The sequence below is a fragment of the Rhodococcus opacus genome, from assembly GCF_012396235.1.
GTDB lineage: Bacteria > Actinomycetota > Actinomycetes > Mycobacteriales > Mycobacteriaceae > Rhodococcus_F > Rhodococcus_F opacus.
Window position 1 is genome coordinate 1 of sequence record NZ_JAAXPA010000026.1, and the last position, 57,671, is coordinate 57,671.

The following is a 57,671-nucleotide window of genomic DNA, read 5'->3' on the forward strand; positions in this document are numbered from 1 at the left end:
GATCAACAACAACTTCCGAACCTAACCAGCTGAGGTTTGTGCACAAAACACGTAAAGACCTACTCGCCAACTAATTACCGAAACATGTTGCAAATCAACGTCTTTCAAAAACGACTCAAAACCGGACGCAACAGACACCCGCGCGCCCGCCGGAACCCCGGCGCCGCCACTCCCCGAACAGGTCGCCGGCGACCCCCACATCACAAACCGGGGGCATGCCATCACACCAGGTCACAGCACTATTACGCCCACCGGTGCCGAGGTCGCATCGATCCCACCCCTAACCACCTACGCACCGCCCAGAATGGGCAGCAGGGAATTCAGCAGTAGTTCGCGTAGCTCGCGGCGACGCCTGGGAGGGAGCGCGTCATGGTGTTCGAGAGATTCTCCGATCAAGCCCGTCAAGTGGTCGTCCTCGCCGCCGGCGCCGCCCGCACCCACCACCAGAACTCCGTCGGCACCGAACACCTGCGGGTCGGGATCTTCGACGCTGGCGGCCCCGGAGCGGCGGCGCTGACCTCGTGGGGTGTCACCGCGCCGGCCCTCGAGTGCAAGCTCGGCGGTGTCAGCGCACCGGCGGGCTCCGCTCCGGCGGTTGAGCACATCCCGAACACCGGCGAAGACGAAGAAGGTCCTCGAAGCCAGCCTGCGCCAGACTGCCCTGCTCGGGCACGAAGAGGATCGGCACCCGACCACCTCCTCCTGGCCCTGCTCGACGACCCCGCCTCCACCGGCGCTCAAATCCTCACCGACCTTGCCTCCCTGCCCATCAGCGAGATGCGTGAGCACCTCAGACGCGAACTGGCCCAGCAGCCCACTCCAGGCCCCGCCCACCGCATCCCCATCCGGCTCAGCGACGACGAATACACCCGCGCCCACGCTGCCCCCCGCGCCGCTGGCCAGCACCTCGAAACCTCCGGTCCACACCGCATCACCGACGCCCTCGAACAACCCGAATAGCAGGTTCAGTCGGGGGTGAAGAACAGCGCCACCGACATGAAGAACCACACCACCAACGTCACCAACGTCACCAACGGGCAGGGCGAAGTCCACGCTCGGATCGGCCGCGGCGATGCGGCCCGTGACGGCGACGACCTACGGGGTCATCTGTTCCCCGGATACGAGGGAAATCACCCGGCGCCCGACGGTGACGGTGTGGTCACCGAAGCGCTCATAGAAACGCCCCAACAACGTGACATCGACCGCGGCCGGGATGCTGCCGGTCCAGGCCGGATCCTCGATCAGGGCAAGCAACCGTCGATGCAGGTCGTCGAGCTCGTCGTCGCGTCTACCGATCTCGGCGGCCAGTTCGAGATCATGCGTGCGCAGAACCCGTTCGGCGAGGCCGGCCAACTCGGCCGCCACCCGCCCCATCTGCGAGAGCACTTCCTCCGCCTCACCGGACGCGACGTGCTCGGGATGACGCCGGCGGACACTTTCGGCCACATGCTGCACCAGCCCGCCCATCCGGCTCACCAGGTGCACACCGGTGACCACCTGACGGAGATCACGCGCCACCGGGCCCTGCAACGCCAACAGCGCCATCGCCAGGTCCTCGCACGGACCGCGCAACTCCTCGATCTGTTCGTTGAGGTCGAACACCCGCTCGGCCAGGGGCAGGTCAGCCCGCACCAAGGCATCGGTCGCCGCCCGGACCGCATCCCCGGCCAGCCGGCACATCGACGCCAGACGGTCGGTCAGCTCGTCGAGCTGCTCGTGAAACTTCATCCGCATAACCATCATCCTCGTGCACCTGCCGAAGACAACACACCGGGACGTGTCATCTTTCCCGGTCCGACGGCTCGCCCAGGCCGCGATTCTTCCCCGTCCATCCACGCGATCACGTCGAACACCCGCAGTACCGAGATCTCCTCGGGCGAGGCCCGCGTCCCCGAGGATCGACACCAGCCGGTGACGCAACGCGCCGTCGTCGGCGCAAAGTGCCTCCCGGACCGGGTTCAGATGTGCCCGCTCGGTGCCCAGCACCTGACTGACCACCGAAACCGAAGATCGGAAACAGCCGGGGACGTTTACGGGCAATCAACTTCGTCGCCTTCATCCCGCCCACGTCCCGCAGGCCGCGGAGGGCGGTTTCCAGGTCCCATGCGGGCCACCCAGGGGGCAGCGGCTCCGGTTCGTCGAAACCAGGTCCCGATCCGGGCCTATCGCCGTCAGAAGGGCGTTCAGCGCCTCCGCCTCGGCGTCCAGGATCACCCCGCACCGCCGTCGGGGGGGACCTGCGATCTGCGCCACGTCCGCGCCCGGTAGAGCGGCAGTCGACAAAGTGTCTCATTATCGTGTATTTCGTTGCTGCAGAGGAGCTCTCGTTTTCGGCTCCTGAACCAGCAGTAGCAACGCATCACGTCCTCGTCTCCGGCGTTGCTCGGGCATCGACAGCCACGAGCGATGATCCGCATCGGCCAACACCTCGGCCAGGGCTCGGACTCTGCCCCGATCACTTCCCCTCATCCGTGCCCGATCGGCCACGGGGTTCTCGATGGCGCACGCCAACACCACGGCATCGTCGAGATGACACCCCCGATCGCGGGGATCTTCCAGGTAGGCCGCGCCCTTGAGCACCAACGCCCCCAGGATATCGGGCACACTCAACTTGGTTGACACTCCATCGATCTCGATCAGGCAGTCCACCGTCTTACGCAACGCGGACGTGCCCGCAGGAACGGCGAACACCTCACGCCCCGACACCCTGCCGAAACCGGGGTGCCAGGTGATCGGCGACCATCACATCGACCTGCTCGACACCACCCGAACGTACGAAACGGTGCACCCGCCCCCTCACCGGCATCTGCAACTCGTATCCGATCTGCTCGAGCCGGGCACGGACACCGCCGAACGTCGCGGCACCGGTCTCCACATGCAGAATCATGTCGACATCGACGGTCACCCGGGTCGGCGGCACACCCGCGCGCACCGCATGAAGCTGAACCATCAACCCGCCGATCAACGTCCACTGCTCGGACGGAATCATCTGGGCGATCTCGGCGGCCTGCGGCCACGGCGGCCCCCACCCACCGACCGGTGCCTGCACCGTCCACACCGGCCGCTCACCGGAAATCATCGAGCAACTCCCCCAGCACCCGCGCCCCGGCGCTGCGCTCCCGGGTGTCGAGCGACTCCATCAAATCCACCGCAACAGTCGCCACCGGCAACGTCGTCGTCGTGAAAAACCGGTCCAGCGCAGTGACCACCCTCAACGTCACGTCCCCCTCACCGTCCGCCACCAAACCGAAGGTATCGATCACGCCGGCGAGGTCGTCGCCGACCACATACCCGTCCACAGCACCACCAGCCCTTCCCGACAAACCGAACCGGCCCGCCACCCCCGGAACATGGGTCAGCGCACTGACACCGGTGGCCGCCACGTACCCGCCGGTGACAAGAGTGTTCAGATCATCGCCCCATCCCCGCATCCGGTGCACCCGCGCGCGCCGGCGGGCAAGAAATGCCACCTCGGTCGCGCTCGCCCGGCGCAGCCGATGCCTCAGACGACTCGCCTGCGAAGGAGAAATCCAATCCACCCCCACACCAGACAACATCGCCAACGCCGCCCACGCCACATCCCCGTTCCACGGCCGGCCTCGATGGCGGTCCGTCTGCGCCACACGGTGCACCGACCCCGCATCCAACAACAACGCCTTCCCCACCTCCCGCGTGACCACCAACTCCCCCGCCCGCGCGAGACGAGTGACCTGCCGGCCGGACACGCCCAGCTCGGCAGCCGCCGCCGACACCGACATCTCACCCATACATATATGGTCGCACCTGCGACTATATAACGCAATAAGTGCAGTTCAATACACCTATTTAGCCGTTGCCCGACTGCGACCGGGCATTCCCGTCCGACACGTCTAGGACTGCGACGTCGTCGTCCATAGCCCAGCTCCGCCGCACGAGAGGCGACATCGATCCGCACCACGTCAGCCACGCCAGGCTCCGTCCAGGATCGCCCGACGCAGGTGCTCGCCGGCTTCCGCCGCATCCGGGCCCGGGCTGGCGAGCACATCGTGCAACGCGATGATCGGGTCGACCCGCACTGGCAGCACCTCGTCGATCGCGGTCGGATCGACCCGCGCCGTCGGTTGTGCCGCCGCGGCCGCGGTGCGCCACAGGGTCCGGTCCGCCCACCGCGTCCACGGCCGACGACCACGCCGCAGACCCCGGTCCCCCGACCCGGCCTCGGTCGACGCCGCCGCGGTGTGTTCGACACCCCCGATGACGACACGCCCCTCCTCGACCGCGATCAGATCCACCACCCCCTCCGCCGCCAGCCCTCGCAAATACGACGTCGCACGCGGGGTGACAAGCAGAAGGCGGTCCCCGCACGTGCGGCCGGGAATCAGGTCGCCCACCCGTAACGCGAATAGTCCGCGACGGCTCGCGGTCGAGGCATAGTGCCGACCACACCCCATGACGGGGCCACCGCCGACCTACAGGCGGATCGCCATAAACACCGCCGCGACTCGCGCCCAGCACTCGCCGCCTCCGACCCGACGAACGGCGGCGTCTACACGAAACCCTCAGACCGATACAACGCATGCGCCGCCGTCATAATTCGCAGCGACTCAAGACGAACCGTGACAAACCCCTCCGCGCGTGCAGCATCAAGCAGCTTCTCTCACGCGCGGCCGTGCGCAGCGGCGACGTCGCATAGTGGATCTCGGTCGAGGGTGCGGTGGCGGTGTGCTGATCGAGGAATCGGTTACGGATGTCACGCGCCCACCGTCCGGTGAACGCACGAGTGAGCGCGGTAGGACGCCCCCTGGCGAGTGCGTCACGCACCACCATCGAAGCCGACCACATCACCCTGTCCACCCGTATCGCCGCACTCCTGTTCCTGCTCTACGGTATCCCCGTCCGCAGGATCGCCGAACTCACCCTCGACGACATCACCACCACCCCGCCCGGAACCACCGTCAGGATCGGCACCCTCCCTGCCCCACTGCCCGAACCTGCTCGCCCTCGTACGACAACACCTCCTGATGAGCTGCACGCTTCCGTACTTCTCGCAGGTTGGATCCGACACTGCGGCAAAACTCGCGGGCGCCGACCATGTCTGACGCCGCCGATTTTCACTCTGACCGTCTTCGTCGTCTTCTCTGTAGACGGCGTCAACACTAGACGCGTAAATGAGAGGAAAGTCGATGAGTGTGTCGAACAAGCTGCATCCGGAGCAGGGTACGTCGAGCGGCGGCAAGGACAACCACCCAATCAAGGTCACGATCCGAACCCTCGCCGGACACAGTGCCTCCGAGACCGTCAAACCGAACGACACCGTGGCGGAAATCACCGCCTCGTCCGTGAAACGTTTCGTCGCGAAAGGCGAGCTGCCGGCTGGCGACTACATGCTTGCTTTGCCGCGCCTTGGTGGCGAGGGTGAACTCGACCCGACCGCGAGACTGCGTGACGTCAGCGTCGTGGACGGTGATGTACTCGTACTAGTGGATCGCAAGCCTCAGGTCGATGGCTAATGGCACTGCATCCTGCGGTGCTGGCAGATCTGCTCGACACCGAGGTGCGCCACGCCCGATCCAGACTGGGTGATCGGGCACACGACCTTCGCCGCGCTGGTAGCGACTTGCTGTTGACACTGCGCCGCCCAGACGGATCCTGGACGCTCCGACTCGACGGTTCACGCTACGACGCGGAGCCCTTCGACGTCGCACTCGTAGATGAAAATGGCTCTATCCTCCCGCTCGAACAATGGATCCCCGGATACGCCCACGGAATACATAGCAGTCTGCAAATCCCCTGGGTGTGCGTAAGCGGCACCCGCGCGTACTACGCACACGAAAGCCACTTCGCTGAACGATGGGATGCCGTCCGATACGCACATCGGGCCGACAGCCTATTGGCGCACCTACTGACCAAGGCGGGCCTATGAGCACGTTGGTACTACCCCATGAGTTGTGTACCGCTGCCCGAACGTTCTTCGAAGACTGCGGCACGCGGGGACACGAGGGAACGGCCATGATCAAGCACAGCCCGTACGGGGCCGAACTGGTGATACCAGAACAACAGCCGTGGCGAGGTCACCGAGGCGAAGTCTCCGTTGAGGTCACCCGCCGTGGACAGATGCAACTAGCCCAAGCCCTCGGCGCCGACGAACTGTACGTTGCACGAATCCACTCTCACCCAGCCGAGGCATACCACTCGCAAACCGACGACGCGAACCCCGTGCTGACACACGAAGGCGCCCTTTCCATCGTGGTCCCATTCTTCGGACTCGGCCTTCGTTTGGGATTGAATGCGTGCGCCGTACTACGCCGCGAAGGTGGCCGCTGGCGATCCTTACCAGTCGGGGCAGACCGCGATCGGTGGATCCAAGCAAGCCCGGGAGAAAACGATGCCCACTGATCCTCGACTGCGGCTTCTCGGTGACGAGTCCGTCGCACACACCTCGACCCTCTTGCACGCACTCGATGACGTGCGCATCGCGATCCGAACCGGACCTGATATGGCAGGCAGGTACACCATCGCTCTAGCCGCATTCATGGGAATGACCGCCCGGCTCTTCGGCCAAGTGGTCTTGGAACGCCCAGTCTCCCTCGCAGACAACTGGTGGGGCGCCACCGACACTGATCAGTTGATGACCGCGCTGGACAACGTGCGCCCACGTCCCCCTGAGCAACCGCGCCGTGAGCTGGTTGTGACCTTCGGCGACCGAGTCCCTGCCGGCGTGATCGGGATAGGAGGAGACGATTACACGATTCGCCTCGGTACCAAGCCACAACCATTTGGGCAGAACGCCTCACACGCGCTCGGAGTGCACGGCGCTGTATGCATAGCAGTCAGCCAACTCCTGTTGATCGCACTCGAATCTGTCGGCTTCTCGGGAGTCCGAGTAGTTGAGTCCTACGTGGCCAACCTGATCGATTACAACCTGACCGCTGCGCCCGAAGCACCCCCGAATGCAGGTCAACACAACCTACATCTCGCAGTCGCCGGCGTGGGCTCTGTCGGCAGCAGCAGTCTCGCCCTGCTCGCCACCGCGCTCGGGAACCAAGACACTATGGGCACGCCTGTCCCACGAGGAACGCTGGCCAAAATCACGACCATCGACGCGGACACTATTGACCCCACCCGAAACCCGTTTCGGTATCCTGCGCTACTCGGAACCGAGACTGGATCTAAAGCCGAGTACTTCGCAGACCGGCTCACCAAACTCGGTTTCGAGGCACAAGCTGCCCCTGGCACCGTAGCTGACTGGGTTCGAAGTCAGGACCAGCCGGGATTTGACGGACTACTGCTGTCCTCCGTCGACACGCTCACGGGGCGTCTGGAAGTGACAGACGCTCTCGCCCGCTCAACACTGTCTCTTGGCGTGTCGGGGCTGTCACTTCACGCCCAACGAGAGTTCTTCGCGGACGGGTTTGCCTGCCCCTTCTGTGACTACGTCAGCGCCCAACCTCCGATGACCCAGGCTGACGTTCACGCGGTAACCACTGGCCTACCGGTCCCCCGCGTCCTATCGCTGATGCAGGAGGGCGCCCGCCTCACCGATTCAGACGTCGACCAGGCAATTGCAGCAGGCAAAGTTCCTGCGCACCGCCGTGATGCACTCATCGGCGCGACGATCAATGACTTGGTACGCCAGGCTTACGCCGAGGGCGAGGTGCGTTCACCTTCCGGAGATGGCGTGGTCGCAGTGGCCGCACCACAAGTATCTTGGTTCGCCGGGGTCCTAGCCGCTGCCGAGATCGTCAAACAGGTTCAAGGACTTCCGGTGGTCGACCGCCGGGTCGATGTAGACCTCACCGGTCTGCCTCCTGGGCTTGTCAGGCGCATAGCCGCAGACCGCACTGGTCGATGCTTATGTCGCTCCGGTACCCGTATTCGGTGGTATCGCGAACTGTACGAAAAACCTCCTATGGCTTCCGGCGCGTCTTGACGATGTGCCTGCGTCAGCTCACGGCATACTTCAGTGGTGAGCGTCGGCCGACAGTATGAGAAGGGCGAGGCTGCCGCGGTTCCGCCCATCGATATCGGCGCACTCTACGAAGCCCACCACGTCCGGCTTCGGCGCCACGCCCAGGCGCGACTCCCAAGCAGTTTCCACCACGAAGTCGACGTGGCCCTCATGACAGTATTTGCTCGACTGGTCCAGGCTCGAGCCGAAGACCGACTACCGGAACCTCGGAGTTGGGAAGCATTCCTGGTCGCTGCTGTCACTCGCGCATGCCAGGACCTCATCAAGACTGCCCGAAACAACGACGAGATCGATGACAATGATCCTCGAACCCATCGCGACGCTGAAACCGACCCGACGGGAGAGACGGCGGTACATCTCGTTGAACACGCTGATCGAGTAGTTCGGGCTTCGGCCGCACTCGAGACCCTTGATGACCGTTCACGCTTGATAGTGATCGGCAAGGATGGTTACGAACGAACTAATCGCGACATCGGCGTGGAGCTAGGGCTATCCGGGCAGCGGGTGGGCCAACTGTACGACCAAGCGCTCAAGCAACTCAGGGAGGAGGTAGACCGAAACTCATGACTGGCGACGACGAAAGAAATGAGCGGCGCCTCGATCCGGATGCCACTCCGATCCAACGTGCCCTCCATTCCCGACGGGAGGGAACACCCTCAGCGAACCCCACTCTCGCCCCAGAAGACCAACAACTTGTCGACGATGTTCTCCCCTGGCTCGACGCCATCCACGAAGCCGCTCTGCATACAGTCGTGGAACTACAGTCCGACGCGCAGCCGTCCGGGCGCGTGCCGGTTCGTGCCGACGACCCTGTCGCCTTGATGCTTGGCCTTGTGCCCGATCCCGCCCTTGTCGTCAGTGGAAGCAAACTGGCCGCAGCGCGTAAGCGGGCTCGCTTGAACCTCCAACAGCTTGTCGACCGACTACTAGCTCGCGGCTGGGATCTGAGTCTTCAGAAGTGTTTTCGATGGGAACTCGGTCACCCAGAGCTCTCCCCTGCACTCATCACTGCCATAGCAGAAGAACTGTCCGTCAACGACGATGCACTACTTCTTGATAGGCCGAACCGAGCTCTTGGCGAATACGCGGATCTGTTCGACGACCAAAGAATTGCGACCTTCATAGCGGACTGGGCCACCGAGTGCGGCCTAGAACCGGAGGCCATGCGCAAACGCGTCAGCAGGACCCTAGCCACCGCCGCCCATCGCAACAGAACTGGAGGATCAGTCGAAGCGATGCTCGACGTTCTACGAACAATGCGCTCCATTCCCGGTTACTTCGACGACCGATGACGAGAAAGCAGCACGCCACCCGCATAGTCGGTGCACTGTCGCCGGAGCTGCGCGCCGAACTCCAGCGTGCACCGCTCGTTGCGATGACCACCGAAGGTCTCGTCGTACGAGCTGTCCGGGCACTGAGTTCCTCCCGTGGGGCCGGCGGCATGTGCGACGGCATGTCCTTCAGTGAACATGGCACAGTGCTCTACGCGCCTACGGACTCCCGTCGGCAAAATTTCACTCTTCTGCACGAGTATGCGCACCTTCTCGTCGAGAATGATGATCAAGCGATGATCTGGCTCGCCGATCGAGAAGATCCGAAGACCGAACTAGAACGGCTTTGCGACGACATCGCCGCGGGACTGTTGATCCCAGAAGAACTGCTCACCAGCATTGTCGGTACTCCCCCAATCACGGGCCAACACCTTCTCGACCTCTTCGTTGCCAGCGAGGCCAGCCAAATAGTCTGTGCGATCGCCCTAGCCCGGCGACTCACCTGCACCGGTGCAGTGCTACTTACTGATCGGTTGTCGAACACGGTCGTCCACGCTGCTCTGGTCGGCGAACCCGGTGTGTACCCCGCAAGCCGCCAACCCGTGCCCAGCGATCATCCGCTCGCCCGCATCCGACCTCGCCAACAGATCATCACGAAATCATTCTGGTCCACACCGTGGGGAACGCGAAGCTACTACTACCTCAACGCCACCGCCACAGAAAAGCGCACCTATAGCGTGTTGGCCGAAGTGGACCTGTGGGGACTCAGCAATCTGCACTTGGACACTCCGGAACTTCCATCGTCTACCCGAACGACTCGCACGATCACCTGTTCCTGTGGTTATAGCGGCAACGCCGCTGGGTTCCCCTGCACTGAATGCGGCAAGCCGTTTTGTCCTAGATGTCAACGCTGCGACTGCGAGCGCCGTGCGTCTCTCACCGACCGATGCACAATCTGCTTCGTGTCCGTTCCTCGCCGCGATCTGGTAGAAGGCATCTGCAGTAATTGTCGATAGCGCATCGAAGCGCTACGTATGGCTGTGCTAAAGATCCAGACCCTGGATGGCAATACGACGTTCCGGGCGGTCGGAGACCAGGTCGGGCCGCCTGAGTCTGTCATGTCGCGTTCTGGTTCACGGGTCAACAGAGTCAACGGGGTTAACGGGCCCCCGCGGATGCGCTCTCGCAGAAGATCGATGCGTCGTCTGTCAGCCGCGAGTCCCAAAGCCTTGCTAACAATGCCGGAAGTCGTCGACCACTCATAGGCCCGCGGACTGCCCCAGCCGATCGAGGTAAGCGTCCCATCGAAGAATGTTTGCCCAGCGGCGTCGTGGTGCGTCAACGCAGTCTGAGGGGCAAGGCGCTGGAAGACTAGAGGCTATGACGGCATGGCACGAGAACCCCGGCAACGCGTCGCTAATCCACCGACTCCGGGGTGTGATCTCTGCACAGGGTCGGCTGATGGTATTTCTCGGGGCGGGTCTGTCGTTCGGTGGACCACGACTCCAGAGCCGTGCACGGTTCGACTACGACCGGTATGACCCCTGGTGGCCGCGCGACTTCCCAACCGGGGATCTGACCCCAGATGATGACGGCCTGCCACTCCCGTCATGGCCCTGGCTGGTGAACCGCATGTATCGCGAGATACTTAGCCAGACGTCGACTGACGAGCACACATCGTTGCGAACCTTCTTCATCGAGGAAGGGCCACTGGACTGTGCCCAGCTGTTTCGTCAGACAGTGGGTGACGCGAACTACCGGGACTTCCTGCTCGCTCAGTTCGACTCGTCCAGGCAGCCGTCCATTCGGACGACGCCTAGCCACGAAGCATTGGTGCGGCTAAACCTACCGTTGATGTTCACTACGAACTACGACGAGCTGATTGAGAAGGCGTATCTGGATGCAGGGCAACAGGTGCGCGTTAGCGTCTCAGAGGAGCAGTTCAAGGCTAGACGAGCTGAACGACCGGCACACCATCTCGTGAAATTGCACGGGTCGATCGATCAGCCTGAGACGATCGTGCTTACCCGCAGTGATTACGCCCGGGCCCGAGCCGACCGCAAGGAGATGCTGGGCCTCCTCCGTGCGGAGTTGGCAGAGGCAGCCTTCCTGTTCGTGGGCTTCAGTCTCAGCGACCCCAACTTCAACCTGCTTCACGACGACATTCGTCTGGTCTACGGCATGAATGTCCCGGCGTCTTACACAGTGCAAGGCAGTCGGAACCCCGTCAAGGATCGCTACCTGCGTTCATTGGGCGTCAACACAATATGGCTCGACGGATGGAACGCCCTGCCGGACTTCCTGACGCGCATCAATCCAACAGCGACGAACTAGGTCAACGAAACAAACTTACTCATCGAAGGTCGCTTCGAAGGTCGTTTGGGCGGGCAATCAGGCCGCGAAGGATCGCATACAGGTGCGGATGGGCGCTGGCCGCGAGTTCAAGAATCTCGAAGCTCATCTACGGGAAGGCAAGACGGTCGAGATGGCCTGCGTAACATTATGGGCGTGGGCAGGGCCTGCCCGCACTCACGAACGTGCGACTTGTTGTTCACCGGTAGTGCGGCGTCGCCAGGCACGGTCGATTGCGGGCGTCGCATCCGCTCGGCAATCCTCCGGAATTCTGGCCTTTTCCACCCCAACGCATTCCCGTTCACCTCGGTGGTGTCGCCGCGGCGTATCTGCAGGGCGGTGGGTAGCAGGATGTGCGTGGCGCCGCAGTCGCCGGCAGCGCACCCGTTGTGGTCGCTTCGGTCAGTGTGTTTCGCCCACCGAGCGGACGGCACGGGCACGCCGGTGTCCCCACCTGGACACCGCGTCCCGGCACTGCGGGCATCGCAGGGTGCCGGCCTCCTCGGGCCAGCGTGAGGCGTGCCGCGAGAAGCGCTGCCGCCACCACGAATGGTCCCCGGTGCGATTGGATATAGTCGTCGACACTGGTCCCACCATGAGCGCGAGTCATCGGCTGTGATCGTCATACGACAAGCCCGCACCGCATGGCTTGAGCAGCCACTTCACTTCTCCGTCTATCTGGCTGCGGTCGTGGCCGGACTCACAACTCCGAGACGCACCAGGGCTTGTGACCGAACTATCGTCGAACCGCGGGCGGATTGTCCCCGGCGAGGACACCGAGTTCCCGTTGCCGGCGGACTCACTGCCGTACGCGCACCTGACAGTGGTCGCTCACGTGACGTCGTCGAGGATCCCGAGCAGCTCGGCCAATAGCTGGTCTGTGCGGTCTTCGATGTCGTCGAGAAGGTCGGTGACGTCGCTCAGGCCCTGATGGGCGTCGCGGCGGCCCTCGATTCCCCGTTCGTTTAGTGCGGGTCGAGGGAATGGTCCGATTCGCTCGGCGATGTAGTGGGCGCCGATGCCGACCGTGCCCGTCGTTGCGGAATGATGTGTGCGGGTGTCCTGCCGTACAGGCGGGCCTGGGTGATAGCGGTGATAGCGCGTGCGGTCAGTGGCGCCGGGATGAGCGGAGTGTGGCCCCAGCGGTTGATCGATGTCAGCAGCGGTCTGTCATCGGATTGGTAGGCGGCGTCGAAGCCGGAGAGGTCGCCGCCGGGCTGGCCGAGGATCCGCACCTGTGGGCCCGCACCCTGTGCGACGAGCTCGAAGAGCTCGGCTACCGGCTGTCGTATCCGACGCTGACCCGCCAAATCCGCGACCGCAAACTCCGCCCGGTATGCGAGGCCTGCGCTACCGCCACCGACCGGGCGAACGCGATAATCGCCATCCGGGCCCGGGCACCGTCACCTTCGACTCCGCGACCTGATCGGCGAATTGCACTGCCACATAACGACGTACCGTCGAATCGGACACCGCGACACCGTGGTCGACGCACGGGCGATGCGCAATCGTCGCGCCCGTCACCGACGCCTTCAATTGCCCGTTTATCCGGTCGTGGTGCGCGGCGATCGCCGGCCACGTCACCGCCCGCGCTGCCGGGTCGCCGACCTCCGGAAACCATCCCGAGATCAGTTCCCGCCAGAGCGCCTCGTCGAACTTCCCGCCCTCGCCGGGCGACAGCCCGGCCGCCAACGCGGGTGCCAGGTATTTCCGGATCGTCTTGCGGTCGATCCCCAGGGCCGTCGAGATCTGCACCTGAAACCGGCCGGCATGCCAGTGCCGGAACAACTCCATCAGATCGGTCATCGTCCACGTTCTCCTTGCCACCGTCAGGCCCCTTCCCGGGCCGTTGTCGGTGGCCCAGTCAGGAGCGAACCTGCAGCAGCGCCGGAACCCCGGTCGACACGCCCCGAGGGTGGGGTGTCTCTCTATTTGTCGAGCGGCCCTGGCGGATTGATTCTTTTCTGGTCGAAGACGATGCTTTTCGTCGGCGAGCATGATCCGCCAGACGTGATCGGACAGGTGACGTTTGAGGGCGCGCCTCGCCGCAGCGGGCTTTCTGCCCTCGGCGATCTTCTTGTCGTGCGCCCGGCACTGGCGGGCATCCGGATCTGAACCACGGCGACGGTATAGAGCGCGCTGTTGAGCTGTCGGTCGCCGTAGCGGGAGAGTCGGTGCCGGTCGGTGTCGGCACTGGCGATCTGTACCGGCGCCGAGCCGTTGTAATTCGCAAAGGCCGCCGCGGTCGGGAACCGGCTGGCCCGTCCCGTGGGACCGATCAGCCGGGCGGCGGTCACCGCACCGATCCCGTCCACCTCCCGCAGATGGGTGCCGTGCTCGTCGAGCGTTTTGGCCATCTGCTTCTCGTTCGCCGCGAGCTGACTATCGAGGCGCCGGATGTCGGCGATCAGGTCGCGGCACAGCCCGACCCGGGCCCGGTCCACCTCGCTGCGGATGCGGAAGCCCCGCAACAAGGCCGTGGCCGCGGCCGCGGTGAGCGAGGTCGGGGCACCCCCGGCGAGCAGCTGCCGCAGGAGCGCGTGGAGTTGATTCACGATGCGAGTTCAGCTGCCCGACAGGTTTGTTCGTCGCTCATCGAGTAGGGACAGGATGTCGGTGGGACCCTCCGGATCAACCGGGCGGGCGTCGCCCTGTGCGGCGGCGACGCACGCCGCTGCCGCCGCATCGATGCGGTCGTTCTTGCGTCGGCCGCCGCGGGAGAGTTCCCGGACCCGGGCGGTGGCGGTGGTCGGAACGTCGAGGGTGACCTCCCCGAGGACGAGCAGCCACTGCGCAAGGTGATGTCCGAGACCGTAGGCATTCTCGACCGCCCACTGGCGTTGCGGCCAGGACTTTGCCCAGGCAATCAGCGTCTTGTAGCCGGTGAGGGTGGCGTCGATGCGGATCGAGCCGAGGTCGGTGTTGGTGGCCGGGTCGACCGCGGTTGCGGTGTGGGTGGACTTGTGGGGATCGATACCGATGACGATCATGGAAGACGGTTCCCTTCTCTGTCAGGATGGGATCCGCGGAGGACAATCCGACTTCAAGTACCTCTCACAGCAGCTTGGGGTCACGCCTCTCTTCAGTCACTCCGCGAACGCAGACCGGAAGGGGTGGACACACCCCTACCAGGGTCAACCCAACGGGCGGCTGACAGGAATTACGCGAGTCAGCCCTTCCGGTCTGCTACGGCACGCTACGGGTAGCTGACCCGACCACGGACCGCTGACACTCATACAAGTCGGAATTACGTGACGGACAAACCCCTCAACCTGGGGAATTACATGACCGCTGACAGCCGGAGTCCACTGTCGAGATCGGCAGGTAGTTTCCGGAACGGACTGCGGTGCAACTACATCTGTCTTCGCTGGTGCCGGTGGGGTCATGACGGTGCTCCCGGTCGGTGGGTGCGGGCGGGGACTGCATAGGCGTCGAGGGAGCGAGTCGGAGCGGTGGGCAGGTCGATCACCAACGCGGCGCCGGCCTCGGTGGGCTGCGGGTCCCGGCTCTCGCGGCGAGGATGGAGCGAACGTCGGCGGCACGGAACTGCTTGAATGCGACCGCCCTGCTCAACGCGCCGATCAGTGCGTCGGTGCCGTGGGCGGCGCCGAGCGCGAGCAGCACCGCGAGTTCGGAGGCGAGCCTGATGTTCCCGGCGGCAGCCGACCCGACGAGGATGCGCGACCTCACAGCCGAGCAACGCGGTCAGATCGCCGAGCGTCGTCACCACCACGAACAGGTGAAGCGCCCGCAGAGGGGACGTGTCATTTACCCATTTCAGAGCTGATTGTGACGGGGGTCAGGACCCGACGGGTACCAACCGCGCCAATTTGCAGTGAAACGGAAAGCGCCCCGGGGCCGCCTCGACAAACGGACTCGATTCACAACATCCTCACCGTCGATGCTGACGATGGAGAACACCGCAACACCGGCATGCACCTTCACGAGATCGGCGACCTTCGAAAGCGCGCGGTTCCTTGATTTTCGGTCATTCGCCATGACTTACCCGGGTGGATACGGTGTGCTAGCCACCGATATCGCTGGGTTCCTACCACAGGTCACGGTGGGCTAATCGAGGTGTCAGCAGTACCGTCGTCGACCGTCAGGCATGCGACACCGTCCATACCGCCGATCGCGAGGCCGCAGCGCGCATCGATGGCGAGCCCGGTTAGTTGTGTGACAGCCCGACCTGTTACCAGACGCAGTGCTTCAACCCCGGTCTCGGGGTCCCAGAGTCGCACGGTCCCGTCGGAGTCGCCGACGGCCAGAAGCACCTTTCCGCTGGGCAGTGTCAGGGTGGTCAATGCCTGCACGCCGCCGGTGTGGCCGGTGAGGGGGTCACCGGCGGGTTTCCCGGTCTCGGGATCCCACAGCTGCACTGTCCCGTCGGAGCGGCCGACGGCCAGAAGCACCCGCCCGCTGGGCAGCGTCAGGGTGGTCAACGCCTCCACACTGCCGGTTTGGCCGGTGGGGAGCTTCTTTCGCACGGACCTCCAAGCTTGGGGGTCCCAGAGTCGCACGGTCCCGTCGGAGCCGCCGGCGGCCAGAAGCACCTTTCCGCTGGGCAGCGTCAGGGCGGTCAACGCCGGCCCAATGTTGCCGACGTGTATTCCGGTCAAGTACTTGCGCATGCCGGCCCACGCCCCTTGCTGGGTTACCAACTCTCGCGCAAGCTTCCCGGTCTCGGGATCCCACAGCTCCACGGAGCCATGGAAGAGGTTGCCGATGACCAGCAGCACTCGCCCGCTGCGCAATGTCAGGGTGGTCAATGCCTGCACGCTGCCCCTGCGGGCTGTGAAGGGATCACGTGCGGGTTTCCCGGTCTCGGGATCCCACAATCGCACGGTCCCGTCGTAGTCGCCGGTGGCGAGCAGCACGCGTCCGTTGGGTAGTTTCAGGGCGGTCAACGACCGCACGGCATCGCCTTTGAAGATGCGCCGATGAGCGGCGGGTTTCCCGATTTGGGGGTCCCAGAGCCGCACGATCCCATCGGACCCGCCGCTGGCCAGCAGCACCCGTCCGCTGGGCAGCGTCGCAGTGGTCAATGCCTGCTCGCCGCCCCTGCGGGCTTTGAGGGGGTCACCTGCGGGTTTCCCGGTCTCGGGATCCCACAGCGCCATCTTCCCGTCTGCGCTGCTACTGGCCAACAGCACCCGCCCCCGGGGCAGCGTCACGGTGGTCAACGCCAGCACCATCTCGCGACCCCCGAGGAGTTTGTACACCATCCCGTCAACGAAGGAACCAGTGAGGAGCTTTCGCACCGGTTTCCCAGTTTGGGGGTCCCAGAGCCGCACGATCCCATCGGACCCGCCGCTGGCCAGCAGCACCCGTCCGCTACGCAGCGTCAGGGTGGTCAATGCCTGCACGCTGCCCCTGTGGGCGGTCAAGGGATCACCGGCGGATGTGCTGGTTTGGAGGTCCCAGAGCCGCACGATCCCATCGGACCCGCCGCTGGCCAGCAGCACCCGTCCGCTACGCAGCGTCAGGGTGGTCAATGCCTGCACCGCTCGATCGAGGACAGTCAGCACATTGCCCGGCGGCAATCGCCACCGTGCCCACACCGGAACCAGCGCCAGGCCGGTCCAGACGAATAAGCGATTGGACTTCCTCTCTGCGTCGGACTCAGGATGGAGACCGGCGGCAGCGCAGGCAAACGCCAGACTGGCTCGGCGCGAAGCGATGTCCGCCTCTCCGAGATAGGGTTCGATACTCGCCCATATCGCAAGTCGACTGCTGGATGCATCGACCGGCGGTGGCAATCCAAGCATGCCGTGCACCCGTGAGCCCTGTTCCCAGGGTAGGAACGCCGACGGAATGTGATTGTCGTCGAGGACATCGCCTCGATAAGCATGTTCGATGAGATGCCGCCGCAAATATGGGTGCGGCGGCAATTCGGATGGGTCGATGAGGTCGGCGAGCGCGATGGTGATTCGTCGGTGTACCTGCGCTCCGTCCGCGGTTAGTCGCGGACGTGCCGGCGATGTGACTGTTGGTTGCATTGTCGTGAGGGAGCCGGTGTCGTCTCGTAGAGCCTCGGCCAGCCGTTCGTGGTTTGGCCGGTACACCACCCGGCCGTCCTCGACGTCGCGATACAGGTAGCCGCTGAGACGACTGTGGAGGACCGAATCGATGACCTGATCCGCCTCGGGCATTGGACTGTCGGCCAGGGCCGCCGCAATGGCTGGCCACACCTGCGACCGCGGTAATCCTCGGCCCAGCGCGAAGGCTGTCGCCCGCAGTACCGCCAGGATGTGGTCCACGGATCGCTCAACGGCGGTCGCTACGTGGGCCAGATCTGAACGGAAGAGCGAGGCTGTGCCGTCCGCTAGGGTGGAAAGCCATTCGGGATCTTCAAGATCCTGCAGCTCCGCTGCCTCGCGCAACTGCTTGCCCGCGATCCTGGCGTCCAGGAAGGACGGCGTCACTTTCTCCGCGACAGTAGTGACCACTGGGGTGATTGCGCTGATGTCCTTCCCATAGGCCCCCCGGCCGCGGAGCAGCGACGCGACGTACTCCGCGATGTCGTCGGTGACCGCGGGCTGATTGTCGGTGCGTCGCAGATCCAGCGGCAATTCACCGGTCGAGCGGCGCAGCAGATCAAGCAGGCCTTGTCCGTCGCCATCGTGTTCGTCTCGTTGCGCCGGCGCCGCGCTTCGCAGCCCGAGCAGGAGCCGGACGAGCGAGGTCCCGTCGGCGGTTCGCAAATTACCCAATGGACCGAGGAATTCGGCGATGAGTCGATCGGGGTGGAGCGCTTCGTCGACACCGTCGACAACCAGGGTCCGCCGCGCTCCCTCCGCCGTCAGGTGCTCTCTGAGCTGATCCAACACCCGACCACCATCTGCCTTCACAATGCCGCCGAGCGCTTCGATCAGGTCGGCGCATACCTGCTCAGTGTCCTGTTCCCTTGCCGAGACGGCGGCGTCGATGCTGCCCTCCGGAGGCATCGTTCTGGCGTCGATGCCATCCATCAGGTCGGCATGATTCCGTATAAAGGTGGGGTCGGACAGGGTGACCGCCCTCGCAAGGACGGCCGACTTTCCGGAACCAGCAACGCCGGTGATCACCAGCAGTCCCTCACCCGCCCGGAGGAAGGACACGACGGCCTCGTTCAATGCGGTACGCCCGGAGAAATACCAGCCGCGCTCGCCCGGATCTACCCGTCCGGAGGCGCGGGAGACCCACTCCTCTAAGTCGGAAGTGGTGACGGCGACCTGTCGACGAGGTGGCTCAACCAGATCTGTGGACGGTTTGAACCCTGGGTTCGGCAAACACAAACTCTCTTCGGGAGAGGTTCCGCCAGGCGCCCACACTGGGATCGGTCTGCCCAATTCGCGATGTTTCTGCCTCACGGCGGCGATCTCAGTGAGCAACTGATCGAAGGACAGGTGCCGACCGGTGATTTCGGTGTGCTTGCACAGTCGTTCGTAGACGAGATTTAGCAGCTTCGCGAACTCGCCGATTCTCGGCTTCTCATCGAAATCAGCGCTCGCTAACACCCGCAACGTCGGCAGGTCGCGGCGATGCTTCGGAAGATCCTCGCGGATGTGCCCCCACTCGGATATCAGTGCACCCGCGTGACAGGAATCGACCAACACCAGGACGTGGTCGGCGTCTGAGCCGAGGACCGCTGCCAGCAGGTCCGAGGTCCGGTACCCGGTCAGTGGACGGTCCTCGTCACTGTTGGGGAGTAGAAGGAAGTGTCCACTGCCGCCACGGATGCCGTGACCGGTTATGTACAGGACCAGAACTTCTTCGACGCCAAGTTCGCGAAGTCGGGCCTGTCTGACGAAGTCCTCGATGGCGTCGCGTGTCATCGGGTTCAATAACTGATGCTCGAATGCGCGCTCCCCGAGAGCGGGGGCAGTCAGCCACTCGGTCAGCGCAGAAACCTGTGCGTCAATACTGCTGCGAAACGACTCGGGCTCGTACGGATAGCCACGGACTGCGACCGTGACCAGTCGTCGCCGACATCCTTCGTCGGCGGTCATAGTGACGGGCCGTCGGTGGCTGTGCCAGCGAAAATCAATGATCCCGTCTCCTTTCGGCCGAGATATCGCGCCAGGGCGTGCGGGTCGGCGAAGCCGTTGTCAACGGGATAATCCTGCGCCTGTGGGTGGAGTCCCTTGCCCATCGTGACGACGTCCCACGGGTCGTACACGTTCGACCACCTGACCTCGTCACTGATTCCGACTCCGGCTCCGTTCGCGGAATCGGCGAGTGCACGTCGCACTGTTCCGGACGCCAACGGTGATCCCAAGGTCACCAGCGTCGTCACCTGCGGTGCGAGGCCGCGTCGCAACAGGTCATACACGACGACGCTTCCCAACGAATGACCGACGAACACGCGGGTGTCTTCGGCGACCTCGTCTAGGACAACCTGGCGAATCACATCGCCCGCACCCTTTCGATACAGGTAGGCATAGACCTGGCGGAGCACACCTACGAGCAGAAGACCTTTACCGCCGCCCCAATGATTGTCGAGGGCGGCAAGACCGCGTAGTAGCCAAGGAGGAACAAATCTCGAAAGCCCGAGGGTCTTCGCGCTCTGTTCGAGTTCGGCGGTTTCTGCGTCGGATAGGGCTTCGATGCTCTCGTCAAGAACCTCGGTGACGAATGCTTCCTCAGCGTCATCGAACGGTTGTTCTTCCTCGCCACCGAGATAGGGAGAATTCTTGCGGAATAACCAGCCGTAAAATGGAACCGCGAGTGTGGGAACCGAATCCGTCGGACAGTCGGCCCGGATCACCCCGAGCCGCAGCGAATCGGACCATAGTTTGAGCTGGCGTTCGGACGTCGACCTCTGTTGGGCGATGCCATGCACGCCAACTACCGGTGCCATGCGTTGCTCCCCTCCTGGCCATTTTCAGTCCCCACTATTAAATCGGACATGGCAATGCGTGGCGGGCGTTTCCGTCGGCGTTGACCACCTGTCGTTTCCGACGGCAGCGTGGGCTCGATAGTTGTAATGACCTTCCACACCTTGAGGGATGGCCCCGAAGCCGAGCAGCTCCACCGACGGAGCCTGGACATCCGTGAGGAGTTGGCCGCCGCCAAACCCGGCAACACCACCTACCAGCGCAAAGTGTCGATCTCTCTGGCACCGAGGCGCAGTCCTGTACTGGCAGAGCCTGGACATCCGTCGGCTTTGCGCCTTCAGCAGCGGGATGTGGATCTTACCGAGGAACTCGGTGTCGTTCTGTTTTCAAATCGCGACCACAGACGACATCGGCGACCATCGCCGACGGGCCCTCTGCGCAGCAAAGACCCGCATGCGGCACTGGACTAACCAGGCCCATGCGGGTCTTGTGCGCCGACGAGCTACCAATGATTCATCTCGGTGCTTGCTGTGGCATCGTCGTTCCACATTTGAGGTGCCGACTCGGTTGAAAGGGCACCGAGAAAGATCCGGACATGGAAAGCGTCGCGGACGGATTCCGGAAGTCCGATCGGATCGTTTTCACTGTTCATCGCTTTGCTTCCCTTGGTATTCGGAGCAGTTGACGTGCAGAGGCAGGTAGATGCGTCGGGGTCCGTCGGTGGAAGTCCAGTTGTCGGGTGCGTCGGCGACGGTGTCGATGTCGACTTGCCCGGACGTGGACCAGTCCACCGATTGAGGGTGTCGAGGAACTGGTTGGTGGTGTCGAGTTCGGCCGCGTCGAAATTCTGGTCGGTGTTCGCGACGGTAATGGTCCGGGAACCGTCGGGCGTGGATCTCCCAACCTTGCGGGGCTGTGATGTCCATGGCGAACTGCTCTCCGTGGCCGTGGCCAAGGCCGTGGCAGCGGGCGGAGATCTCGTCGGGTCGGGGCGTGGTGATCGCTGTATCCGAGCGCGTCTCCCCCATCCGATGACGATGCTGCCAAGATCGGTGCTGGCGTCGGTGACGACCGAACCGCTGGTCGAGGCGGTGACCGACGCGGCCGCGCGACCGTCGTCGTCGCCGCAGGCGGTCAGTGGGCGAGAGCGCCCACCGGAAGTACTGCGACGGCGGCTGCGGGACGGGCCTGCTTGCGTGGCGGCAGGGACATCGCTCGTTCGGTCCTTTCGGGTCCGGTGGCGGGCGGTCGACGTCGAGCCTCGAGCGCCCTATTTGAAGACGTCGACGTACCAGCGGCCGCCGATCTTCTGGGTGGTGACGGTGGGTGCCGCGGGAAACGGGCTGTGCGATGAACTTCTGCAGCTCCGGTCCAGGCAGCACTGATGAGCTGGGTGTTGCGAGTGCTCGGGCGGCTTCGCCGTTGCGTTTGCTGTAGTAGGCGTGGTTGAACGCTGCAATCACGCCGGCGCCGCTCTTCTGGTCGCCGCGGGCGGCCCGACACTTCCCGTCCGAATCGGCTGGCTGCTCGGTCGGTTCGGGTTCGGGCAAATTGAGGGTGGGCCGCCCAGCGAGGGTGTTGGTCTTCGCCTGCGCTTGGATCACCGGGGGGTTTAAGGTCGATCTCATAGCGAGAATCACGCGCAAATGCCTGGTCAGGGTCCTGACACGCCTATCCTTGAGGGGCATTCTGAAATCAATTCAGTCGCCGACCGGACTCCTCCGCACCTCCGTAAGCAGCCTTAGCTCCAGTCGTGGCATGTAACTGGAGCCGGGTACGTGAGTCTGAGCTGAAAGGCTCTCTAAGCGCCCGATGGAACCGTCGGCGACGTACCCCGGGAGGAAGTCGGGGCGAGACACCGTACTGAATATGCGTAAGGAGCAGTCCGCTGTCGCTGAGTTCGCGATAGCCTCGCTCGGCAGTTCTCTCAGAGATTGCGTACCAAGCGGAAGCACGTTCGACCGCCATCTCGAAGGACGGTATTCCCTGAGTCTCTTTTAGCATGATGAGGAGCATCGCCTTGCCTGGGAGATGAAGCCGATCGAAAAGCCCTCCTTTCCAGTACGCATGGGGAATCACGAAGAAGTGGTCCCGTGGCCGACTCCACACCTTCCCAGAACCATCCTCGAGGAGCGGGGTAACAACGGACCTCTTACCTTCGCGACGTCGATCTACCAGATTGAAGTCAGACAGGACTCCGAAGGCTTTCGATGCGGAGGATGCGCTGCATTGCCCGTGCGCAGGGCTTAACAGATTCGCCCATGTAGCGATAGGGAGAGGATCTCCGTCGATCACAGGCCACAGAGCATGCAGCAGCAGTAGGGCATCTAAGGCGCGTCCTTGCCTCGCCGTGACCATGTCGCCGAGCAGCGCTCCCCGAACCGGCGATGACCTGGGAAGCTGTACGAATACATTGCGAAGAGGAACAAAACCTCTCCTCACACTATCTAGTAGCTGACTGCGGGCCACATGGGGCGTCAACTGTTGGTCATCTTGGAGGTGCCCGAACGGGTTGGACATGGTCTGAGGCTACCCCAGGGGCCCTGGAATGCGTGACTTGCACGATCAGAATCCATTCCCTCTCAGGTGCCATAATGCTATTACTTGATCTCGACTAGGTTGCCATTTACGGCGGTCGCTACGTACTACAAGTGAAGCCGCGTCAAACACGAAACATGTCGAGAGGGGTGCGCAATGAGACCGACGAGGTTCTTCCGCCCAAATGCCCGCCGGCAGGCTGAGGTTGCTCATATCGTCAACAACTTGTTGACGCCCGACCTTGCTACCACACTGACCAACCTGCGCGGTGCGCCCCGCGACGTCATGGGCGCTGTGGTCCAGCTGCTTCCATTGGGCTCGCGTGCAGCACTGTTAACCGCGAAGCTTGCTATTCAGGTGGGAAGCGGGACAGAAGAGAACGGAGATCTCACCTTAAAGTTGACACCTCTTGCCTATGAGGTTATGGAGCATCTGGCGAGACAGGTGAGTGCGGACCCTCACAATTTCGACGACTGGACAGAAAGGGAAGATGCCCTGTCCAACCCAGCCGAACAAGTCGAGTCGAAACACGGAGCAACGTCGCCTAAAGCGGCGGAGTAGTATCCGGTAATCGATGGCAGTTCTGGACATACTAGTGACCAGAACTGCCATCACACCGATCCCGATATTTCGATTACATAGTCACGGAATCGCTTCAGCGCTTTTGCGACACCGGTATGACTCACTTGCAACTCATCGGCGATGGCACGATTACTCGGAGTTCTGCCATCGCTTTCGGATTTGTCCAGAAAACAGACTGCAACACGGAACGCGGTGTAATCCTTTGCCTCCACAGCTCGACTTAAAGCAGCCTGCACCAAGTGGATCGTACCCGAATCATGAAATGGGTCATCAATATTTCGATCACCCAACACAAACGAAAGCCTTGCCGGATCCAGAGTTTCTTCGTAACGCGCAAGCCGCGAATCGCGCCTATGGCGGTCAATTACCGTCGTCCTGATAATTGACTGCAAGTATCCGTATGGATTCCCATCCGGATCCAATTTATTGGCGTCACGAAGCTTCAGATACCGCAAGAGAACGTCTTGTGTTATTTCTTGCGCTTCCAGCTGAGAAATTCGCGGATACCGGGAACGTATCTGGTTCTCCAACTGCGAGGAAAACTCCGCCAGATTTTGATCATCCTCATTACGAGCTATCTTCCGAGCTTCATCCTCAAGTTCGATCCACCTTGAAGGATTCCCATCCATGCCGATCACCCGCCTTAAGCATCTGAGCAAAGCGCAGAATAGCTAGTGTCACATCAGCCACTGATATATCTGAACGCTTGAGCTTGTTTATGACAGCACGATGAGTTGGCGCAACTCCATTTTGGTGATACATGTCGACGTATTGGATTATAATCAAACGGTCCTTGAAAAGGTGTCGGCCTTCGAGTTCTCGTAGGCAATGTAGGTAGTGCGCGACCTTGGTACCTTCTCCGAAGATCTTCCCAAGGACCTCGTGGTCAGTCAGAGACCTCTCGGTCCCCAGGGCGGCGGGCCGACCGGTGATAGCGCCTAGCGTGACATCATCCAACGCCACAAAGAGGTCCTCCGGAGACACCGTGTTCCCGGTCCAGTGCCGCACATGCAGGGTGGCCAGAAAGCGTACGAGGCATCCATGCGCGATCTCGTGTGCAGACTCGCGATCGACTCCTGCCTGAAATCTTTCCACGACGTGATCGACGACTACACCTAAGAGCTGATCGTAGCTCTCCTCTGTCACCTGCCCATCCGGTTGGCCGATGCGAGACCAAACACGCGTAACCCGGCGGTAGGCGACTTTGCGAGAGGGTGATTCACGAGCCCCCTGGATTCTCGACACCCAAACCTCGGTATTCTGTCGCGAAACGGGAATTATCAGCAGCAGGAATAGTACCCTTACGCAGGGTCAACTGCACGCAAATGACCACCACGCAGGAGTGCGGGACGGAGCGAAGGTGTCACTGGTCTGGGCCATCGTTATAGCAGGCATGGGAGGCGTCACCGCCTTCCCTTATTCTACATATAAATGGTGGCACAATCTCGATAAGGAACAGACAACCTGGCCAAGACGTAACGCATCCGTTGGTTTTATCGCACTTTATATCGTATCCTCGGCAGTGCTGGGCGGATCTTTGGGCTGGATTGCCGGACTAGCTATACAGTCAAAACTTCCCGAAGCATTGAGCTTAACCAGCCCATTCTATGCATCCTTGCTGAACGGCCTAATATTTGGATTAATGGGCGTATTCATAATGCGATCAAGCAAAAATTCTCGATCCGACAAGGGAACTGGCTCGATAGTTAAGACTACAAACGCAAACAGGGTCATCGACGAAACGGCTTCGATGCTTGGTGCAATACTCAGGTGGATTCAAGGCATACTCGACGAGCGGGCCCGGGATCGAATCAAGGATGCAATATACGGTCCCGACTCTGACGCGCGCGAGCTGAGAGAGTATGCATACAAAATGAAATCCCATATTGAGAATCAGAACTTGAATCCGAGCGTAGAGAAGGAAATGACGAAGGCTTGGGAAAGTAATATGAAGAATTTCGACTCAGAGGACGACAAAGCAAAGAAAGTAGCGCGAAACTCCTTGCTCTTATCCGTTACCGAGTACATTATCTCGAACCGCATGGACTTGCGTCTCATTAAGTTCGAAAATTAAGACGATACTAGACAGTAATTGATGCCACATTCAGCCATGGATGCCAATACGATGAACCATCTGCGAGAGTAACGAAAATCCTCAGCCAATTTCGAACAGCGGAATCCGCACGCCATAACGATGCGCGGAGACCCCGAAAATCGATGGTATTCCGCGAGAGCCCGCCTCATTTTGGACGTCCACCCACCCGCAAATTCAACCATCGATCTACGCTAGATACCAGGGAAACAAACCAGTCTGTTTTATAGACGACGCGAATACCTTCCGAAGTGAATGTATCCAACCGTTCGGTTCAATATGATGTGCTGCCAGCTGCCCCGTTACGTCATTTACGGTCCTTCGCAGAAGGACTACGGTCGCCAGACCCGGTATGACTTCTTGCCCTATCTCACGCATGATCCGGGTGGTGTCGCCGGGTGTGGTGGTGTCGACAGACCGCTTATAGGGACACGGCCTACCGATAGGGTCGGTCTCTTTACAGGCGTGGGTGCAGGGCGTCGATGCCGGATCGGGCGAGGGGACGACCCCTGGCAGAAGATCGTACGCATCGGGCTGGGAGGTAGTTCGGATCTGGGACGGGGACGTCGAACCGGGACATCGACGGATGCGTGCAGCGGGTCCTCGCCGTGCTCACGACCCGCGGATGGCTGCAGGTTAGACAGCGAGATCGAGGGGAAGATCGCTAAAGATGTTTCGGTAATAGGGTGTGTCGTTGCGCGTGATTCGCACCGTGCTGCTTGATCATTGATGAATGGCAGGGAAGGAAACCGGGTCGGGCGAGAGCGCGGATGCCCGGAAAGTCAAGCAGCGCGGCGGTCGCCGTGATCTCGACGCGTTGCGTGACCGGCGGATGCGGGCGGCGGAGATGTTTGCCGCAGGACGACGACAGATCGATGTCGCGGTCGAGTTGGAGGTCTCCCAGCAGACCGCCTCACGCTGGCATCGACAGTGGACCGAAGGGGGCAACGAGGCGTTGGAAGGTGCCGGTCGCGCTGGACGCCGACCCCGGCTCGATGACGCCCAGATCGAGGCGATCCGAGAGGAACTGCTCAAGGGACCCCAAGCGAATGGCTTCGCGACCGGGGTGTGGACCCTGGGCCGGGTCGCGATCGTGATCGAGCGGCTCACCGGCGTGACCTACGGACCCACCCAGACGTGGACGATCCTGCGGACCCGGCTCGGGTGGAGCCGGCAGCGGCCCGCACGTCGGGCAGTCGAACGCGACGAGGACGCCATCGTCGCCTGGCGCGAGAACGAGTGGCCGCGGATAAAAAAATAGCGCGGCGCCGAGGGGCATGGATCTGCTTCCAGGACGAAAGCGGTGTGTCGCTGCTCCCGGTCGTCCGCGCAACCTGGGCGCCCAAAGGCCTCACACCCGTGCTGCATCACCGATTCTCCTGGAAGCGCATGTCCATGGCCGGAGTGCTGGCATATCGGCCCGATCGCAGCCGCAGCGCGTTCGTGTTCTCCATGACCGACGGCGCCTACAACACCGACAAGCTCATCGACTTCCTCACCGAACTGCGCGCCCACTTCGCCGGGGAGAAGCTCATCCTGATCTGGGACGGGCTCATGGCCCACCGATCCAAGGCGATGACCGCGTGGCTGGCCACCCAACGCGACTGGCTCCACGTCGAACGCCTCCCTGCGTATGCGCCTGAGCTCAACCCCATCGAACAAGTCTGGGGCAACATGAAATCCACCGAACTCGCCAACCTCTGCCCCGACATCCTCGACGAGGTCCGCATCGCGACCGAGACCGGCCTGACCCGGATCGGCTCGAACTACGACCTGTGCCACAGCTTCCTCGACCACACCGGGCTTCCCCTATGATCGGCACTCACTCAATTACCGAAACATCTTTAATGTCGCGGAGGCGTTTGCCATCAACCAGGATGCTCAACATGCTGATCGCCTCGTCGTTGCCCGTGTGCTCCACAGCGTCGATCAGTTCCGGTTACGCGAAGTGGTAGACGGTATCGACGTCGCCGTTCCCAGGGCAAGCGAAGCGAGCCGGGACGGGGTCGGCTCGCCAGTCACGACCGCAATGTGGGGTGTTCGGCCTTTGCGGTTGCGGATGAGTTCAGCGCCTCCGAACGGGCATTCTGGGCACGGTCGCTGCGTAGAGTCCACTTGCACGAGACGATGGCGTGAACTATCGCCCGGTCTTGATTCGCCCGCCGGACGGCGGCATACGAAGCTGAACCGGCATCGACGATTGTTGCCCTGGCTGTTGATCACGTCGTCTGGTTCTGGGTGCCGTAGTACCAGGACATCCGGCTGATCTCGTAGGAGTTCCCCAGGACCGAAGCCCGAGTGGGGTTCGCCTCGATGGCATGAGCTAGGTCATCGAGGTGGGTGTATGGCTCGTACTTGGCGATCTGGTACCCCGCTCGCGACCCACCCACGTTCTCGATTCGCCAGCTCCCCGGCCGGAGTGATTGGAGAGCGGGAAAGGTCTCGTGGAGAAAGGTTTCGACGGCCATTTCGAACTGCTTACCGGCGCGCTGACCGTCGAGCTTCTTGGGTACCGTCAGTGCCTTGAGGTCGCGTGCGATTCGGAGCGCGATGGCCTTGCTGGTGCGCTGGCTCCCGTCCGCGTTCGAAGCCACCTCATCCCCGGATAGCGAGAGGGTGTGGTTTGCAACCAGATTGGCGAAGCGCATACGCCTCGGACGGTGTGACGACGAACACGGGGACCTCGGACACCTACCGGCAATACGAGACCACCGCCCAGTTTTCGACCGCAACACAAACGAGGCGCGTTACTGTGAGGTGCGCCCGGACACTGAAATGTCCTTGACGCCGTATCGGCGGTCGGTCGGCCCGCCGGGCCCATGGGGAGTAGTTCGACGGAACGTGATCTCGGGGGTTAGCTGACCCGGGACCGGAACGCGGCGATGTACTCGTGGCGCTGGTGGTCGTCCTGGCCGGTGAAGCCCTTGAATTCGCCCAGCCGGTAGGAAACACCCGACTTGGTTTGCTTGATGTCGACAGTGAAGTCGCGGGACAGGTTCGCGATCCGCCGTTCGAGATCGTGCTCTTCCACCAGTCCGTCGGACAGTTTGAGAAGCTTTGTTGCGGTGACGAATCCGTCCGTCGTGTTGAGGACGCGGTAGACGGCGTCGTGCACGGTCTCGGGGGCGAGCTCGGGGATTTCGCGGCGGGCGGCGGTCTTGTCGAAGGCGGCGACGATCGACTGGCCGATGGCCTGCGCCACCGGCGGGGGGAACGCGTTACCGATCTGCCGGTACTTTGCGGTCTTGCCTCCGGAGAATTCCCATTCGCCGTCCTTCCAGCCCTGCAGCCGGGCGACCATGGGCAGGGTCAGCTTCGGCGGCACGTCCGCCGGGTGCGGGGAATCGGCCGCCGGGGGGTCGTTGGCGATGCCCATGCCGCTGGTGCCGAGTTCGAGCCAGGCCCGCTTGGCACGTGTGGGACCGAGGTCGGCGCCGCCGTGTTTTTTGCTGCCGCCGACCAGGGTGGGTGCGATGTCGTTGGCCAGCGCGGCCCAGTCGTCGACGTGACGCCACCCGTCCACGCCCATCAGGTCCTTCAGGGTTGACCCGACGGTGTCCTGGGTGGGGGTTTTCTCGGGCCAGTGGAAGTAGGCGGCGTCTTCCTGTCGCAGTGCGACGAGGACGAATCTCGGGCGCAGCTGCGGGACTCCGTAGTCCGACGCCTGCAGTAGCCGCCAGTCGGCGACGTACCCGAATTCGGTCAGCCGGTCGAGGATCCGCTGCCGGTAGGCGGCGAACCGCGGGGCGGAGAGCCCGCGGACGTTTTCGAGCATCAGGGCCCGGGGCTGGATCTGCCCGGCGGTCTCCACCGCCCAGGCGAACAGGTCCCGCTCGTCGGAGGCGCCGAGCTGTTTGCCGGCGATCGAGAACGGCGGGCACGGGACACCACCGGCGAGGAGGTCGACGCCCTCGTGTTCGCTGGGTTTCCATACCGTGGGGTCGGCGACGTCGCCCTCTTCGACGTCCCAGTCCGGCCGGTTCAGCTTCAGGGTCGCGCAGGCGTTGGTGTCCAGCTCGACCGCCAGTTTGTGCGAAAAGCCCGCCTTTTCCAGGCCCAGGGCCTGGCCCCCGGCACCGGCGCAGATCTCGACGACCTGGTAGTCGGACCTCGGCTTGGCGCTCTTTTTCTTCGCTGGCATGGGCCCCATCTTCCTATACGCCGAACTTCTCGATGGTACCTCCCGTCTTCGAACATGCGTTTGATGCGTGGTTTGCCGGCGCGTCTCAACACATTGGTTTGCCGAACAGCGCCGGAGATTTGCCGAACGTTGCCGGACATTTACCGGCGCTTTTTTGGCGCTGGCCAGGTACTTGTTGTTCATGGGCCGGACCGGGCCAGGCCCCCTCACTCACCCACCTCGCGGAAGGACACCGCTGTGACGAACGGAGAAGTTCGCCGCACCTCGCGGGTGCTGGTTGCCGAGTTCATCGCCGGGGTCGGTGAGGGAAACAAGTTCACCAAGCTCCAACTGAACGAGGCGGTCCCCTTCTACGCCCAGACCGACCGCCGGATGCGGGACCTGCGCGAATGCGGATGGGTCATCGACAACTACAAGGTCAACCCGTCGCTGGCACCGGACGAATACCTCGTCCGGGAGATCGGGGTCCGGATCGACCTCGGCGAACGCCCGCCCAAGCCCGCACGCAAGACCGTCAGCGGAGCCAAACGCCGCCGGATCCTCGAACGCGACGGCCACGTCTGCACCATCTGCGGCGTGCCCGCCGGTGAACCGTTCCCCGACGCCCCCAGCCGGCGGGCGGTGCTCACCATCGGGCACCTCATTCCCGTTGCCCGCGGCGGCACCGACGACGAGAACAACCTCCGCGCGGAATGCCAGCGCTGCGGTGACGAGTCCCGGGACAACACCCTCGACCCGCCCACCACCGACTTCGTCCTGACCCGGGCGAGGAACATCCGCAGCCGCAAGGAGAAGAAGCGGCTGTTCGCCTGGATGGTCGCCCGCCGCAAGGACCCTGACGACACCGAGCTGGTCTTCCTGGACTGGTGCCGGCTTCCCCACGCCGAACAACTGCGGGTGATGCAGGAATTCGGCAAGCAGGTCCTCGCCGACGACGACGGCTAACCGCTACCCCTCTCTTCACCACCTGACAACCGCGAGGTGCAACACGCACCCCGCGCGATCACCCCTGCGCCAAACCGGCGCGAATCAGTTTCCGGAAAGGAACCCAACCTGTGAGCACAATGGACGCCTTCGCCGCCCCAGACCCCGAAATGGACGCTGTCGCAGACGAACTCCTGCGCACCGATCCGGACGGAGCCCGCTGGGCCGCCGTGGTCCGGCACACCTACGACATGATCTACAACGGCGCCGAGACCGGGCGCTACCGCTGGGACCAGCTGATGAAAACCGAGAAGACCCACTTCGGGACCCTGTTCGAGATCAATGCCCAACGCGAATTCGAGTTCGAGGGCGGTGACCAGACGGACTACCGGATCGCCGGTCACCAGGTCGATGCCAAGTGGAGCCAGAAGGAAGGCTCCTGGATGCTTCCCCCCGAGGTGTTCGACCGCCTCGCTCTGGTCGCCACCGGCAACGACGAACGCGCGATCTGGTCCCTCGGCCTGGTCCGCGTCCGGCAGGAGTACCGCTCCGAGGGGGCGAACCGGGACAAGAAGACCACCCTCAACGCCCTCGGCAGATCCTCGGTGCGCTGGCTGTGGAAGGACGCCGCGATGCCCGCGAATATTCTCCTGCAGCTCCCCCGCCCCACCGTGGACGACCTCTTCACCCGCAAGCACGGGACCCAGCGGACCAACCAGCTCTTCCGCCTTGCCGAAGGGCAGCTGGTGCACCGCAGCGCCGTTCGGACCGTCGCGATGCAACTCGACGACCAGAAACGCGTCCGGGCCAACGGCGGCGCCCGTTCCGCCCTCGCGCCCGAGGGGTACATCATTCTCAGCGGCACCTGGGACCAGCAGAAGCAGATCGCCGCTGGTCTCGGTGTCCCTGTCCCGGGCCGGAAGGAATACATCTCGGTGCGGATCGTGCCCTCCGACCCAGGCACCGGCGCCGAGATCAAGGGCGGACACTGGCGGCGGGCCACGCCGGGTGAGAACGTGACCGAACCGGCGCCGCTGTTCGTCAAGGACGACGAATAGGAAGAGCCAGGGGCAGGCGGACCCGGCCAGCACCGGAACAGCACGCACGCGATTCCGGCGCTGCGGGTCTTGCCACGGCGGTTCTCCCATGCCCCGCCGGGGCATTGGGAGACCGAACGGCACTCGCGCTAGCCTGCGGACATGGCATCCGAGACGCGACCGCCGAGGAGCGGACGGAGTGCGCCGAGCTACGACGTCGTGGCGACATCGGCGGGCCGGTCACGCAACATGCAGGCCATCCGGCGCGCCGACACCAAGCCGGAGATTCGTTTGCGATCGGCCCTGCACGCGCTCGGGTTCCGATACCGCAAGGACTTCCCGATCCGCATCGACGGCAGGCTGATCCGTCCGGACATCGTGTTCACACGCCGGAAGGTCGTCGTGTTCGTCGACGGGTGCTTCTGGCATTCGTGCCCCGAACACGGACGCAATCCCACGGTCAATGAGCGCTACTGGTCCCCCAAGCTGCGACGCAACGCCGAGCGAGACAGGGAACAGACCCGGCTCCTGGAGTCGGCAGGCTGGCGCGTTCTGCGAATCTGGGAACACGTGCCCCTCGACGACGCGCTCGCCACGGTCACGGCTTCACTCACTGCCTGATCTGGTAACTGAGTGCCTACTCACCGCCAGACGCGAGCAGCTCAGCAGCCCTCGTCGCTGCCATCCCGACCGTGCATACGTCACGTGGGGTGTATAGACACCATGCTATGGTGTCTATACACCCCACGGAAGGACCACGAAATGCGCACACTCAACGACTGGATCCCCGCCCTCGCCGCCAAATACGGCACCCCCGACGTCGTCATGCACATGACCGCACAGCGCCAGGCCGGAAACCTCGGAATCACCTGGGCAAAAGACATGCCCACGAGTGACGTTCAGGCCGTCATCGACGCCGTCGATGCCCTCTACACCAAATGAGCAAAGGCACACCACAAAAGGCGATCCGTGTCGACCCGGAGCTATGGGAGACAGCGAAGCAGATCGCCTATCGACGCGACGAAACAATCTCCGATGTGATACGACGATCACTGCAGGAGTACATACGCGATCACAGCTAGTGAGCGAGGGCACCACGCGGCCTGCATACGCGCCTGCCGGACTATCACAAGGCATGGAAGACCTCGGCGTGGCCGAGAATTATCAAGCGAGAGAGAGTATTTAGCGGGAGATGAGGACGGCGGGAACCGAAGACTCCAATTGCGTGGGCTATCGGGTTCCACCCAACCAAACTGTCCTTCATCCGAATGATACTTGCCGTGTTTTCGTTCTCAGATATCGCCAAGTTCATGACGTGGGCACGGGACGGCAACCGTGTGTCGATCCCGACAATTGCGCACTACCTGGAACAATCTTCAAGCCGCTCGCACTCTAGCGGGTCGCCGTACTGGAGGTCGAAAATGAAAGCGTCAGCAATCTACGTGCTCGCGGCCGTCGCCTTCCTCACGGGATGCTCGACCGAAGGCACGGAGCCAGCCACAGCGTCGCCCGCCGCACCCTCGACCGAGTCAGCCGTCGGTGCACCTCCCCGGAACGCGCAGGGCCGGATAGAGAAGCAATTTGGCGAACCGGCCGGGCTGAACGACACCAGAACCGGACAACCCGCGTTCACCTTCACCGTGAGCAATCCTCGCACCAATCCTGAATGCACCGGCTTCTGGAATTTCGTCCCCGACCACCAATACCTGTTCGTCGACATCGAAGTCACCACGACCGACAAATACGCCGACGCCGTCACGGGCGCCAACAACCGCAGCATTAAGGCGATGGCAGACCGCAGCCTCAGCGCCGCAAACTGGCGGGCGGTGGGACCTGACGATGTGGTCCTCTCCAACCTGGTGTCCACCGCGGCCCTCAATTGCGACGAAATGAACGACGACGTCCTCCGTGAGCCGTTTGCGCCCGCCTCCACCTACCGTGGCAGCTTCGCCTTCGACGTCCCCGCCGGAACGAAGAGCCTCTACATCGACATGCTCGGCAAAGACATCGGCTGGGAATGGACGATCCCAGCCGAACTGGCCCCCGGAAGCTCACCAGGGGCAGCGAACGGCTTCTGAAGAACCAGCATCTACGTCCTCTTTTGTGTGGACCGGTAGGCCTTCGCCGCAGCGATACCGTCGTCGTAGTCGCTGACGTATTCACCGGCCGCCCGGTCATACAGTGAGCCGACCGCTGCTGGATCGTGGGCCATGAACACGACGTCGGGCCGTCCGTTGTTGTAGCGGCTGTAGGTGTCGTAGTCCCAGCCGTCGGGTGCGTAGTCATCGTTCCATGCAAGCCGGGCGACGGGGACGAATCCGGCGTCGGCATAGATGTTCGGCAGAACCGTGTCGAAGCAGTCGAGTCGCCTTCCTCCGAGGACGGTAGCCTGGCGGAGCATCGATGGTGCCGCGTTGGGATGCGCGCCGTCGTTGTGGGAGAACACCGAGACGACTTCATCGTCCTTCAGAGCGACGCCAGCTTTTCCATCCTCGGTGACCAGCATCCGCATTTCGGCATATTCACTCTCGCCATAGACGTAGACCGAGGATGCGTAGCGGTTGTTGCTGGTCAGTTCCAGCATTTGTGCCCGGTACAGATCCGCCTCCGACGGCGGTAGCTCGTACAGCGTCGGGCTCGAGAGCCCGCGCGCCGCGAAGTCGGCTCGTTCGGACTCAGGCCGGTTGTATGCGGCGAGCGGGTCGACGCGGCGGCCACCAATCAGAAGCCGAGGGCTTCGGCTTCCTCGATCTTCTCGTCCGTCCAGACCTGCTCGATCGCCTTGCGCTGCTCCGGCGGCAGATCGGGCGTCCACCGGTACTTCCGCCAGAACGCCTCCCTGCGCTCCTGCGTCATCTGCTCGTGATTCATGGTGGTCAGCTCCTTCGGTTTGGACATCTTTCCCAGCGTTCCGGGCGCGGTTCAGTGCTTCGATTTGGTTCGCACGCAGTCTGTCACCTGCAGCCAAGCGGCGCTCGAGGTCGCTTCGTGCAGGCCCGGCTTCGCTCTTGATCGCCGACCGCAGTTCTTGTTGGCCACCGGGTGTGGCGTCGTAGAGAGCTTGGATTTCGGCGTGGTTGGATTCGGCCTTGGTCAGCCGTTGCTGTAGGTGGACGGCGTTCGGATGGGTTTCGAGGTCTCGGCGGGCTTCGGTCAGCCGGGTAGCGGCGCGGTTGAGGCGGTTGCGCATGTGCGGGGTGCAGCGTGGTCCGGGCTTGGGTTTACACATCGGAGCCGACCTCGGTTGCGGTGTCGATGAGTTCGGCAAGGTGAGTGCCGAGCTGTGTGACCGAGAGTTTTCCGGGGCGACCATCGTCGGGCAGGTAGGTGTCGCGGCGCAGCTCGATCATCACGGCGGATACGCGTTCGTCGTGACCGTAGCGGTCGAGTGGCACGTAGCACCCGGCGTAGGGGGTGTTCTCAGCGATCTCTCCGAGGGGCCGGAAGACCCGGCGGGTTGCGCTCGTCAACCAGTCCGGTGTGTGAAGGGGATCCGTGCCGATGCACAGCGCTGGTCGCACCGCAGTCGGGTTCTCGAAGCCCGACGGGCGTTCGGGGTAGGAGTGCACGTCGATGATCACTGCTCGTCCGCATGCGACGATGCGGTCGGTGACAAGCTCGGCGACAGCCAGGGCGTACGGACGGAAGTACTCGTCGAGGAGCGCGTCAGTGTCGGCGAATAGTTCACCCCTAAGCCGCCTTCCGTCGCATGCGCGGGTGTAGACGGCACCACGACCAAAGGCAGTGGCCGGTTCAGAGGCATCGGGGAAGCGTTCGGGGTCGACGACCAGTCGGGACAAGGCGTTCTTCACGATCCACGGATGGGTGCGGGCGTGGTCGGCACCGAGTGTGGCGATCAGGTCGGTGTCAGTATCGGTGGCCTCGTCCAGTTCGGCGTCGAGTGCCGCGTCGTCGAGCAGCAGCTTTGCGCGGACGTGCGGGGGAATCGTGCGGGAGGCGTGCGGTACGTGCAGGATCACCGGCGATGACGAGTGACCTGGCAGGATCGAGAAGCTATTCATGCGTTCCTTTCGTGAGATCGGCTGGCGGACAACCTTGGCGGTAGGGCTGAACCGTGGCCGGTGGTCGAGCGCTCCGCCCGGACTACGTCCCCATTCGGTCGGGTCCGTTGGCTCTCACTCCACCTCGGGGCTGGCGACTCAGGTGAAGACATCGACGTACCAGCGCCCGTCGACCTTCTGGGTGGTCACGGTCTGGGTGCCGCGTTTGACCGGCTGGGCGGGTTGCATCACGGATAAATCGACGAGGTAAACCCCGTCGGACAGTGCGACGGTGCGGAGGCAATAGTTGGTGCCGATCGGGACCGCGTCTATGACCTTCTGCAGCTCGGGACCTGGCAGCACCGAGGAGGTGGGGGTGGCGAGGCCGCGGGCGGCTTCGCCGTTGCGCTGGCTGTAGTAGGCGTGGTTGAACGCTGCGATCACGCCCGCGCCGCTCTTCTGGTCACCGCGGTCGGCCCGGCATTCCCTGTCCGACGCGGATGTCTGTTCGGCCTGTTCGGGTTCGGGCAGGTTCAGGATGGGCAGCCCGTTCTCCTCGGCAGCTGCGGTGGCGCTGGTTGTGGCCGCGGTCGGTGCGGTTTCACTGTCTCCGTTGCGCAGCTGGCTGAAGGCCACCCCGCCGGTCACGGTGACGGCGGCCACCGCGACGGCGGCCACCATTTTCTTTCCCGGCCCGCGGCCGCCGCGGGCCGGCAGTAGAGGAGACCGGGGTGGGGGTGGTGGTGTGGCCGGGCCGCCGGGCGCCGTGGTGCGGGCGCCCGGCGGGTTGCCGGCGGTGGGTGAGCCGTCGAGGAGGTCGATCACGGCGGGATGCCGCGACGGCTTTCGGCTCAGGGTCGGCTTCTTCATGGTGTGCACCCGCCTTCCTCGGTGTCAGTTAGCGGTCGGAATTCCGCCGCCGATGGCGTTCGAGAGCAGGTTCCCGGCCAGGCCGGCGGTGGCGTCGGTGAAGAACGTGTTCAGGGCGCCATCGACCTGGTCGATGATCTGTTCGCCGCCGGGCTGGGCAGCGACGAAATCGCGGGCCTGCTGGTCGATCGCGGGCGCAGCCTGGGCTGTGTCCTGGACGGCGCCGGCGGCCGCCTGACCGACCGGGCCGGAGTTCTCCCAGTCGGTGAGCACGGTCTCGGTCTGTGCGGTCACGGCCTCGGAGTCGATGTCCGGTACCTCGATCTCCCGGGGTTCGCCTTTGTCGCCGGCGGCGATCGGGGTGACCGCTGCCACCGCGACCGCGCCACCGACGACCGCGCCGAGCGCTGCCGCGGGAAGCCCGAATGCCGCGGCCCCGGCCGCAGCACCGGCGCCGGTCGCGATGGCCCCGACCGGTGCCCAGCCGATGCCGGGGATGAACGCGTTGCCCGCGGTAGCACCCACGAGTCCTGCGACGGTGCCGACAGCGGCCCCGCCGGCGATGGCGGCAGGAACACCGGCGGCAGCAGCACCGGTGACCACTCCCAGCGCGCCGGCACCGACCTGTGCGGCGGCGATCCGGTCGGCCCGGTTCATTTCCACGCCGATCGACCGCCAACCGGTCGAGACCCCTGCCTGGACAACCGACATCGTGTTGTTGGTGCGGTCCCTGTCCAGGTCGCTGATCCAGTTCGGCTGCTTGATGTGCAGCTCACCCAGCCGAAGGGTGTCTCGGGGCGCGATGAACGGTGCGGTCGGCTCCACCGGGGTCGGCAGGTGCAGCTGGTCGAGCTGCACCGGCGCGAGGTAGTAGTTCTCCGGCTCGACATACGCATTGGTGTCGTAGTCGTAGTTCGGGAGCGGCTGGTACTCGATGTTCTGGTACTCGGCGGGCGGCTCGACCCAGTACACCGGTTCCGCCGGGGTCTCGGGCACGTATGCGGGCTCTGGTGTTGGTGTGGGGGTGGTGGTGGTTCCGCTGGGGGTGTCGCCGCCGGTGACACCTTCCTGGTTGCTGCCGCCGGTGACACCGCCCTGGATCGGGTCGGCGAACGCGGACGGGGACAGGGCAATGCCGGAGGCCAGGGCAGCGGTGATCACTGCCAGCGCGGTGGCAGCCTGGGTGGCGCTGCGGCGGCGGTGCCGGCCTCGGGCGCGGCGGGCAGCCCGGTTATCGGTGTTGATGTCGTTGCTCATCGAGCATCGCCTTTCATCTGGGTTCGCCCCATGGGAGGGCCGGATCTTCATGGAATGGGAAGGATCGGAGGTAGGACGGTCACGCCCGACCTGGCTGGCCGGGCCAGCGCATCAGCCCACGGCGCCCGCCATCAGGTCGACAACGGTGGCCGCGAACACGGTCAACGCGTCCTGCGTCTCCCGCCGCAACTGGCTGAGCGCAATGCGCTCGCCGGAGGCGAACAACGGCTCGAACGGCATCCGGCACACCCTCAGCGCGGGGAGCGCGTTGACAACCTCGATCTCGACCATCGGAACGTCCCCGGGCCCGGCGGTGATGACAACGACGGTGCGGGCGAAAACGTCGGGCCGGACTGCTGCGATCGTGGCGAGGGTGCGCTGGGCGGCCGCGGCGGCGTCGCGGCGCAGCGGAACCGGGAGTATCACCGCGTGCGCGGCCGTGATCGCCCAGCGCCAACTCCCGGCATGGCTGGAATTTCCGGTGTCAGCGACCAGGACGTCGCGGTGACGGCCGAGGATCGCCCCGAGCGCTGCGGCGTCGTCGTAGCTCAGGGGCGAGTCGGCCCCGTCCCGCTCGGCGATGATGTCGGAGCCGGACGGCTGACGCGTCAGGTAGCGGGCAAGCGTGGACGGCCGGACGTCGGTGGCCGCCGGGTCGATCGCAGCCAGCAGGCCGACCACGTCCTTGCCCGCGGCTGGAGGAACGGCCACGCGATCAGCGAAGCTGCCGCCGACTTCGCCGAGGTCCATGCACGTGACGGTGGCGGGGCCTCGGTGCTCGGCCAGCGTCTCGGCCAGGCTGATCGACATCGGGGTCTTGCCTACGCCGCCCTTGAGGTTGGCGAAGGTGATCACTGCGTCCTCGGGGAGCGGGCGGGCGATCGTTGTCTGCGAATCGCGCAGTCGCCTCTCGAGCGAGTCCGTCTTCGGTGCGAGCTTGAGTCCGAGTATGGCGTTGAGTCGGCCACGCACACCGAGCCGAGCAGGGTCGCTCGCCGCAGGGTTCGCGCGCGGCGCGGACAGCTGCGGGAGCACGTCCAACGGGCCCGCGATTGGGCCTGTGATCGGCTCGGTCGGCCGCTGCCCCACTGGGGAAGGCGTGGAGGCACCGAAGTGCGGCGGGGCCGCCTCGTAGGCGATCTGTTCGGCCGCCACGACCACCGGCCCGCCCGGCGGCGTGGCGACAGGCTCCGCCGCCACCGGTTCGGGCCCGGTCTGCGTGACGGTCGGCAGGGGCATGCTCAGGGCGCGTTCCTCCGTCTTCCCGTCCGGGCCGACGGTCAGGAACCGAGTGTCCTTTGCCGTCCGGTAGACGACCTCGACGTCAACGCCCTGGGTCTGCGCCATGTTGTGTAGGAACTCGTGCACAACAGTGGAGAGTGTTTTGCTCTCGTTCGCCTCCAGATTCATCGGAGGCACGTCGGCGTCCGCCAGGGTGGCGCGGGCAGTGGTCGTGGAGGTGATCTCGACATCAACGGTCGGCGGCGTCATCGTCAGCTGCCCCCGAAAGCACTGGCGCCGGACAGTGCCGTGTCCATGTCGTCGACGACGGCCTCGGCCGTTTCCAGCTCGGCGAGGGCCTTGTCACGGGCGCTTCCCTCAGGCAGCGCTTCGATGACGACGCGACGCTTGGACGAGGCGTCCCGGATCTCTGCGAGCCGCTCGCGGGTCAGCTCCTGCTCCTCACTGAGCTTGGTCAGCCACACGGGGACCGAGCTCTTGAAGTACTCGCGCAGCGATTTGATGACAGGGTCGTTCGCCCCCTTGGCGACGAACGGTCCGCGCAGCGCGGCCACGTCCTCGGTAGTCGGGGTGATCGACTGGGAGATACGGCGGCTCATGGGTGTTCCCTTTCGGTGGTGGTGTTGGTGGAGCTGAGGTCAGTCGCCCCGGAAGGCGTTGTCGAGGAAGTTCGGGAGTTCCCGCGAGTACCAGGTCATCGGCGTAAAGGTTGTTTCTGCTGGGGCCTGCTCAGGGGTTCGGATCTGCACGGCAGTGGGCCGACCGTCGTCGCCGAGCGCGATCCCGCGGCCCTTGACGGAGGTGTCGACCTCACGGCCGACAGTCGAGTCGCCCCACATCATCAGCGCACCGTCCTGCGACAGGTTGCCGAGACTGATGCGGGTACCGAAGTTGTCGCGCGCGTTCCCGGACGCGCCACCGAACAGGCTGGCGTCGGGGCGCTGCACACCAAGCAGCAGCCGGATACCGGCCGAACGGGCAAGGACGGCGAGGTCGGCCCACGCGCCGAGCGGGTCGAGTTCCTTGAGCTGTTCGCGGGTCTCGTCGTCACCGGTCTTGGCCAGGCGCTGCCACTTGCCGGAGAGGATGAAGAACTCGTCGAGGACCGCGATCATCAGCGGCAGCTGCGAGCCCTCGATCTTCATCTGGTGGATGTAGGCGTTGCGGGCCATCATCTCGGTGTGCAGTGCGCGCACGAATATCGCTGCGCGCAGTGCGTCGTAGATGATCGCGCCGCAGCCGGGGTAGCCCTCAAGGCCGTCGAGTTCGATCATCTTCGGATCGACGCCGACGAACGGAACTCCGCGGCGGGCGGCCTCGGTCAGCAGGGTACGGATCACCGACGTCTTGCCGCCACCGGTCGGGCCGACGATCAGGCAGTGCGGCCCGGCTGCGTGGGAGGAGATGTTCCAGGACAGGGTTTCACCACTAGCGGCCGTCGCGTAGGGCGGATGCATGTCGGTCCCTTCAGGCGGGTTCGCGGTGGTCATGCAGGCGCTCCTACGAGGTCGGGTTCGGGGAGGACGACGACGCCGGTGGCGTCGAAGGTGATGCGGGTCTTCACACGTCCGGTGCCAACGGTCAGGACGGTTTCGACGACCTCGCCCGTGGCGCCGCGGCGGACGTCGACCGAGTCGACGGTGACGGGGACGAGTTCGCCGTGGTCGTCGTCGACAAGGACGGTCTGGCCGGCCTCGACCGCGGAGGCGGGAATGACGTCCGAGAAGTCGGCATCGCCGGTGGGCGCGGCGTCCACAGTCGGTGACGTGGCGGACGGGCCGTCGTTGGTGGCGGTCGCGCCAATGACGATCGGCTCGGGAGCACGGCCGTGCCTGCGTGTCCGCGTGGCCAGGGCGCGTTCGGTTTCGATGAACGAGGCCAGCTCCTGCGAGTAGCAGGTGAACTGTGGGGCCTCGGTAGGTTTGAGGCCGTCGATGATCGCCTTCTCGCTCGCGGCGAGCTGGGTCCACTTGTTGGGGTGGCGGTCGACGTTGGGGGTCCACCACATCTGTGCGTCGACGGGGTTGCCGTCGTCGCCGAGCGCGATCCCGCGGCCCTTGACGGAGGTGTCGACCTCACGGCCGACAGTCGAGTCGCCCCACATCATCAGCGCACCGTCCTGCGACAGGTTGCCGAGACTGATGCGGGTACCGAAGTTGTCGCGCGCGTTCCCGGACGCGCCACCGAACAGGCTGGCGTCGGGGCGCTGCACACCAAGCAGCAGCCGGATACCGGCCGAACGGGCAAGGACGGCGAGGTCGGCCCACGCGCCGAGCGGGTCGAGTTCCTTGAGCTGTTCGCGGGTCTCGTCGTCACCGGTCTTGGCCAGGCGCTGCCACTTGCCGGAGAGGATGAAGAACTCGTCGAGGACCGCGATCATCAGCGGCAGCTGCGAGCCCTCGATCTTCATCTGGTGGATGTAGGCGTTGCGGGCCATCATCTCGGTGTGCAGTGCGCGCACGAATATCGCTGCGCGCAGTGCGTCGTAGATGATCGCGCCGCAGCCGGGGTAGCCCTCAAGGCCGTCGAGTTCGATCATCTTCGGATCGACGCCGACGAACGGAACTCCGCGGCGGGCGGCCTCGGTCAGCAGGGTACGGATCACCGACGTCTTGCCGCCACCGGTCGGGCCGACGATCAGGCAGTGCGGCTTGTTGGAGCTGGTGGAGACGTCCCAGTACATGATTCGGTCCGCGGCACCGGTCGCATACGGCAGGTGCCGCAGGTTCTCGTCGACCAATTCGAGCGGGTGGTCGACGCGCGAGGGCATCGCGGTGACCAGACGCATCACCAGGTGGCCCTTGTCGGGGTACCAGTCGGTGGTCCAGTTGCGGCCGGACTCGTGCTGCCCTGCCAGGGAGGCGAGGGCTTCTTCGACCTTGAGCTGGAAGCCTTTGGCGCCTGCGTTCATCGACTTCTCGAACGCAATCCGGTAGCCGGTCTCGACGCCGGCCTCGTCGACAGTCTCTACAGTGACCTTCGGGTCCTTGAAGATCGAGGCGTCATCGAGCGCGCCCTGGAGGACCTTCTGGCGGTCGGAGCGGGTGTCCGGGGTGATGGTCTTACGGGCGATGATGATGCGATCGTGGTGGGCCTCGTGGCGGACCTTGACCTCCCACTTGTCACTGCCGGGGAACGCGGCCGCGATCGCGCGGGAGACCTCCTCGAACTGCTTGGGCCGAATGACGGTGCCGCGGCGCAATGTGATCGTCGCGCGTCGGATCACACGCCACCCGGGCGGGAACGAGACGACGATCGTCTTCGGCAGGTGTCCGGTGCCCTGCCGGACCACCGATTCGAGCATCTGCGACCACCTGTGCGTGCGGTGGTGCAGGACGTCGACGATGACGAGCAGGACAGCGGCGGCGACGAGCAGCACCCGGTAGCCGTGCAGCTTCGTCAGTACCTCGACGACCGTCTCGTTGCCGGCGGCCGCCGACATCAGGCGCTGGGAGTACACAGCAACGCCCGCGGCGACGACGGCGATGGGCGAGAGCGGGGAAAAACGGCGGATGCGCGTCGGCTGGCCGTTCTCGCCGACCTCGTTGCCGCGACCGTCGCCGGAATCGCCGAAGATATCGCGCCACGTCGCGACCAACCAGTCCTTGAGTGGGTCGTGATTTCCGCTCACCGCCTGTGCCTTTCGATCGTCTCGATCCTGAACGCCGTCCGAGGAGGCGTCTTTGAGCACAGTGACAGAAACCCGCGATTTTCCTCAACGGGGTGTCCCCCTCGTGTGGCGCACCCCGGCGGTGCGGCGAACACCGCTCTCGTGCACGATCTCCAGGCCGGATTGCCGAACCCTCAACGCGTTCGACTCGCACCCTGACGGGCGCTCTGTTCACCGCCTGTGTGAGCGGTGGTTGCATCGGTATGTCGACTCTTGCGCCGGGGGCACTCTATCGACCGCTGTTCAGCACGCTCGTTCGAGCGCTCTGCGGGGCGTTCACCGAGTGCTTCACGGGGCAGTGTGAGGCGCGGGATTCAGCGCTCGCGCGAGTGCTTTTTCGAGTGCTTTTTCGAGTGCTTCGCCACGCGCGTCTGCGAGCGGGTGTGCCCGATCGACCGAGTGGTGTTGTGAGCGCCGCGGAAGGCGTGGACATGCGCGGCGGTGAGTGCTCGCCGCGGCACTGGTTCAAGCACTGCTCATAGCGTTGTACGTGGGTGTTCCGAATAGCGTTGGCGCTGAGCGCAATTCTGGATTACACTCCCCCCCAAGGAACGCCGGGGGGGAGTGGCCCCCGGAGGGGGTGGGCCTGGGAGGCGCTTTTTCGAGCGCTCGAATCCACCGCCGTTTTCACCGCGCATCTGAGCGCAGTCTCCACGCACCGGCTCACCGGGTGCTTGATCCGCTCGCTGCGCACCTGCCGCGTCAGCCCTTCTGGGCGCGGCCTTTGGACCCGCCGTCTGCACCGCGTGCGCACACCGCCCGACCTCACGCCCACAGAGCCCGTGTGTGTACCCATAGCCTCGAAGCTCCATCGCGCTCCTATACACGAGCCTCCAACCCCCTGCGCCCCATAGGGTCTGATCACCGCGACGACACACGGGCCGCCCCCATCGTTCGAATCACCGCGGGGAATCCCCTCACCCGCAGCCTGATTACCGGCTGCCCATCGAGGTCGTGCGCAGCCCCGCCCGTGCCGCCGCTGCGCGCCCGTCGCTGGGACGACATTCCCAGTACCCCACAGGCCCATCGGCCTCCGCCGATGACCCGATCCCGGCGCGGACACCCCGTTGAGATGAAAAGCGAAATCGACTTACGGTCGTGCGCATCCACATTCAGATGCACCTACCGAACTCAGCGATGGAGTGTGCTCATGTCCCTCACGTCCGCAGTCGCCGAACTGGCGACCACCCCGCCCGGAAGCGTCGACGTACTCGCCCAGAACACCGAAGTCACCACTGGCGGCCTGCGCGCGTGGATCGGCGACAACATCATCTTCACGATCCTCGCCCTGATCGCATGCGTCGTCCTCCTCGGCGGCCTGCGCGGCAACCTGTCGAAGGTCTTCACCGTAGGCGGTCTGTCGCTCGTCGGCATCGCGTTCTTCTCCCTCGCGAGCAGTGAGAGCGCCGCGACCGGCATCGGCAACTGGATTCTCGGCCTGTTCGGCATCCGAGTGGTCTGACCTGCCGTGCCCGATCACCAATCGACGATCGAAGGGAGCCGACTGTGATCGACAACGACGACCTGCTGCACCGGGTGGATCAGCACTACCTCGGCCCAACCGGGTTCACCCTGCCCGTCCGGATTCGGTACGCGGCGCTCGGGCTCGGGGCCGCATTCATGGTCACCGTCTTCGTCATCGCCCGCGGCATCGTGCACGTGCCGCTGGGTTTCAAGTCCCTCGTCGTGATGGTGGTCATCACCGTCGTGCTCACCGCGCGGGTGACGAAGTTCGTCAACGCCGACCGCCCGGTCCGGGCGGTGATCCGGGCCGCGTGGAACGACCTGAACGCACCGCGCCCACCGAAGCCCGGCCAGACCGTCGTGCTCCGCATTCCCGCCATTTCCCGCGCTGCCGGCAGCGCACATGCCGTCACGCCGATCGAAGGTGAGTCCTCCCGATGACTTTGCAGCCCGACAACGAGATCGCCGCACTGTTCGATCCGAACTTCGACGAGCCCGAGCCGGTCATCGTTCCGCCCGGTGCGTTGCCGCCGTCGTGGGCGGCGGCGATGGCGGCGAACCGATCGGCCGCCACGCCGGCCCCGGCCCAGGAATTGGCTTGGTCACAGGCTCCGAACAGCAACATCGCAGCCCCCGCACCGGCCGTGGCCTCCTCCCCCGCACCTGACGCGGAGCCAGAACCCACCGCGAAAGGTAAGCGGCGCGGGAAGAAGCGCGGTCGCCGCGGCGACCCGGAGGCGGAGTTCACCAGGCAGGCCGCGGCGGCGAAGAAGCGCGCGGACCGCGAACGCAAGGCGGTGCGTCTCGCGCTGGTCGGGGTGGAGGGCAACGTCACTCGCACGCGCCGGCAGTCGACGGCGTGGTTCGTGCAGCCGCCGGGGCCGTGGAACATGCGTCCGGTCGGCAAGCAGCGCCGCTACATCCAGAACGAGGGCCTTGTCGTGGCGAACCTCGCCGAGGCCGGTGTGACGGGGCTGCACCGGCGGCTGGTGCGCACACCGTGGCCGGTGCGGCAGTGGGCGCAGGCGCATGACGCGTGGGCCGATCCGATCCCGGACGTGCCGGGTGCGTTGTCGTGGGCGGATTACCTACGCGGGCAACAGCACGCGATGTTGTGGGGCAACCCTACCCAGAAGGGCCGCTACTGGGGCGTGGAGCTGCCGCCGCGCTCGGTGCTCGCGCAGGGGCTCGACACGGTCGGGCAGTGGCTGGTTCCTGTCGTCGACTGGCCACTGCTGGGCAAGTTCGCTCAGCTGTGGCGCAAGTGGGCGCGCGATGCGTTCCTCGGCGAGCAGAAGGCGATCGCGGACCATCTCGCCACGATCGAGCGGCACCTGTCCGGGCAGGGTGTGAACGCCAAACCCGCGACCGCAGCGCAGATGGACTACCTGATGCTGCGCTCGGCGACACTCGGGCTGCCGCTCGATGCGGACGGTGTGATCTCCGGTGCGGGCGACTGGGAGGAATCCGACGTCGCCGCACTCGAAGACCTCACCACCCTCGAGCTGACCCCCGGCGACGGCTACACCACGGTGCGCGGGCAGGTCGGCGGCCGGGACTACACCGGCTACGCGATCGTCCTGACGGTCGGGCGCATGGCGCCGCTGCCGATCCCGGAGAAGATGCTGCCGTGGCAGGTGATCGGCGATCCGTCCGGCGAACCCCTCGAATGGTCCGAGCGCATTTCGCTCAAGACCAAGGGGCAGACGCTGCGCAGCCTGCGCCGGTTGACGTCGAAGATCGAGGCCCAGTTCGACCACTACACCGTCGAACACGACCAGGTCCCGCCGCAGGAACTGGCCGAACAGCACGCACTCGCCCAACGGGTGATCTCCGACATCGAGGAGGACCACTCGGGCCTGTCGGTGCGCACCGAGGGCTGGTACCGCGTCCTCGTCGTCGGTTCGTCGCCGGAGGAGGCCAAGGAGAAGGTCGCGCTGCTGCAGGAGATGTACGCGCCGCGGATTCGCCTGGAACCCGAGCACGGCCAGTACCAGCTGCTGCGCGAGTTCATCCCGGGTGAGCCGCTGGCGAACATCGCGCACTGCCGGCGGATGAACGTGAAGGCGCTGTCGGCTGGCATGGCCGCGGTCGGTGACCGGATCGGTGACCGCACCGGTGTGGTGGTCGGGCAGACCGCGTCGATCGCTCCGCGGCCTGCGGTGTGGGATCTGTTTGCCGCGCACGAGAAGAAGCACAAGTCCGGTCTGACGCCGATCGTCGCGGTGCCCGGCTCGGGTAAGACGTTCCTCGCCGGGATGCTCGTCTACCAGGCGGTGCGGGCGGGTGCCTATGGTGTGGTGCTCGACCCGTCGGGGCCGCTGAAGAAGCTTGCGCAGCTACCCGAGTTCCGGGGTATCGCCGAGGTGCAGGCGCTGACCGGTCGCACCTCGCGTCCGGGATCACTCAACCCCTACCGAGTGATCGTCGACCCCCGCCGCGACGACCCAGAGTACGACCCGTCCAATCCCGACTACACCGACGACGCCGATCCGGTCGCCGCCGCACAGTCGCAGTACGAGGCGGATCTGCGAGCCGCGGAGGCGGAGCGGATCTCGGTGGCGGTGTCGGTCCTGAAGATGATGCTCACACCCTCGCGCCTCGAACACCAATGGACCGAGACGGTCCTACAGACCGCGGCGAACATGGTCGGCGGCGACCGCCGCCACAACCTGAGCGAAGTCCTCGCCGCCATCGCCACGATCGGCGAAGGCAAGGACGAAACCAACCTCGACCTGATTTCCTGCGCCCGGTCCATCCACCAGGACCTGGCGATGATGTCCCAGCTCGCCGAGGCCCGCGTGCTCTTCCCGGAGGAGGGAACCATCGGCGACGACGAGGACATCGACCGCAACGTGCGCCTGACGGTCCTGACGATGCCGGGCCTGCAACTACCCCCCGAGGGCACCGACCCGGCGCAGTGGACCCCGCAGCAGCGCATGGCCGGCCCCCTGATGCACATGGCGGCGTGGATGGCGAACCGGCTCGTCTACGAGCTGCCGCGTTACGAACGCAAGGTGCTCTTTCTCGACGAGAACAAGTACCTCGAGCAGACCGGCGCCGGACGCACCCTGAACCTGCGGATCGCCCGCGACAGCCGCAAATACAAGGTTCGCGCTCTGGTCTGCTCGCAGCTGCCCGACGACTACCTCGGCATCGACGGCACCGACGACAAGTCCGCGCTGACGTACGAGGTGATCATCGGTGACCTCGGCGGCAACACCCACGCGATCGAGGGCGCGCTCAAGCTGCTGAACCTTCCGCCCGGCGAGGGCTACGAGTCACTCCTGGCCGGCCTCGGCGGCGGCGGTGAGGACACCCTCGACGAGGACACCGACACCGAACACCTGGACCAGGCCCGCCGGTTCATCGTGAAGATGGCCGACGACATCGAGCTGATCCGTTCGGACTGGACGCACTACGTGCACCTGGCCCACGTGTTCGACGCCCTGGACTCGCGAGCAACCCGCGCCGCCATGGGGGGTGGGGCGTGAGCCCACTGCGGCCCAGAGCCGCACGGACGGACCGTTCCCCTTCCCCGCGCCGTTTCGGGTGGCGTACGGGGCTCGTAGGGCGTGTTCTGGTGGTGCTGATGCTGGCCGCGGTGTCGCTGATCGGACTCGGTGGCGCTGTCGCGGCGGCCGGCGGGTTCGACTGCCAGGACGTCCCGCCGCCGGAGTTCCCGAACGAAGTCATCGAGACCACCTTCGACTCGACCAGCGCCGACCGGCCGACCACCGGCGGCACCGGCTATCAGACCTACGGGTGGGCCGGGCTCAAGTGGCACACCTACGACCTCGGCTGCGGCGCGGACCTGGTCAAGGCACCGGGTGCGGTCGGCGACACCACCCTGGGCAACACGTTCTTAACCATCGGCAAGTCGATGGCGGCCGCCGCGTTCTGGCTCGACGACCAGACCAAGACCGGCCAGGACGCCACCGAGGCCGGGGTGACTCCCGCCCTGGAGCGGTTCGACCAGATCGTCTTCTCCATCACCGAGGGCATGCGGGACCTCTACGGGCAATGGGGCGGCATCGGCCTGGTCGTCGTGGCCGCGATGGTCCTGTGGAAAGCCCTGAAAGCCGACACAGCCGGAGTCACGAAGACCGCGGCGATCGCCGCCGCTGGGCTCGCGCTCGGGGCGTTGATGGTCGGGGCCCCGCAGAAGGCGCTCCAGTTGGCCGACGAGACGTTCGGGTCGCTGATCACCGAGACGCAGGACCAGATCTTCGCGGTGCAGTTCGGCGACGACGGAGGCACGCTCGCCGGCGGCAGCACCGACCCCCGAAACGTGCTGGTCGACCAGATTTTTCTTCCCGACTGGCGCAAGGGATGGTTCGGTACCAATTACGACCCGGAGGACAAGGACCAACTCGGGCCGAAGCTGCGGGATGCACTGGCGTTCACCTACGACCAGCAGAACACGGTGAAGGACGATCCGAGGGCCCAGGCGCAGCTCGCCGAGGAGAAGGCCGACCAGTTCCGCGACATCGTCTCCAAGTTGGAGACCGACTACCAGCTCTCCTACTACCAGTTCCAGGGCAAGGACTCCGGCCGCACCTCCACCGGCTTCATGGGCATGATCAAGCTGGCCATGCCCTCGCTGCTGTGGATCGGCGCATCCCTGCTGAAACTGACCGCACTGCTGGCGATCCGGTTCGCGGTCCTGTTCGCCCCGATCTGGATTCCGGTCGCGATCGCCTACGGCGGGTGGCTGGCCCGGGTGATGCGAATGCTCGCCTCGGCCTACATGTGGGGCGTGGCCGGCTCGGTGATCGTCGCGCTCTATCTGATGGCGTTGGTCCAGCTCTACGTCAACTCGAACGGGGCCGTCGACGGGTCCTGGCGACTGTGGTTCATGGTGCTGCTGACCGTCGTGTGCTGGGCGATCATGCGGCCGTTCAAACGGATGAGCCAGACGTTCACACAGAACAGCGCGAGCATGGTCAACCGCAAGGCCCGAAGCGCCAAGAAGTCCATCAAACGCAAGGCATTCGACGCTGCGAGCTTCGCGGTCGGCGGGTCGGCGCAGGCGATCACGGAAAAGGCAACCGAGCACTTCGCCCGCCGTGGACGCGACGGACATGAGGACGACGACGGGGCGAGCACGGTCACTCGGCCCGAGGGTCGCGCGCTGGGCAACCGCCGCCAGCAGGCGCTCACGCAGTCACGGGCCGATGCCCGGACGGCGCAGGGGCTGGGCCGGTCCGCACGCCTGGGCCAGGCCTCCGACGCCGCGGCCGATCGCGATGCACGTCTCGCCGGGATCGCTGCCGTGGCCAGCCGCGACATCGCCCGCGGCAAGGGCGGGGTCGACGGCAAGGACGCCGATCGCGCGGTCAGGTCCGGCGCCGCGGCGTGGAAAAGGTTCGACCAGAACGAGGCCGACAACCTCGTCCAGGAACGCCGCGCCCGCAAGGAACTGCTGACCGCCAGCGTCGGGCAACGGTGGGACGGCGGCGACCGCTCGGCCATCGCGCCGATGAAGGTCTACACCCCCACCCGCGGCCAGCGAGGGGCACATCCCGCCACCGCATCCACGCCGCACCACTCACCGGCGAAGGCGCCGCCGACCGCGAGGGTGTGGAACGCCGCCACCCCCACACGCACGACACCTGAGGACCGGTACATCTGATGTCGTCATCCGGACCCAACCCTGCCCTCGCACCGATTCGCCGATGGGTGCTCTACTCCCGCACCCACCTGGCGATCACGGTGGCCGGCACCGTGGCGCTGCTGTTCGCCGCCGGCGCGGCCTTCGGAGAGAACCCTCCGCCGCGGGCAGTCGCCCACCAGGCCGACACCACCGTCGAATCAGTCACGCCCACGAAGACGATCAGCTACGACCTCGACGAAGTGAACGAGTCCCTGGTCGCCGCCAAGACCACAGCCTGGGCCGCATCCAGCGCGCCCGCCACCGCAATGGCGTACGCACACGCCTTCGTCGACACCACACCGTCGGATCCGATGTGGGCCAGCACCATCGGCAGCCACACCGCCGACATGCCGGGAGAGCACGTCGTAGCAGCCCGGCCACGGACCCCGGTGGTCATCACCGGCCCCACGGTCAGCACACTCACCGACGGACCCGACGGCGAGCGGACCGCGCGGGTGACCGTTCCGACGCAGGCCGGAGATCTGCGGATCACGCTCACCGTCGACGAGGTCAACGGTGAAAAGCGGTGGGTGGTTGACACTCCCCTACCGACCCTCGACCTCTCCGAGCTCGAAACGATGACCCGGGCGACCACCACTGCGACACCACTCACATCGACGACACCGACCACCACCGCGGCCGAAACGACACCGCCGCAGCCGACATCGACGTCGAGCCTGTCAACGACGCCGCAGCCGACGTTCGATCTCGACGAATCGGCAACCGCCCCGAGCCGAGGCAACGACCCGACACCGATTCCCGGTCCGATCCCGATCCCGGAACTCGACACCCCGATCCCCGGAGGAAGGTGAACATCGGCGGCGCCCAGCGGGCGCTGCTGCTCACCGGCGCCATCGGCATCATCATCGGGACATCGGCGTGCTCACTGGGCGCACCAGTCATCCCGAGAGACCCGTGCCGGACCGTCACCTCCGACAGCGCCAACAGCACGGGGTCGACCACCGAGGACCCGGCGCTGACCGTGTCAGGACCAATCCGTCTGCCGGTCGAACCTGGGACCACCACGTTCACTTCCGGATTCGGTGAGCGCTGGGGAGCCCAGCACCAAGGCGTGGACCTTGCCGGGCCGGCAGGCACGAAGATCCTCGCCGCGCTCGACGGCAACGTCGTCAAAGCCGGGGACTCCGGCGAAGGGCCCGGGGTCGGGTTCGAGAACTGGGTGGTCATCGACTCGAACGTCGACGGCAAGCCCGTGAGCACGGTCTACGGCCACATGTTCGCCGATGGAATTCACATCAAACCAGGCCAGCAGGTCAAGGCCGGCGACCACATCGCCGACATCGGCAACGCCGGCGGATCGACGGGCCCGCACCTGCACTTCGAGTACTGGCAGGGCGGCCGGCTGCAGGGCGGAACAGCCCTCGACCCCGTCACCGTCCTACCCGACATCGCCAAGCAGAACGGCACCAGTGGAGGCGACCCCAGCACCGCCAGCAACAGTCCCATCCAACTCGTGGCCGCATCCCGGTCCACGGCTGACTGCTCTGGCTTCGGCATGGCCGGCGGCGGCGAGCTGGCATTCGGGATCGTGCCGGCCGAGTTCGAGCCGTGGCTACGCCGCGCCGGCAGTGTCTGCCCGGAGATCGACCCTCCGTTGCTCGCCGCACAGCTCCAGCAGGAGAACGGATTCCGGCACGGCCCCCATGCCCCGGTGTCGGACACCGGAGCAATGGGTCCCGCACAGTTCATGCCCGGCACCTGGGCAACATGGGGTAAGGACTACGACGAGGACGGGAAGGCCGACCCGAACTCCATCGGTGACGCGGTGATGTCACAGGCGCATTTCATGTGCGCCCTGTACCAGGACGTTTCCGGCTACATCGCCAGCGGCCAGGCCAAGGGCGACCCCATCGAGCTGACACTTGCCGCCTACAATGCCGGTCCCGGCGCCGTGCAGCAGTACGGCGGTATCCCGCCCTTCGCCCAGACCGAGAATTACGTCCCCAAGATCATGCAGGCCCGCACAGGGTTCACCAATCCCAATGCCCGCGGCCGATTCATCCCGAGCACTTCTGGTGACAGCAGCCAAGTCGTCACGGCCGCTCGCGAATACCTCGGCACCCCGTATGTGTGGGGTGGCGGCGGAACCGGCGGACCCTCCGGCGGTGGGTTCGACTGCTCAGGTCTGACCTCGTACGCCCTGCACGCGGCTAGCGCAGGCAAGGTCTCCCTCCCCCGCACCTCCGAGCAACAGTGGGGTGTCGGCATCGAGATCCCGATCGACCAAGCCAAGCCCGGCGACCTGGTCTTCGGCAGCTGGGGGCCGAACGGGCCAGGACACGTGGGTGTCTATTCCGGCACCGGCCAGATGATCCACGCCCCCACGCAGGGCGATGTCGTCAAGGAAGCTCCACTCCAGGCAGGGATGAAGGCTCGCCGCGTGTTGTAGGGACGGGCCATCTCCGCCACTTGTGTAGGTTCTCATGATTGATGTCGCTTTTCTCATCGATCTGTCGCCCAGATGTCGCTTCCGACATTTTAGTGAGAATCGATCTCGGCGTGTCTGCGGCCTGATCCTGGGCTTGGGCGGTTGGGTGTCCGCCATGACTAATGAGGGCAGCCTGATGTGGGCTGGTTTGGCGGGAGTTGTGCCGGGGACGGAAGTGGCCGTGCGGTTCCGGGGAGACGACGGAGCGTTCGTCGATACGACGTTGCGGCGGTTACCGGTGGAGGAGGTGCTGGCGGGCCGTCCGGTGCGGGAGTTCCGGTCGTGGCAGGGGCGGCGGCACTATTCGGGCTGGTACTGGTCGGCTACCACGGGTGGTCATGTGGTCTACGAGAGCCGTCTGGAACTGGCGAGAATCCTTCTAGCGGACCAGGACCCGACCGTGGTTGCGATCGCGGCGCAACCGTTCCTGCTCGAAGGTGTCGATGGCGATCGGAAACGACGGCATGTGCCGGATCTGCTGCTGGCGCACAAGGATGGAGCGCTGACGGTGGTGGACGTGAAGGCAGCTGCCCGCGTTGCCGATCCGAAGGTTGCGGCTCAGTTCGCGTGGACGAGGGCGGTGTGTGAGCGACACGGTTTCGGGTTCGAGGTATGGACGGGTGCCGATGCGGTGCTGGTGGAGAACTTGCGCTTTCTGGCAGGGTATCGGCGGCCTGCCACGATCGCGACCGAACTGGTGCCGGCGGTGATCGATGCGGCGGTCGTGCCGGTGGCGATCTCCGCTTTGGAACGGCGGCTGGGCCTGTCGGTGCCGCAGTGGCTGGTGCGACCGGTGATCCTGCACCTGTTGTGGCGATCGTGGCTGGTGGCGGATCTGTCGCGGGTTCTCGGCGGCGACACGCTGGTGTCGGCGGAGGTGGTGGCGTGAACGCGCGCACGGTGACGGTCGCGGTCGGGGCGGGGCTGATGGTCGACGGCGACGCGGCGCGGGTCGTGGAGTTCGACGGCCGTAAGGTGGTCGTTGAGTACGCGGACGGCCGCTACGGAAGCTTCGCTTTGGCGGAGTTCGTCTCGCGGGCACGTGGTTTGGAGCCGGTCGAGGAAGGTCTGGATCCGGGGCTGGTGCTGGCGGGGCTGTCACCGGCCGAGCGGGAGCAGGCCGCAGCGCGAGGCGAGCATGTCCGGGAGGTGTTGACCGGCTACAGGTCCGGTTACGCCGAGGCCGCGCGCACAGGTGAGCCCCGCCCCGACTATGCGCCGGTGGTGGGGCTGAAGGCACGCTGCGAGGCCAAGGCCGCGGAGTTGGGGGTGGCGTCGCGCACTGTCGAGCGGTGGGTGGCCGCCTACCGGGATGCCGGTGAGGCGGGGCTGGTCGATGACCGGCGCCGCCGTGGCCGCGGCTCGACGGTGGATCCGCGCTGGGAGGCGGCGGTGGCTGCGGAACTGGCGGCGGGGGTGTCGGCGTCGACACCGACCCGCTCGGCGGTGCTGATGCGAGCCGCCGAGCGGCTCGAGCGCGAGCACGGGGTCGGGGTGGTGGCGCTGCCGTCGCAGGCGACCGCCTATCGGCGGCTGGCGGAGCTGGTTAAGGGCACGAACGCGGTGAGCGGGTCGGCGAAGGCGCGGCGTTCGATCGCCCAACGCCCGAAGGGCGTTTACGGCCGGCTGCGCGCCACGCGTCCGGGTGAGTATCTGATTCTGGATACCCAGGATCTGGACGTGTTCGCGATGGAGCCGGTGACCTGTCGGTGGGTGCGGGCACAGCTCACGGTCGCGCAGGATCTCTTCGACCGCCAGATCCTCGGGTTGAAGGTGACCCCGGTGTCCACGAAATCTGTTGATGTCGCGAGTGTGTTGTTCGAGTCGGTCACAGGCCGCAGCGCGGGGCGCCCAGCGCTGGGGCCGGTGCACGGGTTGCCGAAGCATCTGGTGTTCACCGAGGAGAACACCGGCGCCGACGCCGAGATCTGGTGCCCGCCCGAAACCCTGGTGATCGATCACGGCAAGGCGTTCCTGTCGGCCCATGTGATCGGGGTCTGCGCCCGATTGGGGATCTCGATCCAGCCGGCCCAACCGCGCAAGCCCACCGACAAGCCCACGGTCGAGAGGTTCTTCCGTTCGTTGAGAGAGGGCCTGATACAACATCTTCCGGCCTACAAGGGCCCAGACCTGCACAGCCGCGGAGAAGGTCTCGAGGAGCAGGCGTTTTTGTTCCTGCACGAGCTCGAGGATGTGATCCGCGACTGGATCGTGACGGTCTACCACCCGAGTGACCATGACGGGATCGTGGTCGCGGAGTGGCCGAATCTGGCGATGTCGCCGAATGACATGTTCGCCCTGGGCATCGCCAAGGCGGGAGTGTTGCGGATCCCGGCCGCCCCGGAGCTCGCCTTGGAGTTCTTGCGGGTGGTCAAACGCACCATCCAGCATTACGGCGTCGAGATTGACGGCCGCCGCTACAACGGTCCAGCACTGGACGGCTACCGCAACGCGACCAGCCCCTACGGCGGCCTCGACGCCGGGAAATGGCCGTTTCGCGTCAACGACGACGATGTCCGCCACATCTACTTTCAAGACCCGGGCGATGGGCAGTGGCATCAGCTCGACTGGGAGCACGCGCCGATGCTGGGCACACCGTTCTCCGACGAGGCCGCCCGCTACGCCCGCATCCTCGCCCGCCGCACCGATCGTTTCACCGACCCCGCCGAGACGCTGGCCACATTGCTGAGCCGGTGGGATGCCGGTGAGGTTCTCGACCGGCGCGAACGGCGCATGGCCGCCCGGCTGGCGGCCGAGCGCAGCGGCCTGGCCGCGGCAGCCGAGCTCGAACTGGCCGCCGACCCTGTTCCGGCGCTGAGCGCTGCCACCACCAGCTCGGCCCCGCCGGTGGTCGGCGACGACGATGACGACAGCGAGATCCTCGACGACGTCGACGACTTCTACGCCGACGCGCTGGAGGTGCTCGAGTGAGCAGCGCCTACAGCCTCTCCCGCAAGGACGGGTGGCGCCGGTTCGTCGACACCGCGCCCCGCGCCCGACCCGACACCCTTACCGCTACAGCGTTGTCCGCCTTGGGGAGTGACGCCCGCGAGGACTACGACGACGCCCGCCACGACTGGCACGCCAACTTCGGCACCATCGCCACCCCGCAGCTGAAAGAGGTGCGCGACGAACTGGAGCTGATCGTCGCCTCGAATCGTCAAGATCCCGATCGTGTTCGGGGCGCGGCGGTCATCGACGGGTTCCCCGGTCTGGGCAAGACGACCATCGTCAACCTGTTCGGCCGCGACTATCACCGCCAGGCCCTGCGTCGCCGCGGCCCGGTCACCGAGTCCGGTGATGAGCACATTCCGGTGTTCCGGGTCGGTCTGACCTCGAACACCACGCTGCGGACGTTGAACAAGATGATCTGCCAGTTCTACGGGCATCCCGGCGCCGATCGCGGCAGCGCCGCCCAGTTGGCCACCTACGCCCTGGACTGCGTCCTCTCGTGTGATTCGCGGGTCGGGATCATCGATGATATTCACTTCATCGACCAGAACAGCCGAGACGGGCTCGCCGTCAGCAATCACCTGAAATGGCTGGCCAATGAGCTGCCGGTGACGTTCATCTACGCCGGAGTCGGTCTCGGAGAACGCCGTTTCTTCGAGGAGGGCCTGTCCGGGTCCTCGGCCGCTTTGGCGCAAAGCGCCCGGCGCTGGACCCGCCTCGAAGTCGGCACCTTCGCCCACGACCGTCACTGGAAATCCCTGGTCAAGGCGGTCGACAAACAGTTGGTGCTCACCTGCTGGCAGCCCGGACAGCTCACCGGCCTGGCCGACTACCTGTTCGCCCGCACCGGCGGGCACATCGGGTCGCTGATGACGCTGATCAACCGCGGCTGCTTCAAAGCGATCCGCACCGGAGCCGAGGCGATGTCACAGGAGCTGCTCGACACCGTCCGCATCGACGAAGCCTCCGAAAAGGCACGCCACCGGCTCGAAGCCGCGACCCGCACGAGAGTCGAGCGCAAGCAGGTGAGGCGATGACCACGATCACCACTCTGCCGTTGCGAACACCGATCACCGCCGGCGAGAGCCTGGATTCCTGGATCGACGCGCTGGCCCGCCGCAACGACACCTCCCCGCGGGAAGTGCTGCGCTCCTTGGGCATCGATCACCACGGTCAGTCGATCCGCCAGCTGGTCGATGAACTTGATTCCACGGAGCTGCGCCGCATCGAAGCCGCGACCGGGCTGCCGGCCCATCGTCTCGACGCCGCGATCGGTCCCGCCGTCCCCGGGATCGAACGGATATCGATGCATTGTTCACGGTTTTGCCCGCGCTGTTTGGCCGAGGCCGACGGGCGTTGGCAACTGTCGTGGCGGTCGAGTTGGGCGATGGTCTGCGGTCGGCACCGGCTGCTGCTGCACGACACCTGCCCGGGACCGGACTGCCGCGCGGCACCCCGAGTGCAGATCGTCGGCGGCGCCACCGCACCACCGGCGTCGACCTGCAGCCGACCCATTAGTCGGTCGTGGCTGCGTTGCGGCGTCGAGCTATTCGCCGCGGCGGACCTACCCGCCCCCGACGAAGTCCTCGATGCCCAGTCCTGGATCGATCAACTGATGGCCGCGGCCCGCGCACCTGGCCGCCCCGATCCGGCCCATGCGACACTGACCGATCTGCATCTGGTGGTGGCCTGGTTGCTGCGCCTGGATTCCGCGGCCGCGATCGCTGCGGCCCGCGCGATCAACCCGCGGCGGCACGCGACTCCGCCGCAACCGCGCAACGGCAGCCCGCCCGACCTCGATGCGGCACTGACCGCGGCGCTCCTGATTCGCGCCAGGACTGTTCTCGGGGACGACGAGGCTAGCGCGATCGACGAGCTGCGCACACTGGTGACGAAACATCCTAATCCACAACGGGTCTCGCCACCAGAGTTCATCAAGCGACACTTTGTGGTCATGCCGAGCCAATTTCCCAACCGCTATCTGCGCGCCGTCGACGCCGATCTACCCGGAGCCGTCCGGCTGCGCATGCGGACAATCACTGCCTCGGCCGCAATACCGCGCGCCGATGGGGCTGCGCGGATCCGGATGCTGCCGCAACTGTTCTGGCCCGACTGGGCCGGCCGTCTGCTGCCCGTCGCGGGCGGCTTCCACACCGACCTGTTCCGAGCTGCTCTCAGTGTCCTGCTGACCGTCCCCGGTGATCCCTCGCAGCGGATGGACACCCACGCCGGGTTGTTGAACCCCCGCGTCACCGCCGCCAACCTGAGCATCACCCTACAAGGATTCGACAAGCTTCCCAGCGGATCGGCGCTGACCGATGTCCTCGTGCTTCTCTGCCGCATCACCGAACACCTCGACCAACACGGCACACCGATCGACTACCAGCGGAGACGTGAGCAGATCCC

46 protein-coding genes and 7 pseudogenes (1 of these 53 running past the window's edge) are annotated in these 57,671 nt (G+C 65.0%); 27 read left to right on the forward strand and 26 right to left on the reverse strand.

Features of this window, described 5'->3' with window-relative positions; translation table 11 throughout:
- Positions 1 to 369: 369 nt before the first annotated feature.
- Positions 370 to 960 carry a Clp protease N-terminal domain-containing protein gene (locus tag HGB39_RS27935; protein WP_168442965.1) on the forward strand — a complete coding sequence of 197 codons (591 nt, stop codon included), beginning with the start codon at positions 370 to 372 and terminating at the stop codon, positions 958 to 960.
- Positions 961 to 1,095: 135 nt separating this feature from the next.
- Here the strand turns inward: HGB39_RS27935 and HGB39_RS27940 are convergent, their stop codons facing one another.
- The 6 genes from HGB39_RS27940 to HGB39_RS27960 all read right to left on the reverse strand — a co-directional run bounded on the left by HGB39_RS27940 (position 1,096) and on the right by HGB39_RS27960 (position 5,179).
- Positions 1,096 to 1,734, reverse strand: coding sequence for a phosphate signaling complex PhoU family protein (locus HGB39_RS27940; protein ID WP_168442966.1), 639 nt, complete (start codon positions 1,732 to 1,734; stop codon positions 1,096 to 1,098).
- A 106-nt stretch (positions 1,735 to 1,840) separates the two neighbouring features.
- Positions 1,841 to 2,293, reverse strand: a complete 453-nt coding sequence (locus tag HGB39_RS39050; protein ID WP_247607518.1) for a DUF6308 family protein — start codon at positions 2,291 to 2,293, stop codon at positions 1,841 to 1,843.
- 399 nt (positions 2,294 to 2,692) lie between these two features.
- Positions 2,693 to 3,079, reverse strand: a complete 387-nt coding sequence (locus tag HGB39_RS39055; RefSeq protein WP_247607520.1) for a hypothetical protein — start codon at positions 3,077 to 3,079, stop codon at positions 2,693 to 2,695.
- Positions 3,066 to 3,767 carry a hypothetical protein gene (locus HGB39_RS27950; RefSeq protein ID WP_064080941.1) on the reverse strand — a complete coding sequence of 234 codons (702 nt, stop codon included), beginning with the start codon at positions 3,765 to 3,767 and terminating at the stop codon, positions 3,066 to 3,068. The genes HGB39_RS39055 and HGB39_RS27950 overlap by 14 nt, the downstream gene beginning before the upstream one ends.
- 171 nt (positions 3,768 to 3,938) lie before the next feature.
- Positions 3,939 to 4,271 carry a hypothetical protein gene (locus HGB39_RS27955; protein WP_247607521.1) on the reverse strand — a complete coding sequence of 111 codons (333 nt, stop codon included), beginning with the start codon at positions 4,269 to 4,271 and terminating at the stop codon, positions 3,939 to 3,941.
- Positions 4,272 to 4,792: 521 nt separating this feature from the next.
- Positions 4,793 to 5,179, reverse strand: coding sequence for a hypothetical protein (locus HGB39_RS27960; protein WP_155756127.1), 387 nt, complete (start codon positions 5,177 to 5,179; stop codon positions 4,793 to 4,795).
- On the opposite strand from HGB39_RS27960, the gene HGB39_RS27965 reads away from it, so the two are divergent.
- The 7 genes and pseudogenes from HGB39_RS27965 to HGB39_RS39070 all read left to right on the forward strand — a co-directional run.
- The gene (locus HGB39_RS27965; RefSeq protein WP_064080942.1) at positions 5,163 to 5,489 is read left to right on the forward strand and encodes a hypothetical protein; all 327 of its coding nucleotides are present in this window, start codon (positions 5,163 to 5,165) and stop codon (positions 5,487 to 5,489) included. The two genes, HGB39_RS27960 and HGB39_RS27965, sit on opposite strands and share 17 nt — an antisense overlap.
- Positions 5,490 to 6,265: 776 nt before the next feature.
- The gene (locus HGB39_RS27975) at positions 6,266 to 7,909 is read left to right on the forward strand and encodes a ubiquitin-activating E1 family protein (RefSeq protein ID WP_064080943.1); all 1,644 of its coding nucleotides are present in this window, start codon (positions 6,266 to 6,268) and stop codon (positions 7,907 to 7,909) included.
- Positions 7,910 to 7,945: 36 nt separating this feature from the next.
- A complete protein-coding gene (locus HGB39_RS27980; protein ID WP_162276269.1) occupies positions 7,946 to 8,515 on the forward strand; it encodes a sigma-70 family RNA polymerase sigma factor in 570 nt (189 codons plus the stop codon).
- Entirely contained in the window at positions 8,512 to 9,240 is a 729-nt protein-coding gene (locus HGB39_RS27985) for a hypothetical protein (protein WP_155756129.1), read from the forward strand. Before HGB39_RS27980 ends, HGB39_RS27985 begins: the two co-directional genes overlap by 4 nt.
- Entirely contained in the window at positions 9,237 to 10,235 is a 999-nt protein-coding gene (locus HGB39_RS27990; protein ID WP_155756130.1) for an ImmA/IrrE family metallo-endopeptidase, read from the forward strand. Before HGB39_RS27985 ends, HGB39_RS27990 begins: the two co-directional genes overlap by 4 nt.
- A gap of 421 nt (positions 10,236 to 10,656) precedes the next feature.
- A complete protein-coding gene (locus HGB39_RS39970) occupies positions 10,657 to 11,553 on the forward strand; it encodes an SIR2 family NAD-dependent protein deacylase (protein WP_162276270.1) in 897 nt (298 codons plus the stop codon).
- A 1,223-nt stretch (positions 11,554 to 12,776) separates the two neighbouring features.
- A pseudogene (locus HGB39_RS39070) lies at positions 12,777 to 12,953 on the forward strand (IS21 family transposase); the annotation flags it as partial.
- Between the two features lie 7 nt (positions 12,954 to 12,960).
- Here the strand turns inward: HGB39_RS39070 and HGB39_RS28005 are convergent.
- The 7 genes and pseudogenes from HGB39_RS28005 to HGB39_RS40320 all read right to left on the reverse strand — a co-directional run.
- Positions 12,961 to 13,377, reverse strand: a pseudogene (locus tag HGB39_RS28005) (IS21 family transposase); the annotation flags it as partial.
- 132 nt (positions 13,378 to 13,509) lie between these two features.
- Positions 13,510 to 14,561, reverse strand: a pseudogene (locus HGB39_RS40535) (IS110 family RNA-guided transposase); the annotation flags it as partial.
- Between the two features lie 392 nt (positions 14,562 to 14,953).
- Positions 14,954 to 15,255 (reverse strand): annotated as a pseudogene (locus HGB39_RS28015) (IS21 family transposase); the annotation flags it as partial.
- 374 nt (positions 15,256 to 15,629) lie between these two features.
- Positions 15,630 to 19,562, reverse strand: coding sequence for an AAA family ATPase (locus HGB39_RS28020; RefSeq protein ID WP_168442967.1), 3,933 nt, complete (start codon positions 19,560 to 19,562; stop codon positions 15,630 to 15,632).
- On the reverse strand, positions 19,559 to 20,413 hold the full coding sequence (locus tag HGB39_RS28025; RefSeq protein WP_155756131.1) for an alpha/beta hydrolase family protein: 855 nt from the start codon (positions 20,411 to 20,413) through the stop codon (positions 19,559 to 19,561). Before HGB39_RS28025 ends, HGB39_RS28020 begins: the two co-directional genes overlap by 4 nt.
- A gap of 618 nt (positions 20,414 to 21,031) precedes the next feature.
- Entirely contained in the window at positions 21,032 to 21,181 is a 150-nt protein-coding gene (locus tag HGB39_RS39085) for a hypothetical protein (protein WP_247607523.1), read from the reverse strand.
- A 479-nt stretch (positions 21,182 to 21,660) separates the two neighbouring features.
- A pseudogene (locus tag HGB39_RS40320) lies at positions 21,661 to 21,958 on the reverse strand (DUF8176 domain-containing protein); the annotation flags it as partial.
- 1,195 nt (positions 21,959 to 23,153) lie between these two features.
- Between HGB39_RS40320 and HGB39_RS28035 the strand changes: the two are divergent.
- The gene (locus tag HGB39_RS28035; protein WP_155756132.1) at positions 23,154 to 23,489 is read left to right on the forward strand and encodes a hypothetical protein; all 336 of its coding nucleotides are present in this window, start codon (positions 23,154 to 23,156) and stop codon (positions 23,487 to 23,489) included.
- Between the two features lie 50 nt (positions 23,490 to 23,539).
- On the opposite strand, the gene HGB39_RS28040 is transcribed toward HGB39_RS28035, so the two are convergent.
- Complete coding sequence (locus HGB39_RS28040) at positions 23,540 to 24,139, reverse strand: sigma factor (RefSeq protein ID WP_247607530.1); 600 nt, start codon at positions 24,137 to 24,139, stop codon at positions 23,540 to 23,542.
- A 731-nt stretch (positions 24,140 to 24,870) separates the two neighbouring features.
- On the opposite strand from HGB39_RS28040, the gene HGB39_RS28045 reads away from it, so the two are divergent.
- The 3 genes from HGB39_RS28045 to HGB39_RS28055 all read left to right on the forward strand — a co-directional run bounded on the left by HGB39_RS28045 (position 24,871) and on the right by HGB39_RS28055 (position 27,417).
- Complete coding sequence (locus tag HGB39_RS28045; protein ID WP_155756133.1) at positions 24,871 to 25,584, forward strand: hypothetical protein; 714 nt, start codon at positions 24,871 to 24,873, stop codon at positions 25,582 to 25,584.
- 751 nt (positions 25,585 to 26,335) lie between these two features.
- Positions 26,336 to 26,863, forward strand: coding sequence for a winged helix-turn-helix domain-containing protein (locus HGB39_RS28050; protein WP_064080953.1), 528 nt, complete (start codon positions 26,336 to 26,338; stop codon positions 26,861 to 26,863).
- Complete coding sequence (locus HGB39_RS28055) at positions 26,842 to 27,417, forward strand: IS630 family transposase (RefSeq protein ID WP_155756134.1); 576 nt, start codon at positions 26,842 to 26,844, stop codon at positions 27,415 to 27,417. The genes HGB39_RS28050 and HGB39_RS28055 overlap by 22 nt, the downstream gene beginning before the upstream one ends.
- Before the next feature lie 7 nt (positions 27,418 to 27,424).
- Here the strand turns inward: HGB39_RS28055 and HGB39_RS39980 are convergent, their stop codons facing one another.
- The 3 genes and pseudogenes from HGB39_RS39980 to HGB39_RS28065 form a co-directional block, all read right to left on the reverse strand.
- Positions 27,425 to 27,523 carry a hypothetical protein gene (locus HGB39_RS39980; protein WP_312029815.1) on the reverse strand — a complete coding sequence of 33 codons (99 nt, stop codon included), beginning with the start codon at positions 27,521 to 27,523 and terminating at the stop codon, positions 27,425 to 27,427.
- An 8-nt stretch (positions 27,524 to 27,531) separates the two neighbouring features.
- Positions 27,532 to 28,250, reverse strand: a pseudogene (locus HGB39_RS40615) (NgoMIV family type II restriction endonuclease).
- 206 nt (positions 28,251 to 28,456) lie between these two features.
- Positions 28,457 to 29,743: a DNA cytosine methyltransferase gene (locus HGB39_RS28065; RefSeq protein ID WP_064080954.1), complete on the reverse strand. Its 1,287-nt coding sequence runs from the start codon at positions 29,741 to 29,743 to the stop codon at positions 28,457 to 28,459.
- 237 nt (positions 29,744 to 29,980) lie between these two features.
- Between HGB39_RS28065 and HGB39_RS28070 the strand changes: the two genes are divergently transcribed.
- The 5 genes from HGB39_RS28070 to HGB39_RS28090 all read left to right on the forward strand — a co-directional run bounded on the left by HGB39_RS28070 (position 29,981) and on the right by HGB39_RS28090 (position 33,782).
- Positions 29,981 to 30,688 carry an HNH endonuclease gene (locus tag HGB39_RS28070; RefSeq protein WP_064080955.1) on the forward strand — a complete coding sequence of 236 codons (708 nt, stop codon included), beginning with the start codon at positions 29,981 to 29,983 and terminating at the stop codon, positions 30,686 to 30,688.
- Between the two features lie 119 nt (positions 30,689 to 30,807).
- Positions 30,808 to 31,725, forward strand: coding sequence for a NaeI family type II restriction endonuclease (locus HGB39_RS28075; protein ID WP_064080956.1), 918 nt, complete (start codon positions 30,808 to 30,810; stop codon positions 31,723 to 31,725).
- A 141-nt stretch (positions 31,726 to 31,866) separates the two neighbouring features.
- Positions 31,867 to 32,325, forward strand: coding sequence for a very short patch repair endonuclease (locus tag HGB39_RS28080; RefSeq protein WP_210753026.1), 459 nt, complete (start codon positions 31,867 to 31,869; stop codon positions 32,323 to 32,325).
- A 141-nt stretch (positions 32,326 to 32,466) separates the two neighbouring features.
- Positions 32,467 to 32,646 (forward strand): hypothetical protein, encoded by a 180-nt coding sequence (locus HGB39_RS28085; protein WP_064080957.1) that lies wholly within the window; start codon positions 32,467 to 32,469, stop codon positions 32,644 to 32,646.
- A gap of 479 nt (positions 32,647 to 33,125) precedes the next feature.
- Positions 33,126 to 33,782: a hypothetical protein gene (locus HGB39_RS28090; protein ID WP_064080958.1), complete on the forward strand. Its 657-nt coding sequence runs from the start codon at positions 33,126 to 33,128 to the stop codon at positions 33,780 to 33,782.
- A gap of 11 nt (positions 33,783 to 33,793) precedes the next feature.
- Here HGB39_RS28090 and HGB39_RS28095 read toward each other — a convergent pair whose 3' ends face one another.
- The 9 genes and pseudogenes from HGB39_RS28095 to HGB39_RS28135 all read right to left on the reverse strand — a co-directional run bounded on the left by HGB39_RS28095 (position 33,794) and on the right by HGB39_RS28135 (position 42,705).
- On the reverse strand, positions 33,794 to 34,288 hold the full coding sequence (locus HGB39_RS28095) for a hypothetical protein (RefSeq protein ID WP_064080959.1): 495 nt from the start codon (positions 34,286 to 34,288) through the stop codon (positions 33,794 to 33,796).
- Positions 34,289 to 34,425: 137 nt separating this feature from the next.
- A complete protein-coding gene (locus HGB39_RS28100; RefSeq protein ID WP_168442968.1) occupies positions 34,426 to 34,602 on the reverse strand; it encodes a hypothetical protein in 177 nt (58 codons plus the stop codon).
- Positions 34,603 to 34,925: 323 nt separating this feature from the next.
- Positions 34,926 to 35,726, reverse strand: coding sequence for an N-formylglutamate amidohydrolase (locus HGB39_RS28105; protein WP_064080960.1), 801 nt, complete (start codon positions 35,724 to 35,726; stop codon positions 34,926 to 34,928).
- 138 nt (positions 35,727 to 35,864) lie between these two features.
- Positions 35,865 to 36,575, reverse strand: coding sequence for a DUF8176 domain-containing protein (locus HGB39_RS28110; RefSeq protein WP_210753027.1), 711 nt, complete (start codon positions 36,573 to 36,575; stop codon positions 35,865 to 35,867).
- Positions 36,576 to 36,599: 24 nt separating this feature from the next.
- Positions 36,600 to 37,832 carry a hypothetical protein gene (locus HGB39_RS28115; protein ID WP_064080961.1) on the reverse strand — a complete coding sequence of 411 codons (1,233 nt, stop codon included), beginning with the start codon at positions 37,830 to 37,832 and terminating at the stop codon, positions 36,600 to 36,602.
- Between the two features lie 111 nt (positions 37,833 to 37,943).
- Positions 37,944 to 39,323, reverse strand: a complete 1,380-nt coding sequence (locus HGB39_RS28120) for a CpaE/TadZ family protein (protein ID WP_064080962.1) — start codon at positions 39,321 to 39,323, stop codon at positions 37,944 to 37,946.
- Positions 39,324 to 39,325: 2 nt separating this feature from the next.
- Complete coding sequence (locus tag HGB39_RS28125; protein ID WP_064080963.1) at positions 39,326 to 39,673, reverse strand: hypothetical protein; 348 nt, start codon at positions 39,671 to 39,673, stop codon at positions 39,326 to 39,328.
- A 152-nt stretch (positions 39,674 to 39,825) separates the two neighbouring features.
- Positions 39,826 to 40,528 (reverse strand): annotated as a pseudogene (locus HGB39_RS28130) (FtsK/SpoIIIE domain-containing protein); the annotation flags it as partial.
- 32 nt (positions 40,529 to 40,560) lie between these two features.
- Entirely contained in the window at positions 40,561 to 42,705 is a 2,145-nt protein-coding gene (locus HGB39_RS28135; protein WP_168442970.1) for a type IV secretory system conjugative DNA transfer family protein, read from the reverse strand.
- A gap of 1,189 nt (positions 42,706 to 43,894) precedes the next feature.
- Between HGB39_RS28135 and HGB39_RS28140 the strand changes: the two genes are divergently transcribed.
- The 10 genes from HGB39_RS28140 to HGB39_RS28185 all read left to right on the forward strand — a co-directional run.
- Positions 43,895 to 44,206, forward strand: coding sequence for a hypothetical protein (locus HGB39_RS28140; RefSeq protein ID WP_064080660.1), 312 nt, complete (start codon positions 43,895 to 43,897; stop codon positions 44,204 to 44,206).
- A gap of 44 nt (positions 44,207 to 44,250) precedes the next feature.
- Entirely contained in the window at positions 44,251 to 44,649 is a 399-nt protein-coding gene (locus HGB39_RS28145; protein WP_012687085.1) for a hypothetical protein, read from the forward strand.
- The gene (locus HGB39_RS28150; RefSeq protein WP_064080661.1) at positions 44,646 to 47,702 is read left to right on the forward strand and encodes an ATP-binding protein; all 3,057 of its coding nucleotides are present in this window, start codon (positions 44,646 to 44,648) and stop codon (positions 47,700 to 47,702) included. The genes HGB39_RS28145 and HGB39_RS28150 overlap by 4 nt, the downstream gene beginning before the upstream one ends.
- A 98-nt stretch (positions 47,703 to 47,800) precedes the next feature.
- Complete coding sequence (locus HGB39_RS28155; protein WP_247607532.1) at positions 47,801 to 49,843, forward strand: hypothetical protein; 2,043 nt, start codon at positions 47,801 to 47,803, stop codon at positions 49,841 to 49,843.
- Positions 49,843 to 50,676 carry a hypothetical protein gene (locus tag HGB39_RS28160; protein WP_064080663.1) on the forward strand — a complete coding sequence of 278 codons (834 nt, stop codon included), beginning with the start codon at positions 49,843 to 49,845 and terminating at the stop codon, positions 50,674 to 50,676. The genes HGB39_RS28155 and HGB39_RS28160 overlap by 1 nt, the downstream gene beginning before the upstream one ends.
- The gene (locus HGB39_RS28165) at positions 50,673 to 52,274 is read left to right on the forward strand and encodes a peptidoglycan DD-metalloendopeptidase family protein (protein WP_064080664.1); all 1,602 of its coding nucleotides are present in this window, start codon (positions 50,673 to 50,675) and stop codon (positions 52,272 to 52,274) included. The genes HGB39_RS28160 and HGB39_RS28165 overlap by 4 nt, the downstream gene beginning before the upstream one ends.
- Before the next feature lie 34 nt (positions 52,275 to 52,308).
- The gene (locus HGB39_RS28170) at positions 52,309 to 53,202 is read left to right on the forward strand and encodes a TnsA-like heteromeric transposase endonuclease subunit (RefSeq protein ID WP_210753028.1); all 894 of its coding nucleotides are present in this window, start codon (positions 52,309 to 52,311) and stop codon (positions 53,200 to 53,202) included.
- A complete protein-coding gene (locus HGB39_RS28175) occupies positions 53,199 to 55,244 on the forward strand; it encodes a TnsB C-terminal domain-containing protein (protein ID WP_168442971.1) in 2,046 nt (681 codons plus the stop codon). Before HGB39_RS28170 ends, HGB39_RS28175 begins: the two co-directional genes overlap by 4 nt.
- Positions 55,241 to 56,302 carry an AAA family ATPase gene (locus HGB39_RS28180; RefSeq protein ID WP_064080549.1) on the forward strand — a complete coding sequence of 354 codons (1,062 nt, stop codon included), beginning with the start codon at positions 55,241 to 55,243 and terminating at the stop codon, positions 56,300 to 56,302. The genes HGB39_RS28175 and HGB39_RS28180 overlap by 4 nt, the downstream gene beginning before the upstream one ends.
- Positions 56,299 to 57,671 carry the beginning of a TniQ family protein gene (locus HGB39_RS28185; protein WP_064080548.1) on the forward strand. Its footprint extends 1,603 nt past the window's final position, so 1,373 of the gene's 2,976 nt are visible here — the first part of the coding sequence; its start codon is at positions 56,299 to 56,301; the stop codon falls past the right edge of the window. The genes HGB39_RS28180 and HGB39_RS28185 overlap by 4 nt, the downstream gene beginning before the upstream one ends.

Coding starts and splice junctions, on each gene's coding strand:
- HGB39_RS27935 (WP_168442965.1), top strand. CDS start 370: ATGGTGTTCGAGAGATTCTCCGATCAAGCCCGTCAAGTGGTCGTCCTC.
- HGB39_RS27940 (WP_168442966.1), bottom strand. CDS start 1,734: ATGCGGATGAAGTTTCACGAGCAGCTCGACGAGCTGACCGACCGTCTG.
- HGB39_RS39050 (WP_247607518.1), bottom strand. CDS start 2,293: ATGAGACACTTTGTCGACTGCCGCTCTACCGGGCGCGGACGTGGCGCA.
- HGB39_RS39055 (WP_247607520.1), bottom strand. CDS start 3,079: ATGATTTCCGGTGAGCGGCCGGTGTGGACGGTGCAGGCACCGGTCGGT.
- HGB39_RS27950 (WP_064080941.1), bottom strand. CDS start 3,767: ATGGGTGAGATGTCGGTGTCGGCGGCGGCTGCCGAGCTGGGCGTGTCC.
- HGB39_RS27965 (WP_064080942.1), top strand. CDS start 5,163: ATGAGTGTGTCGAACAAGCTGCATCCGGAGCAGGGTACGTCGAGCGGC.
- HGB39_RS27975 (WP_064080943.1), top strand. CDS start 6,266: ATGCGTGCGCCGTACTACGCCGCGAAGGTGGCCGCTGGCGATCCTTAC.
- HGB39_RS27985 (WP_155756129.1), top strand. CDS start 8,512: ATGACTGGCGACGACGAAAGAAATGAGCGGCGCCTCGATCCGGATGCC.
- HGB39_RS27990 (WP_155756130.1), top strand. CDS start 9,237: ATGACGAGAAAGCAGCACGCCACCCGCATAGTCGGTGCACTGTCGCCG.
- HGB39_RS28020 (WP_168442967.1), bottom strand. CDS start 19,562: ATGACCGCCGACGAAGGATGTCGGCGACGACTGGTCACGGTCGCAGTC.
- HGB39_RS28025 (WP_155756131.1), bottom strand. CDS start 20,413: ATGGCACCGGTAGTTGGCGTGCATGGCATCGCCCAACAGAGGTCGACG.
- HGB39_RS28040 (WP_247607530.1), bottom strand. CDS start 24,139: ATGGATGGGAATCCTTCAAGGTGGATCGAACTTGAGGATGAAGCTCGG.
- HGB39_RS28050 (WP_064080953.1), top strand. CDS start 26,336: ATGGCAGGGAAGGAAACCGGGTCGGGCGAGAGCGCGGATGCCCGGAAA.
- HGB39_RS28065 (WP_064080954.1), bottom strand. CDS start 29,743: ATGCCAGCGAAGAAAAAGAGCGCCAAGCCGAGGTCCGACTACCAGGTC.
- HGB39_RS28075 (WP_064080956.1), top strand. CDS start 30,808: ATGGACGCCTTCGCCGCCCCAGACCCCGAAATGGACGCTGTCGCAGAC.
- HGB39_RS28080 (WP_210753026.1), top strand. CDS start 31,867: ATGGCATCCGAGACGCGACCGCCGAGGAGCGGACGGAGTGCGCCGAGC.
- HGB39_RS28085 (WP_064080957.1), top strand. CDS start 32,467: ATGCGCACACTCAACGACTGGATCCCCGCCCTCGCCGCCAAATACGGC.
- HGB39_RS28090 (WP_064080958.1), top strand. CDS start 33,126: ATGAAAGCGTCAGCAATCTACGTGCTCGCGGCCGTCGCCTTCCTCACG.
- HGB39_RS28095 (WP_064080959.1), bottom strand. CDS start 34,288: ATGCTGGAACTGACCAGCAACAACCGCTACGCATCCTCGGTCTACGTC.
- HGB39_RS28100 (WP_168442968.1), bottom strand. CDS start 34,602: ATGTCCAAACCGAAGGAGCTGACCACCATGAATCACGAGCAGATGACG.
- HGB39_RS28105 (WP_064080960.1), bottom strand. CDS start 35,726: ATGAATAGCTTCTCGATCCTGCCAGGTCACTCGTCATCGCCGGTGATC.
- HGB39_RS28110 (WP_210753027.1), bottom strand. CDS start 36,575: ATGAAGAAGCCGACCCTGAGCCGAAAGCCGTCGCGGCATCCCGCCGTG.
- HGB39_RS28115 (WP_064080961.1), bottom strand. CDS start 37,832: ATGAGCAACGACATCAACACCGATAACCGGGCTGCCCGCCGCGCCCGA.
- HGB39_RS28120 (WP_064080962.1), bottom strand. CDS start 39,323: ATGACGCCGCCGACCGTTGATGTCGAGATCACCTCCACGACCACTGCC.
- HGB39_RS28125 (WP_064080963.1), bottom strand. CDS start 39,673: ATGAGCCGCCGTATCTCCCAGTCGATCACCCCGACTACCGAGGACGTG.
- HGB39_RS28140 (WP_064080660.1), top strand. CDS start 43,895: ATGTCCCTCACGTCCGCAGTCGCCGAACTGGCGACCACCCCGCCCGGA.
- HGB39_RS28150 (WP_064080661.1), top strand. CDS start 44,646: ATGACTTTGCAGCCCGACAACGAGATCGCCGCACTGTTCGATCCGAAC.
- HGB39_RS28155 (WP_247607532.1), top strand. CDS start 47,801: ATGCTGGCCGCGGTGTCGCTGATCGGACTCGGTGGCGCTGTCGCGGCG.
- HGB39_RS28160 (WP_064080663.1), top strand. CDS start 49,843: ATGTCGTCATCCGGACCCAACCCTGCCCTCGCACCGATTCGCCGATGG.
- HGB39_RS28170 (WP_210753028.1), top strand. CDS start 52,309: ATGATTGATGTCGCTTTTCTCATCGATCTGTCGCCCAGATGTCGCTTC.